Raw genomic sequence first — 57,671 nt, 5'->3', positions numbered from 1 at the left:
ATCGTTTACCCGCCAAGTTTTGACTGCATGGGCTTGGTTCCGTTCAACCTGAACCCGCATTATCTGGATCCGGATATAAACCTGAAGCACAACGGTGAAACACGGGAAACCCGAATTAAAGAATTTTTAACTCAAAATGAAACTAAAGTTGTCGGATTAAGAGAGGGCAACTGGATTCGGAGGGTCGGAGAAAAAATAACGGTGGAGGGTGAAAATTCCACCAGAATTTTTGAAAAAGACAAAGAACCCTACGAAATCGAACCCGGCACTGTTTTGGTTTAATCAATTTCAATCTAAAAAAAATAATGATGATGCATTTAAAATTTGTCCCGGCTATGGCCGGTTTAGCACTCATGACTTCTTGTTCGGTCTCCAACGTCAAATCTACAGCTACGGTAATAAAAGACTGTACCGGAACTTATTTGAGAATTAACAGGGAAGATTACCAGGTTTGCAACGCTGATATCCTGAAAAACCATCAGCAAGGAAGCACAGTTTCGGCAACCTACAGAAAAGTGCAGAAATGCCCTGAACTCGACGGCAGAATCGTCTGCGCAATGTATCACGAGAAAGCCGGTAACATCCGCATCTACACCATTAATTGACATTTAAAATCTTAAAATAAAAAAGCCGTCTCATTTTCTGAAACGGCTTTATTTATTCTTACTCAACTTAATCCGGTTTTTCGTTTTCAGCTTCAGTTATTTTGAATTTTTTCGAATATAACATAACCACGGCTCCAATGATAATAAACGGTATCGATAAGACCTGACCGGTATTTAATCCTGCAAAACTGATGAACTCGTCACCTTGTGGTTCTTTCAGGAATTCTACAAAAAACCTGATGCTCCAGAGAATTACAAAAAACAATCCGAAAAGCCATCCCTGCTGGTACTTTTTGTTGGTATAGCGGTACAAAACCCAAAGCAGGATAAACAGGAGCACATAACCAACCGCTTCGAACAGCTGGCTCGGATACCGAGGTACAGTAACGCCATATTCATTGCTCATCTGGGGAAAAAGTATTGCAAACGGCGACGAAGGATTTACGGTTTTACCAATAATTTCTGAGTTGAAAAAGTTGCCCAACCTTACGAAAGCACCACCCAAAGCAACCACGATCCCAATCCTGTCGTACACCCAAAATGGATTTTTCCTGATGATTTTGTAGGCATAATATAAGGTGGTAAAAATCAGTGCAATGGTAGCACCATGACTGGCAAGTCCCGAAAATCCGGTAAATTTAAATTCCGGTTTCGTCTGAATGGGAAGGAAAACTGACCAGAAATCCTGCTTAAAAAGTTCGGGCTGGTAAAAAATCACGTGGCCTAACCTCGCACCGAGAATGGTGCCCACTAAAGTCCAGGTAAATAACGGCTCCAGATATTTCTGGTTCACATTATCAATCCTGAAAATATAGCTCATGATTACATAGCCCAGACCAAACGCGAGAATGAACATCAAACTGTAAAAATGCAGTGTGATCGGGCCCAGTTTAATACCTTTCGAAGGATCCCAGATCTTGAATTCAGTATTTAAACTTACATTTTTGTTTGGTGTAATAACATTTTCCGCACCAGTTGGCCTGTAAAGATATTTATAATCTTTCTGCGGGTTCAAACTTTCTGTAACAGGTTGAAAATCTTTATTCAGAACCTGAAAACCTCTTGCTTTATAATTCTCAAAAACATTGGTTTGCGCGTATTCGTTCACCAGTTCATTCAGAATTACCAATACATTTGATGATTGCGGTTTGGCACTGAAATCCACAAACTCCTGCGGTGAGGTGGTCGCGAAAATTTTGACAGGAACATTTTTGCCGTCGATATTCAAATCACCGTCGGACATGCCATCCGGATAATTCTGTGCAAAAAATGCCTGCGAGAAAAACGCAAAGATTAAAAGAAAAATTCTGTAAAAAATACTATTCATAAAAATTATTTTACGGGTTTAAACTTCCTTCGGCGGAACCGGATCATAACCTTCGCCGCCCCACGGATGGCACCTTCCGATCCTTTTGATTCCCAGCCAAAAACCTTTCACCGGGCCATGAAGTTTCAGCGCTTCCACCATATAATGCGAACAGGTTGGCTGGTAGCGGCAGTTTGACGGTAAAAGTGGCGAGATAAACCATTGATAAATCCGGATCGGAACCAATAGTGGGAAGATTAATATTTTATTGAAAGTTGACCTCAAAGCATTGCAAAAATAACTTATTAATTTGAAATTAGGAATTTGCAAACTGAGATTTGCTAACTTTGAATTTTAATCAAAAAAAAATAAAAAATCCAGTTTAGAAAACCATTCAGAAACTATGAGATACCGCTACAACAACACTACGCTTATCTTAAATCTCGCTTTAGCTGTTCTGTGGTCCTACTATGGAATTTCAAGATTCGTGGATACCGAAGGAAAAGCCTGGACTGATTATTTGTTCCTCATTATTGGAATTCTATATATTGGCATTTTTTTGGTCCAGTATTTCGGAAAATATTTTGAAATAACGGATGAAAAAATCACTTTAACAGGACCGTTTTCGAAAACAGTTTACATTAAAGATTTGGTCGAAATGAAATATTATGCAGGAGATTTTACTTTTAAAACCAGAGAAAAGACCCTTAAAATTTCAAAAGATCAGATGAACAAGAGCGATGTGCCACAATTTGAAAAACAGTTTGAAAAAATCAAAGACACTTTACAATTTAATTTAAAATCTTGAACCAAAATATACCATTAGCAGAGCAACTTCGTCCACAAACCCTCGATGAAGTTTTAGGCCAGGAACACCTTACCGGAAAAACCGGAACAATCCGGAAAATGCTGGAAAATGACTCCCTGAATTCTTTAATTTTCTGGGGGCCGCCAGGAACCGGAAAAACGACTTTGGCTGAAATCATCTCTGAAAACTCGGGAAGGAAATTCTTTAAACTTTCTGCGGTTTCTTCTGGGGTAAAAGATGTTCGCGACGTCATCGAAGAGGCCAAAAAGCAGAATTTATTCTCCGGAAAATCGCCGATTTTATTTATTGATGAGATTCACCGCTTCAATAAATCGCAGCAGGATTCGCTTCTGCACGCTGTGGAAAAAGGCTGGATCGTCCTTATCGGTGCCACAACCGAAAACCCAAGTTTCGAAGTGGTGTCAGCGCTTCTGTCCCGTTCGCAGGTTTATGTTTTAAAGCCTTTGAGTTATGCGAAACTCGAAGAGCTTGCCGAGATTGCCTTGGCAAAATTCAATGACAATGAAAAAACAGATTTCAGTTTAAAAGACAAAGCGGCCTTCATCCAGTATTCCGGAGGCGATGCGCGAAAGCTGATCAACTCGGTGGAACTGGTTCTGAATCAGTTTAAAAACTCAAAAAAGAAAGAAATTTCCAACGAAGATGTGATGTCGGTTTTGCAGGAAAATATGGCGCTGTATGATAAGAACGGCGAGCAGCATTACGACATTATTTCTGCATTCATAAAATCCATGCGCGGTTCGGATCCCAATGCTGCAGTTTACTGGCTGGCGAGAATGCTGGCCGGCGGCGAAGACATTAAATTCATTGCCAGAAGAATGCTCATCCTTGCAGCGGAAGACATCGGTTTGGCGAATCCTAATGCGCTTGTAGTGGCTAACAACTGTTTCCAGGCGATCAACGTCATCGGAAACCCCGAGGCAAGAATTATTTTGAGTGAAACCGCGGTTTATCTTGCTGTTTCCCCGAAATCAAACTCCACATACACCGCAATCAATGAAGCCATGGCTTTTGTGAAACGCACAGGAAACCTGCCTGTTCCGCTTCACTTGCGAAACGCGCCAACCAAACTGATGAAGGATATGGATTACGGCAAGGATTATCAGTATGCACATTCTCACGAAGGCAATTTTGTCGACCTGGAATTCCTGCCGGAAGAAATCCGGGGACAGAAATTTTACAATCCGGGAAATAATTCAACCGAAAAGAAAATCCGGGAAGAGATGGAGAAAAAATGGAAGGGAAAATATTGAGTGAATGAATGAATATTTTTAAAATCAGAGGAAATTCTGATCAACAGATTACCCGTTTAAAAGATATTCATCGTAATGGCCCAGAAAATCGACCTCTGCGCCGATGCTTTTCAGTTCCTCGAGGGCATTTACAGAATGAATCGGGTCCCATTCACTGGCAACATTGATGAAAAAAAAATAATTCCCCAGATTTTTCTTTAATGTGCGGCTTTCAATTTTTGAAAGATTCATTTTGCGCCAGGCAAAAACCGATAAAACCTGATGCAAACCGCCGGCATGGTCTTCCGGAAGGGTGATGAGCAGCGAAGTTTTTTCAGATTTTTTTTCAAAATCCAGTTTCAACTGGTTGTTTGCTAAGCTGATGGCGATAAATTTCGTGTGGTTTTGCTCAAAATCCTGAATATTCTTATTCAAAATTTTCAAGCCATAAAGTTTTGCCGCGTAATGATTGGCGATCGCTGCGGTTTTCTCTTCGGGATGTTCAGAAATATATTTTGCCGACGCTGAAGTGGAATGATAATCCTGTCTTGGAATGCCTCTATAATTCTCCTCCAAGAAATGAAAACACTGAGCAAGGGCTTGTGGATGGGACAAAATTTTTGCAAAATCATTATGTTGAGGATGAACCATCAGCTGGTGCGAAATCGGCATGACAATCTCGGTTTCAATAAAAATACCTTTAAAATCGTAGAGATAATCCAAAGTCATGGAAACAGTTCCTTCTATCGAATTTTCCAGCGGAACGACGGCTTTTTCGCATTCTCCATTTTTCACGGCCAGGAAACAGTCGCGGATACTATATTTGGGAATTAACTCATCCGTTGGAAAAACCTGCCCGGCAGCTAATGAAGTGAATGATGCTTCAGGCCCAAGAAATGCTATCCTCATTTAATCTGCTTGATGTATTCGGGGCGTTTGTTTTCTTTTTGCTGAATTGTAGCTGGCGGAATTCTGCTGCCTTTTTTTGTTGCTTTATCAGCGGTGATGATGTTCAAAACTTTTGAAGAATCGTTATTGGTCACTACAATTTCACCAATCGCACCCTGATAAATTTCGGCTTTATTATTTTTTACCAGAAAACCGTCGATATAAACCGGTGTGTTATAATCCAAGTGATACATCGCATTCAGTGCGTGTAAAGGGACTCTTATAAACTGCTCCTGATATTTTTTCATCCTGATTTCTATAATTCCAAAACCTAAATGGTTTACAAAATCGTCAAGATTGGACGGATTACTTCCTGACTTATAAACGCTTACAGCTTCAATATTTGCAGGATCAATTTTCTGAGCGAAATCGTAGCTGGCGATGACACCGTCTAACAGATAAAGAGCTTTGTTTTTGGGGTCATCCTTCAGTTCATTTTGAGCAAAAGCGAAGAATGAAAAAGCCAGTAATGTGAGAGTGAAATATTTTTTCATAAAGCGAATTTAAATGAATTTATTAGATTTTTAACCATAAATGTGCGATGCCGGTATGAAAATTATTCTGATTTAATAACCTGTGTACATTCTGAAAATCCGTTGTTATTAAACGCCTGGACCTGGAAATAAGAGTTATGAGCACGATGGCCAGGATATCAGTGATTGCCTGCAGAATACCACAAGGATTAAAGGGGGCAGTTTCGACGCTCGCTGCGCTCGCGCCTGCTGAAGCTGGAAAGAACTTCCAGTCCCGATTGAACGGCCTGTCTGAGCTCTTTTTTGGTGGCTGAGGCTCCCGAAGCTGCCAAAAAAAGCGAGTAGTGAAAGCGGGCTGACAAGACCTAAAAATCCCTGGTCGTTCTGCTCCTAATTATTAATATCTTACCCCAAAAATGATTGGTTTTGATTATCTTTGCGAAACCTAAAAAAATAAGAAGAAAGATGAAATTTTTTATCGACACGGCAAACCTTGACCAGATCAGAGAGGCGCAGAATCTGGGCATCCTGGACGGCGTAACCACGAACCCATCGCTGATGGCGAAAGAGGGAATCAGCGGTACCGAAGCTATAAACAACCATTACAAAACGATTTGTGAGATTGTGGACGGTGATATTTCTGCAGAAGTTTTGAGTACGACTTATGATGAAATGATCAGGGAAGGCGAAGAACTGGCTGCCATACATCCCAATATCGTGGTGAAAATTCCCATGATTAAAGACGGCGTGAGAGCTTTGAAATATTTTTCTGACAAAGGCATCAAAACCAACTGTACGCTGATTTTCTCTGCCGGACAGGCGCTTTTGGCAGCGAAAGCAGGTGCGACGTATGTGTCACCGTTTTTGGGAAGGCTGGATGATATTTCGGTTGACGGACTGAACCTGATTGATGAAATACGCACAATTTATGATAATTACGGTTTTAACACGCAGATTTTAGCGGCTTCAATAAGACATTCGATGCACATTATCGACTGTGCGAAAATTGGTGCAGATGTGATCACTTCACCATTGGCTCCGATTTTGTCTCTGCTGAACCACCCGCTGACCGATAAAGGTCTGGCGCAGTTTGTAGAGGATTCTAAGAAGCTGTCTTAAGACATCAGTAATGGGAAATGAATAATGAGGAATAGCTTCGGCCCGCTTTGCGGGCCGAAGTTTTTTTATTGAAGCAAGTCTTTTTCGAGGATTTTTTGGGATTTATTCTTTAAAATCATCTGCATCTTTTCATTAAATTCTTCTTTACTTACCGTTTTTTGGACTTGTTTTCCGTTTTTGTCTTTTCTGGTTTCAGTAAGTGATTTATTTGAGGCAGCATTTGCAGGAAACAAGAACTTTTGTGGATCCTGAAGGTTTTCATTAAAGAGCTTTTTATACGTTGGATAGTCCACAGCTAATATTTTTCCTTCTTTTGGCCGATGTTCACTACGTGAGTAGTCGGGGGCGGATTTTAAATCTTTAACTGCAAAAAGCTGATAGTCGAAATTTTCAGATTCATCTGTTATCTTTACGATCAGCCCGGGAAGCCCGTGGAATTTATAAGGTCCATCCTGAATCATAATCTTTGGTGCAAACCAGGCTGTCCATTTCCTGCCATACATTTCGGTTTCTGCTTTTTGTACTTCGTAGCCTGCAATTACCGAAGTTTCTGGAGAAATCTGCCAATTGATCTGACGATTATCGGTGACTTTATAATTGTAAAGCCCAAGCTTTGTAAACAGATCGGTCTGAAAGTCCGGATATGTCTTGGTGATGTAATTTTTTGTAAAAACAATATTATCTAACTCCTTGTTACTAATGAAAAAATAACCCTGTTCCTTAAACTGCCTTTCGGCTTCAAGGTTTTTTAAAGAATCAATTTTGTGATTTTCAAAACTGTGAAATCTTGAACCTGAAATACCTACATCAAGAGCAAAGACTTCGGATTTTCCATAAGATTTGGAATCGTACAAAAACCGCTGATTCTGAGGTGAGTACAAAACGTAAATAAAAAGGAAAATTATAATTTTTTTCATCATATTATTCTTTCAGTAAATCGAGCTCCAGCGCATTATTGAATTTTTTTTGGTTTTCTTTAGCGGTTTTTTCGCGCTCACGAATCATTTGTTCGCCTGAAACTTCTACGCCGTTTTTCATCACTTTAAAGGTTGGATTTTCACTGATCATCAAACGCAGCGATTTTGCGGGATCTTTGCGGTTTTCCCAAAAGAGTTTTTTGTACTGAGCCTGAGTGATTTCCACGGGTTTTTCGGTGCGCTTATGTGTAGTATCGGTTGGGGCGACATCCTTGCGCACACCTTTTAATTCGAAAATATGCGATTCTGTTTTATCCTGAATTTTCACGATCAGGCCCGGCAATCCGTGGAATTTGTACGGCCCGTCGTGCACGGGAACGTCGGTGGTAAACCAGGCCGTCCATTTTCGGCCATACATTTCGGTTTCTGCTTTTTGAGTCTTGAAAGTTCCTATAGTTTCTGTTGCGGGTAGGATTTTCCAGTTCATTTTGCGGTCGTCTGAAATTTTATAATCATCTCCGGCGATATAATTATAAATGAAAGTCTTGAAATCCGGGTAAGATTTTTCAACCAAGTACCTTATGTTTCCTTTGTAAGTGTTGTTTACCAAAATGTTATTGGCTTGTACTGCAACCTGTTTTTTCAGTTCAGCGTACATTACCGAATCCGCTCTGTATTTTTCGTAACTGTAGAATTTTGAGGCTGATTTATTGAGGTCCAACACAAGCAGTTCAGATTTTACATCCTGACGGTTTGTGGAATCCTGAACGAATTTGTATTCGTAGATGAAGCGCTGGTTTTGTGCAAAAAGGTTTGCAGTAAAAAGTAAAATAATCAGGTGAAAGATTTTCATAGGTTTAAATTTCATTAAATATAAAAAAAATCCCAAACAGTAGACTGCACCCAAAAGTTTAGACAAAATTAAACAATATTCTCAAAGGAAAGAGTTCGGTACTGTACCGGACTCTTTCCTTTGAGATTGAGTCTTATTCTATCATTGTTGTAATAGTGAATGTACTTCACTATTTCCATCTTAAGTTCCTGAATGGAACCAAACTTTCTGGTATAAAACATTTCTGATTTTATTGTTCCAAAAAAGTTTTCTATCACCGCATTGTCCAAACAGTTTCCTTTTCTGGACATACTTTGAATAATACCTTTTTCTTTTAACAAGTTTTGGTAATGTTTCATTTGATACTGCCAACCTTGATCAGAATGTAGAATGATGTTTTGTGTAGATTTTACTTTTCTGAATGATTTCTTTAGCATCCTGATGATTTGGCTAAACACAGGTCTTTCAGATAGGTCAAAACTGACAATTTCACCATTAAATAAATCGATGATTGGAGATAGGTAAAGTTTATTACCCGATACATTAAACTCTGTAACATCAGTTGCCCATTTCTGATTAGGAGTGTCCGATTTGAAATTCCTCTGTAGAACATTGGGCGCAATTTTCCCTTGCTCTCCCTTGTAAGATTTATATTTCTTCACTCGAATAATACTCTTTAAACCTAATATTTTCATAAGTCGTAAAACAGTTTTGTGATTAATCAAAATTCCTTTTTCTTTCAAAAGCAAAGTAATTCTTCTATAGCCCAACCTTCCTTTGTGACGATGATAAATCTGCTTAATCATTTCTTTTATTTCCGCATATTTATCTTTCATTTGAAAGCGTTTTTGATAGTAATAAAAACTGCTTCTTGCCATCGATGTACAATGCAGCAGTACTGCTAAATCAAAGTCCTGCCTTAACTCTTCGATGGCTTTGGATTTTTCCTTTCCTGAATTAAGGCGTCTAACTTTTTTAAAATGGCGTTCTCGGCTTCTAAATAATAAATCCTCTCCAACAGTTCTTCCTCCCTTGTTAAGGGTTTGCCTGTTTTCTTTTTTTTTCGCTTGTAATTACTCATGGTTTTAGGTCTTCCCCTGGGTCTGTTTTCTAAACCTAAAATACCATTTTTTTTGTAATTACGCTGCCAACTAAGAATACTGGACTCCGCAGGAATATTAAACCTTCTCGACGCCTCTTTTAAACTTAAATTCTCTTTCTCAATTACTGATAAAATCTTTAATTTAAAATCTTTTGTGTAATGCCTATTGGAAAGCCGAACAAGTCCTGAAACTCCATAAAGTTCATAAAATTTTATCCATTTACGAACCAATGAACCACAAACTCCAATGCGTTTTCCTAATTCGTCTGTTCCAATGTCACCTTTGTGATATCTCTTTATAGCTTTTAATTTAAAGTCTACTGAATATTTACTTTTCCCCATAAAAAATGCCCCTAAAAAGTGTCTAACTTTTTGGGGGCAGTCCACAGTTTGGGATTTTATTTTTTTATTTTAGCAGTGACAAATCTATCTGGTTGTTATCTTTTTTGTTGCGTTCGACAGCGTTTCTTTCCATGTCGCGAACCATTTTAGCCATATCAAGTGGATTTCCGTTGGCATCGCGGACATCACGGATTTGCCCGGACGACATCATCTGCCGCATTGATTTGCCGGGGTCATTCCGGTTTTCCTTATACAGTTTGGCAAAAGTTTTATAATCGACCTCCATCTCCTTGTTGCTGAAAGTGAGTGAACCTTTAGTAAAATCTACAGGATTGTCATTCTTTTTCACGGCTTTCAGTTCCATCACGTGGGTTTGGTTATCGTTATAAACTTTAACGATCAAACCCGGCAATCCTTGAAATTTGTAAGGGCCGTCCTGAAGAGGAATTTCGGGTGCGAACCAGGCCGTCCATTTCCTGCCCTGATAAAAAGTTGTGGCTTTCTGGGCATCAAATTCACCAATTTTTTGCTTTTCATTTTCTATTTTCCAGTTCATTGGGGTCTGATCAAAAACTTTGTAAGTATCAGGACCGACTCTGGTATGAAGGTAGGTTTTAAAATCCGGATAAGTCTTTGAAACCGAGTAGCGCACAAAACCTTTTTGCACTGTCGTTGTAACCACTTTCATGGCTCCGGTTGTCCGGATTTGCTTTTCGAAATCCGCATAACGGATGGAATCCTGCTTATAAGTATCGTAGCTGTAATAGCGCGAGGACTGCGGCGTAACATCCAGAAACATCATTTCAGTTTTGGCGCTTTCCGCGTTGGTAGAATCACTCTGAAATTTATATTCGTAGATAAATCTTTGGTTCTGAGCAAAAATTACTGCTGAGATTAAAAGGAAAATTGGGATGAGATTTTTCATTGTGAAATTTTAAATTAAATATAGAAATTCCTGAAAAAAGGCAAACTTATTTAGTTGTGATTTTGATGACGTTAAACCTTTTACCGTCGGTATTCTTCTTGTCAATGTTTACTCCTTTTATTTGGTCGGACATCAAACTGTTCAGTTCTTTAGCAGTAGATAATTTCCCGTTTATATAGATTCTATCGTAAACACCTTCTTTAAAAGTCAAACTGTGCGGTTCATTGTTAAACTTTACAGGAGAATCTTTGGTATAAATCCAAATTTCGCCATTTGCAGTTTCTTTTTTCACATTGATGCTTTCAATATTTTGAGGAGAAATATCATTCCAGTCCCCATTATATTCCACTCCATTAAGGAACACTTTTGGTTTTTTTTGCGATTCTTTTGGTGCGAGGACAATATAATTTTTATCTCCTTTCAAAAAAGTCATGCGTTCTGCATTATCACTCCTCTTTGCTACTGCAGCTTTAGCGCTTTCTTCTGCGGCTTTTTTTGATTCTAAAGATGCTTTTACAGCTTCTTTACGCGCTTTTTCGGATTCTTTAATGGCGTTTGATCTTTCTTTTGCTGCATTTTCTGCTTCCTTAGCAGCGGCTTTTGCATCTTTTACAGCCTGAGCTGCGTCTCTTTTTACTTGCTCCGCTATTGCAATGTTTTCTTTTGCATCTTTTTCAGATCCAAGTTGAAGTATAGTGCCAGCTCCTTCCATCGCTGTTTCCGATTTTTTTACTTCATTTTTCAAACTTGGATTATTTGACCAATCCGGATTATATTTTTCAATAAGTTTACGGTATTCACCTCTTTCGCTTTCAGCCGCAGAAAAAAGCTGCGCCCTGTAAACGCCCAAATCTCCCCTTTCCCCAAATAGCTTATCACCTGTATTGCCTGGAGAATAAGTCAGGTAAGAAGTTACCATATCTCGATTAAATTTATTTTTTTCAACAAAATCCAGAAATTCTGATTTTGAAACTTCCTTTGCTCCGATTATAAAAAGCGCCTGCTCAGATGCATTTTTTGCGGCGTTATAATCTGATCTTTCGCTATCGTTTATTTCAACCAACTTAGCCGTTATGCTTTTCTTTATGGTATCATTTCTAGTTTCAGACAGTCGAGCTTCAATCTCTTTATTCGTTTTCTCAATCTCTTTATTCTTCGCGTTCACCGCATACACAAATGCAAGGGTAAAAACGAGCGGCAATGCTAAGATCCTGTGCGCATAACCAAATTTAGTTTTGGGTTTCTGTAACATTTTTAATCTTTTTTTGAGGTTTGAATTTAAAAATGGATTGGTTGCGGGAATCACCGTTCCGGAAAAGTGACTCGCCAAAAGCATCTGCGCAAATGCCTTTGTATCCATATGTTTCACGGCTTTTTTATCAGCCAGGTATTCGTGTATCAGGTTGATTTCTTTTTTGATGAACCAAAACACCGGATTGAACCAGAAAATCCCGGTCGCCAGTTCCATAAAAATCTTGTCGTGCGTGTGTTTTTGCTCTATGTGCACCATTTCATGCTTCAGAATCTGGCGTCCCAAATCTGAATTGATGAGGATTGAATTCTTCCAGAATAAATTTTTAAAGAAGGAAAATGGTGCATTTTCAAGATTGGTTTGGTAGAAAGAAATTCCTTCTGCTTCTTCTTTTGGGAACTGCTTTTTGAATTTGTTGATTTTTAAAATTCCAAGCATGAAACGCCCTAAAATAAAGAGAGAAACCAATCCAAAAGCGACAATAATAAGTCTATAATAAAGGAAATCATCATTATTAGTTTTTATAGGATTTGTAGAATTAAATTTTGCAAAAAGCCTGTAAATATCGCTGCTCATTTCCATCGTAAAATAAGAAACCTTCAGCAGCGGCAGCAAAATACTGACTAAAACCGCCGACAAGAGATAAAAACGGTTGTAGTGGTGAAACGTGCGGTTCCGCAACGCAAGATGATAGTAGCCAAACATCAGCGCCGAACACAGGATCATCTTTCCCAAATATAAAATCAGAGCTTCCATCAGTCTTTGTTTTTGAGTTCGTTCAGAAGCATTTCCAGGTCTTCCAAGCTCATTTCATTTTTCTCTACCAGGAAAGAAACGGCGTTGGTATAGGAACCGGAAAAATAATTCTTTACCAGACTTTTAATGGATTTTCCGCTGTACTGTTCTTTGGAAACGAGAGGAAAATACTGGTGTTGCCGCCCGTGGACCTCGTAATCCACAAAGTTTTTTTCTTTCAAAACTTTCAGAATCGTGGAAACGGTATTGGTGTGCGGTTTCGGTTCCGAAAACTGGTCCAGAATGTCCTTAAGAAAACCTCTTCCGACGTTCCACAGATGCTGCATCACCTGTTCTTCTGCTTTTGTAAGTTGTGGAATTTTCATTTGCTGCACACTTTATTTTCAAAATAAGTCCAATACTATATCACTAAAGTATTAGTTATACAAATGTAGAATTATTTTTTAAACTAACAACTATTTTATTAGTTATTAATGAAAATAAAATATAAATATTTGATTTAAAGAAAGATAAAACTAGGAATTCTTTTTTAGAACTGCCAGATACTGGTTATTTTCATCCTCAAAGACAATTTCGGAATACCAGTTTTCTTCAGTTGCGATTTTTCTCATGGTATTCTGATCCAAATAAAGCCATTGGAACCAGTCCGTAAGTTCCTGCGCATATTCATAGCGGCATTTCACTTCACCGTAATAATGATTTTCAGGCATTTCAACATCTTCATACATATAAGAAATGTCGCAGGAATCGAAAATGATTCGTCCACCCGGCGTGAGCAAACTCTCAGATTTTTTAAGAAAATTTTTAAAGCCTGAAACTGTAGAAGAAATTCCGATGCCATTCATCAGCAACAATAACGTATCGAATTTTTCATTTTTAAAATTGAAAATGTCTTCACAAACCACCTGGTTTAGACCTCTGTCATTAATGACTTCACAGGCATTGGGAGAAATTTCCAAAGCCGTAATGTCAAATCCCCTGTTTTGAAGTTCCAAAGCGTGAGAACCGGCTGCAGCACCGATATCCAGTATTTTTCCCTCACAAAGTTCGAGCGCTTTTTGCTCAAGTTCCGGCATTTTGTTGTAATTCCTGAAATAGTAGGACACCGGCATTTCCACTTTAGGCCCGAACATATCGTGAACAAAAAGTTTATGCCGTTTTTTTCTATAATGATAATCGTGGATGGCTTTGCCGGGAAGATCGGTCATAACACTGAAATTAAAAAACGCTTCAGTAAAACCTGAAGCGTTTGCTTAGTAGCGGGGACACGACTCGAACGTGCGACCTCCGGGTTATGAGCCCGACGAGCTACCTACTGCTCTACCCCGCGGTATATTTTTATAAATTTCCAGAATCCGCGCATTTTGGAAATTTGTATCGCTTAGTAGCGGGGACACGACTCGAACGTGCGACCTCCGGGTTATGAGCCCGACGAGCTACCTACTGCTCTACCCCGCGATATTGGACTGCAAAGATACAAAAATTTTGCCAAGAGTCAAGCACAAACACGAAAATTCTTTATTGATCAGTTTTTCATAACTTTGTTGAATGGCAAAAATTCTGAAAATTTATCCTGAAAATCCGCAGGAAAATCTTATTAATGAGGTGGTTAAAACCCTCGAAAACGGAGGGCTTATCATCTACCCTTCCGATACGGTTTATGCTTTGGGCTGCGATATCAACAACATCAAGGCGATGGAAAAACTTGCCCAGATCAAAAAAATAAGGTTGGACAAGGCACAGTTTTCTATTATGTGTAATGACCTGAGCCACCTTTCTGCATTTACAAAGCCGATTAATACGGCAGTTTTCAGACTGTTAAAAAATCATGTCCCAGGGCCGTTTACATTTATTCTGGAGGCCAACAAAAACCTGCCACTTGCCTATAAAGGGAACAAAACCATCGGAATCCGTGTGCCCGACCATCCGATTCCCCAACTGATTGTTGAAAAATTAGGGCATCCAATTGCCTCTACTTCAATAAAAGATGATGATGAAGTGATTGAATACACCACGGATCCGGAACTCATTGTCGAAAAATATGACCATTTGGTTGATATCGTTATCGATTCCGGTTACGGCGACAATCTGGCTTCAACAATCGTTGATGTTACTTCCGGTGAGCCTGAAATCATTCGCGAAGGAAAAGGTGTGCTGTAGGTATAAATTAAAGAATTGAGGAATTTATGAAGATCGTTACATCTCCCGCAAAATTGATGAACATTGAAAATTCTACAGAATTTCTGAAACCTACAACTCCGAAATTCATAAATGAAGCGGAACTGATACAGTCTTATCTCAAAGAAAAATCCCCGAAATATTTATCGGAATTAATGGAAATCTCGGCAAAACTGGCAGATGAAAACTGGGAACGGAACCAGAACTGGAAATCAAATCCCAAACCCAACGAAAGTGCTCCGGCACTTTTTGCGTTTACCGGAGAAGTTTACAGAGGTTTGGATGCTAAATCACTGAATAAGGAAGCGGTGGATTACCTTCAGAAAAACTACCGGATGCTTTCGGGGCTTTACGGCTTGCTGAGACCGTCTGATAAAGTGATGCTTTACCGCCTGGAAATGGGACGGAATTTTGAGTTTGAGCACTACAAAAACCTGTACGAATTCTGGAAAGAAAAAATCACCTCCCAACTCAACAGCGAACTGAAAGCCAATGATCTGGTTTTGAATTTAGCCAGTGCAGAATATTTTAAAGTCATCGACAAAAAGAAACTGAAAGCTCCCGTAATCGATTTTGATTTCTATGAAATGAAAAGCGGAAAACCCAAAACCATCGTGGTTTACACCAAACACGCGAGAGGTTTGATGGTAAGGTACTGCGCAGAAAACAATGCAAAAACCTTAAGCGATGTAAAGGCTTTTAACCTGGAAGGTTACCGGATTGACGAAGACTTATCTAGCGATAAAAAATTGGTTTTTACACGCTAAGCAGTTTTGGCTTTCAGAAAATGACAGTTTCAGAATTTAAAAACTATTTCAGGGAACAGCTTTCAGAACTTTATACGCCTTCCGAAAGCGAGGAACTGTTTTATATTTTTGCGAAAGATATTTTAAACAAAGATAAATTTGAAATCCGGCGCTTAGAAAATCTAGAACCCGAAATCAGCCAGCAATCGGCTTTTTATAACCATTTGCTCCAGTTGAAACTTGGCAAACCGTACCAGCAAATTTTAGGTGAATCCGAATTTTTTGGGCTGAAATTTTTCGTGAATGAGCATGTTTTGATTCCAAGACCAGAAACTGAAGAAATGCTGGAACTGGCGATTGGCAAGATCTCAAATCTCAAATCTCAAACCTTAAATCTTAAAATTCTGGATATTGGGACCGGAAGCGGAATTATCCCCATTGTTCTGAAAAAACATTTTCCCAACGCAGAAATTTCAGCGATTGATTATTCTGAAAAAGCCCTGGAAGTTGCACGAAAAAATGCGGAGTTCCATCAAACGGATATCAACTTCATTCACCAAAATTATTTGGAAAACAAATTGATGGCAACTTATGACGTCATCATCTCGAATCCACCTTATATCGGGATTGATGAAGTGCATGAAATCTCTGACTCGGTAAAGGATTTCGAACCACATTCAGCCCTCTTCTCACCTACTTCGGACGCACTTATTTTCTACCGAAAAATTGCGGAAGACGCCCAAAAACATCTCTCTGAAAACGGAATGATTTTCCTGGAAATTAATCAGAAACTGGGTAAAGAAACTTTGCAGTTATTCAAAGATTTTCCCGAAAGTAAACTGGTAAAAGATTTGTCGGGTAACGACCGGTTTGTTTTTGCCGCTAACCAATCCTTCAAGGATTTGAAATCCCTGAAGGATTAGCATCACCATCACCCAATACGTTTCTTCACAAACACCATATAACTCATATAAATAAGCGGAAGCGCCATAATTCCGAGGTATAAAGCATTTTTTATTGCCATTTCCGGTAAAGTTGCGACAGCGTAAACCAACCCAAAAAATGCACCGCCCAAATGTGCTGCATGACCGATATTATCGTGCTGGCGCGGATTCAGCATCATATAAACCGAATAACCGAAATACAAAAGCCCAAAAATATAGCCCGGAATCGGAATCGGGATGAAGAAAAAATAAATCCCGATCTGTGGATACACCGCGATTGCGGCAAAGAGAATTCCCGAAACACCTCCACTGGCACCAATTGCCGAATACCAGCCCTGCTTCTGATAGATAAATAATGAGAACAGATTCCCCAGCAAAATGGAACCCAGATATATGGTCAGAAACCCAATCTCTCCAAAAGCTTCAATTACAATCGGCCCAAAGAAATAGAGCGTGAGCATATTGAACAGCAAATGCATAAGGTCGGCGTGAAGGAAACCTGCAGAAAGCAGACGGATGTAATCTCCGCGCTGAATCGCTCCTACATTGAACTTGTACCTCTCGAAAATCGAAGTATTGTTGAACGCAATAAAGCTGATGAGTGCAGTAACTGCGATGACGATTAATAAAACGGTGCTCATAATTTAAATTTTAAAATTTTTTAATCACATAAGACATAAAAGTACCTGTGGTTATAATGAAAACATTACTTTAAAAAGGTACGCAAAGCGAAATCAAAGATTTACCGATTTCCTTGAAATCTTAAATTTTTTCAAAAAAATCTTTTGTGTCTTTTGTGTTTTTTCTACTCTTCATCAAAAAGGCTGCCGATGGTTCCTTCCTCCGGAAAGTCTTCGTCCTTCACATCGTGGTCGATAAACGAAATATGGCCTTCCGTAGATTCCACCTCATCGAAGCCGGGATTAATATCCTCTTCCGGTTCCGGAATAGTTAAGTTGATGGCTTTCACCTTACTTTTGGTGAGTTGGTTCCCGATGGCTTTAATGCCTTTCACGGCGATGAATTCATCGATATTGATGGTCTCGGGCTCTTTTTCCTTGCCTTTTTCTTTGGCGAAAATCAGTTCGGCCGTGGCATTGTTGGCGGTAATTACCAGTTCAATAAACGATTTCGGATGTTCGGACGGCATAAAGGTCTGCATGTTGTTCGTGGCTTCAAAAAGGAAACGTTTGATATAGTAAATTTCCTTTTCGCCGTCGAAATAAATACAGGTTACAGGCTGCTCCGGATTCCATTTTTCGAGAATCAGATAGTCATCATCGAAACGGTTCATCAGATCAAATGAAACGAGTTTTGCCTCGCCGTTTGCATTGATCGTCAGGATTTTATCATCCCCTTTAAAATTTCCGAGGAAAGTTCCGCGGGCATCAACATTTAAGCGGCGCACGGTTTCATCGAACCAAATTTTTCTCGGCGCCAGTGTGGAAACACCCTGCTCTTTCAGATCGACTTTTTTTACGGCATATTTTGTTACAAGATTCCCGCGTGAATTTCTGCCTTTAATCGCAAGTTCGGAAAAATCAATATCAATCTTCGGTTTGCGGATTCTGGCGTTTGGCTTTAATAAAACACTTACCAGTTCGGCCTCACCATTAGGATTTGCTGAAAAATACAGCGTTTCCGAGCCTTTTTTTTCTGAAGCCAGCGGATAATCGGTATTTCGGGTGACGGCCGTTACTGAAAAACGTTTCATATAATACGGACCGTCTCTGCCTTCTCGGTAAATCATATTGTAAACGGTGCGTGCATCGCCTTTTTTCCAGATTCCAACGTGCAGAATGTCTTTTCCGACAAAGGTTTTGGCTTCCACTTTCACCACTTTCATCGTGCCGTCTTTGCGGAAAACGATAATATCGTCGATATCCGAACAGTCGAAAAGATACTCGTCACGTTTCAGGGAAGTTCCGATGAAGCCTTCTTCGCGGTTTACGTAGAATTTTTCGTTGGCAACGGCAACTTTTGTCGCATCGATGGTATCGAAAACCCGGATTTCCGTTCTGCGTTCCTTGTCCTTGCCGTATTTTTTCTGAATATTGGTGTAATACTCAATGGCGTAAGTAATCAGGTGCTCCAAATTGTGTTTGCATTTCGCAATTTTATCTTCCATGGACGCGATCGTTTCCTTGAATTTATCAAGGTCGAAACGTGAAATTCTCTTGATGCGGATTTCCGTCAGTTTCACGATATCTTCTTCGGTTACGGTTCGCAGAAGGTGTTTTGTGTGCGGTTTCAGGCCTTCTTCAATGGTGGTTAAAACATCTTCCCACGTTTTCACTTCCTCGATGTCGTGATAGATTCTGTTTTCGATGAAAATTCTCTCGAGTGATGCAAAATGCCAGCTTTCCTGAAGTTCGTGCAATTCGATTTCCAGTTCCTTTTTAAGCAATGACACCGTGTGATCGGTATTCATCCTCAAAATTTCCGAAACGGAAAGGAACATTGGCTTATCCCCTACAATCACGCAGGCATTCGGTGAAATGGAAACCTGGCAATCCGTAAAAGCATACAGCGCATCAATCGTTTTGTCGGGCGAAACATCACTGTGAAGATGAATCAGAATCTCAACCTTATCGGAAGTATTGTCTTCAATTTTTTTGATTTTAATTTTCCCTCTTTCCGTGGCTTTTACGATGCTGTCGATAATTTCGCCGGTATTTTTAGAATACGGAAGTTCGGTTATCGCCAGCGTATTTTTATCTTTCTGAATAATCCGTGCTCTGGCGCGCACTTTTCCGCCGCGTTCGCCGTCGTTGTATTCGGCTACGTCGAGCATTCCGCCGGTAAGAAAATCCGGGAAAATCTGGAATTTTTTGCCTTTCAGATAGGAAACAGAGGCATTAATTAACTCGTTAAAATTATGCGGCAGAATTTTCGTGGAAAGCCCGACGCCAATTCCTTCAACGCCCTGGGCTAAAAGCAGAGGGAATTTTACCGGTAAATCGATGGGTTCGTTATTCCTTCCGTCGTAGGATTTTGCCCATTCGGTGGTTTTCGGATTGAAGACAACTTCAAGCGCAAAAGGTGTTAATCGCGCTTCGATATAACGGGCTGCTGCTGCGGAATCTCCGGTGTAAATGTTTCCCCAGTTTCCCTGGGTATCGATCAAAAGTTCCTTTTGCCCGATCTGCACCATTGCATCGGTAATGGACGCATCTCCGTGCGGATGGTATTTCATCGTATTTCCGACGATATTGGCCACCTTGTTGTAGCGGCCGTCTTCCAGTTCGCGCATCGAGTGCATGATCCTCCGCTGCACCGGCTTGAAACCGTCATAAACCGACGGAATGGCGCGGTCGAGAATTACATACGACGCATAATCCAGAAACCAGTCCCTGTACAGGCCGGATACTTTTTTTAAACTCTCTCCTTCGTGTAAATGTTCTTCTGTCATTTATATTTTTCTGCACAAATGCAAATTTTCTTTATTCTCTTTGATCACTTTATCCAGCGAATATTTCAAATCCCGCAATTCCTTGTCAGTGAGGTAAGAAATATCATATTTAAGGATAATTGAATGATTTTTCTTGCTTGAAACCGTAATATAAAGCCGCTTTAAAATACCCGCATTCACTACCTCATATTTCTGCAGTTTATACTTTGGAAATTCATCACTAACAGGCCTATTTAAAAATGTTATTATATTTCGGTTTTTAAAGTTGAGTGCTTCACCATCGCTGTCATATTCAAAAATCTGTCTTCCGCGGAGGTAGTAACTAACTAATAATAAGGTAGGGACAATTAAAAAAATATAACTTTCCCAACCAAAAATATCGAACTTATATCTTTCGAGCAAAAAAGCTGCAATTCCACACACGAAAAGCATGAGGAAAAATGTATTTAAAAAGTTATAAAATCCTGCCTTATTACGGTTGCTCAGTCTCATTTCTTAAGCATCAGTATCTTCCAGTTTTTCTTTCTTATCAATTTCCGGGTCTTCCACCACAAGGTTTTGGAGAATGAATGACTGGCGGTCTGGGGTATTTTTGCCCATATAAAATTCCAAAAGTTGTTCAATGGTTTGGTCCTTGCCCAAAAGTACGGGCTCCAGTCGGATATCTTTACCTATGAAATGTTTGAATTCATCAGGGGAAATCTCACCAAGCCCTTTAAACCGGGTGATTTCAGGATTTTTTCCGAGTTCGTTCAGCGCTTTTATCCGTTCCGCATCGGTGTAGCAATATCTGGTTTCTTTCTTATTTCTCACCCTGAATAAAGGGGTCTGAAGAATGTAAAGATGTCCGTTTTTAATTAAATCCGGGAAGAACTGCAGGAAAAAAGTAATCATCAGCAGGCGGATGTGCATCCCGTCAACATCAGCATCTGTAGCGATAATTACCTGATTGTACCTTAAATCTTCCAGAGAATCTTCAATATTCAACGCGGCCTGCAGAAGGTTGAACTCTTCGTTTTCGTACACCACGCGTTTCGTTAATCCATACGAATTCAGAGGTTTTCCGCGCAGTGAAAAAACCGCCTGAGTTTCCACATCACGGGATTTGGTAATAGAACCGGATGCAGAATCGCCCTCGGTAATGAAAATCTGCGATTCGGCTTTTCTTGCGGCTTTCTGATCGTTGTAATGCTGTCGGCAGTCGCGCAGTTTTTTATTGTGAAGTGAAACTTTTTTTGCTCTTTCACGGGCTAATTTCTGGATGCCGGAAAGTTCTTTGCGCTCACGTTCTGAAATAAGAATTTTCTTCTGAATGGCTTCGGCAATTTCAGGGTTTTTGTGTAGATAATTATCGAGTTTGCTTTTCAGATAATTAATGGTGAAAGTCTTGATGGTTTCGAGTTCGTTACCGTCTTTGTCCTGCCCCATTGTTGTTGAACCCAATTTTGTTTTGGTCTGAGACTCAAAAACAGGATTCCCAACATTAATATAAACCGCACCGATAATTGCTTTCCTGATATCCGAGGCTTCAAAATTCTTTCCAAAAAATTCGCGGATGGTTTTTACGTAGGCTTCTTTGAAAGCGTTCAAATGCGTTCCGCCCTGCGAAGTATATTGTCCGTTAACAAAGGAAAAATAAGTCTCCGACTGTGACTTGTCTGAATGCGTCACCGCAATTTCCATATCTTCATCTTTGATATGAATGATCGGGTATACGATTTCTCCGTCGATTTCCTCTTCAAGAAGGTCCCTCAATCCGTTTTGGGATTCGAAGACCTCGCCGTTGTAATATATTTTTAAACCTAAATTCAGGTAAGTGTAATTCCGAAGCATACGCTCTACATACTCACTACGGAATCTGTAGTTTACAAAAATGGTTTCATCAGGAATAAAGGTGATTTCGGTACCGTTTCTCTCGGTAGTTTCGGCTTCATCGTGCAGAGTTTCCAGTTTACCTTCACGAAATTCTGCCCGCCGCATTTTCCCGTCACGTACAGATTTTACCTGAAAATATTCTGACAAGAAGTTTACGGCTTTTGTACCCACACCGTTCAGACCGATTGATTTTTTGAAGGCGCCATCATCGTACTTACCGCCAGTATTCATTATGGAAACTACATCTACGATTTTACCCAGCGGAATACCACGGCCAAAATCGCGAACGACAACTTTACCGTCTTTGATTTTCACCTCAATTCTTTTCCCGAACTTCATACGGAATTCATCGATCGAGTTGTCGATGACCTCCTTCAGCAAAATATAAATTCCATCGTCCACCGCCGAGCCGTCGCCCAGTTTCCCGATATACATCCCGGGACGCAGCCTCACGTGCTCGCGTGGCTCGAGTGTTTTGATGTTGTCTTCGGTGTACTGTACCGTGTTGTTTTCTACCATAAACCCTTTTCTCCTCTATAAAATCAATAACTTACAAATATACTGAATTGACTTTTTTGAATAAAATATTGTGGAAAAGTTTTAATGACAGGAAGGTGGAAACAATATGGAGGATGGAGGTTGCAAGCAAAAAAAGCGAACATTACGTCCGCTTTGTTTTAGTCTTTAATTTTTCTGTATTCAAAATCCTATTCCCACTCGATCGTTGCAGGCGGCTTACTGGAAATATCGTAAGCGACGCGGTTGATGCCTCGCACTTCGTTAATCATGCGGTTTGAAACGTTTTCCAGGAATTCCCAGGGTAATTTACTGAACGTCGCCGTCATAAAATCGATCGTGTTTGCAGAACGTACTACTGCGGTATATTCGTAGGTTCTCTCATCGCCCATCACCCCGACAGATTTTACCGGAAGTAAAACTACAAACGCCTGGGAAACTTTGTCATAAAGTTTGTTGGCATACAGCTCTTGGATGAAAATATCGTCAGCTTCCTGAAGAATTTTTACTTTTTCGGCATCCACTTCACCTAAAACACGGATTCCAAGACCTGGGCCCGGGAACGGGTGACGGTATACCAAATGATGCGGAATTCCCAACTCCTCACCTACTTTTCTTACTTCATCTTTAAAAAGTTCGCGCAAAGGTTCCAGAAGCTGCAGCTTCATTTCTTCCGGCAGACCGCCCACGTTGTGATGCGATTTTATTACCGCAGAAGGCCCTTTCACCGATTGAGATTCTATAACATCAGGATAAATGGTTCCCTGCGCGAGAAATTTGGCACCTTCAAATTTATGGGATTCTTCATCGAAGACTGCTACAAACTCTTTACCGATAATTTTTCTTTTTTCTTCCGGGTCTGAAACGCCTTTCAGTTTTGATAAAAATCTTTCGGAAGCATCCACCATATCGATATTCATGTGGAAATGCTCGCCGTAGTTTTCCATAACTTTTTCACCTTCATCTTTGCGGAGAAGCCCGGTATCTACAAAAATACACTGGAGCTGGTCGCCAATGGCTTTATGAATAAGCACCGCGGCTACGGAAGAATCTACGCCGCCGGAAAGCCCGAGAATTACTTTCTCGTCACCTACTTTTTCGCGGATTTCAGCTATGGTGCGGTCGATATACCCGGTGAGTTTCCAGTTTTTTTCGGCTTTACAGATGTTCAGTACAAAATTTTCAAGCATTTTGGGACCTTCTTCGGTATGTGTCACTTCCGGATGGAACTGGATTGCGAAAATATTTTTCTTTTCATTGGCCATTGCCGCAATCACGCCGCTTCTGCCGGAAATTTCAAAACCTTCCGGAACCTCTTCCACCTCATCGAAGTGGCTCATCCATACGGTAGATTTACGGGGAACGCCTGTAAATAACGGATTGCTTCTCACAATTTCGAGTTCAGCTTTTCCGTACTCTCCTTTTACGCCTTTTGATACTTTACCGCCGAGAAGGTGGGCTGTAAGCTGCATACCATAACAGATACCAAGAAGGGGAATTCCGGAATCGAAAAGTTCTTTTTCAACCAAATGAGCATCTGGTGCGTTTACGGAGCTTGGACCACCGGAAAGAATGATCCCTGCAGGTTTTTTTGCTAAAATTTCGTCCAATGGCGTATTGAAAGGAACGATTTCGGAATAAACTTCCATCTCGCGGATTCTGCGGCCAATGAGCTGATTATACTGGGAACCGAAATCTAATATGATAATACCGTTGTTCATTTATTTTTTTGTGTGGTTTGAAGTTTGACTCCTATCTTCCTGCGGCAGACAGGTTTTCAGGCTTTCAGGCGGGGAGATTTTTTTGTAAATCTGTTTCATTTGTCCGACTCTTTTCTTTTGAAGCCGGATCGTAACCAGCCCCGATTGAACGGCCTGTTTGAGCTCTTTTTTGGTGGCTGAGGTTCACGAAGCCACCAAAAAAAGCGAGTAGTGAAAGCGGGAATCAGCTCCTAAATAAAAAGGACGCCGATTACGCCCTTTCCTTTTTTAGAACTGTGCGATATCTTCTCTGTAAAACGCATAATCGAAATGCAGCGGCAACGCGTCTCTGTAAACTTTCTGTCTGGCTTCCTCCAGCGTTGGCGCCGTAGCCACCACGTTGATCACACGCCCGCCGGTGGTGTAAATGCCGCCCGCTCTTTGGGTAGCTCCGGCAAAAATAACGTCGCTGCCGCTCACTTTATCCATCCCGGTAATCTGGAAACCGGTTTCGTATTTACCTGGATAGCCGCCAGAAGCCATAACGAGGCATACCGCGCTTTCGTTTTTAAATTTCAGTTCTATTTCTTTTCCATCGATACAATCGTTGATGGTATCGATCAGGTTGTTTTCAAGCAGTGGCAATATCACCTGAGTTTCCGGATCGCCGGAGCGCATATTGTACTCGAGGAGGTGACAGCCTTTATCGGTAACCAAAAGTCCGAAGAAGATGAAACCGGTGAACCTGAGACCTTTATCTCTCATTCCGTTTAATGTGGGCTGCAGGATGTTGGTTTTGAAATCTTCGAAATGCTCCGCAGTGAATTCCGGGCTTGGCGCTACGCTTCCCATTCCGCCCGTATTTGCGCCGCGGTTTCCGTTGCCGACTTTTTTATAATCTTTTGCCGGAAGGCACGGATAAAGATCATTACCGTTGGAAAAACAGATGATTGAAGCTTCGAAACCTCTCAAATAATCTTCAACCACGATTTGGATTCCGGCATCGCCATAAATCTTGTCGATCATAAAATCGTGGATGGTTTTCAAAGCTTCGTCCTTGTCATTTGCAAGCACAACACCTTTACCCTGCGCCAAACCTGAAGCTTTGATGATCAGAGGAAAGTTCTGGTTATCCAGATATTCCCGAGCTTCAATATAAGAGTTAAAGATGCGGCCGGAAGCAGTTTTGATGCCATAATCCTGCATAAATTTCTTAGAATAAGCCTTGCTGCCTTCCAGTTTTGCTGCATTTTTATCCGGACCAAAGATTTTGAGACCTGCTTTTTTAAATTCATCAACGATGCCCTCCACGAGGTAAGCTTCCGGGCCTACAATGGTAAGGTCGATGCTTTCTTTTTTGGCAAAATCAACCAGGTCTTTAATATCTGATAAAGAGATGTTTTTCCCGTATTTTTCGGTGGTCGCGTTACCTTTAGCAAAAAACATCTGAGTTACTCTGCTGTCTTCGGATAATTTTTTTGCAAAAGCGGCTTCGCGCCCGCCGTTACCTATGATTAATATTCTCATATGGAAGTTTATTTTTTTAAGTATTTACAAATTTAAGGTTTTGAGGAATGAAAACAAAGTTTTTAACGGTTACACCAGGGTACAATGGATGCCTTTGGTGTGATGTTATTAATGCAGGAAATGCCTCATTCCTGTAAGCATCATCGGGATTTTGTGCCCGTTGGCCGCATCGATGGAATCCTGGTCTTTCACAGAACCGCCAGGTTGGATGATGGCTTTGATGCCTTCCTGAGCGCAGAAATCTACCACATCGCAGAACGGGAAAAAAGCGTCTGAAGCCAGCACCAAATCGCCGCTGAATTTTTCCTTGGCTCTTTCCACCGCCTGTTGTGTGGCCCAAATTCTGTTCACCTGTCCACCCCCGATTCCCAAGGCCTGAATGCCGTTGGAAACCACGATGGCGTTGGATTTTACATATTTCACGACTCTTTGCGCGAAAAGCAGGGCGTTTTTCTGTTCTTCGGTTGGCTGAACCTCGGTTACAACTTTAATATCATCCGAAAACTCGGAATCGTTGTCCTGCACGAGCATTCCGCCGTCGATTTTCACCCAGGTCTGTTTATCGGAAACCGGGTTTTTAATTTTGATAATTCTCAGATTTTTTTTCTTTCTTAAAATTTCCAAAGCATCGTCGTCAAAATCGGGTGCCATCACAATCTCCAGGAAGGTTTTGTTGAGTTCTTCGGCAGTTGCAGCGTCGATTTTGAAATTCATCGCCACAATTCCGCCGAAAATGGAAACCGGATCACATTCAAATGTTTTGGTGTAGGTTTCCAAAGGTGTGTTTCCGATGGCAACGCCACAAGGCGTGGAATGTTTCACCGCACAGCAGGCCATCTCGTTTTTAAATTCGTTCACGACTTTCCAGCAGAGATCCATATCACGCAAATTATTGAAGGACAATTCTTTGCCTCCCAAAATTTCAAAATCTTTCATTGCGCCGTTTTCGAAAGTTGAAGTGTAATATGCCGCAGTTTGGTGCGGATTTTCGCCATATCTTAAATCAGAAACTTTTTTGTACGAAGCGTTCAGATAGGTTGGATATTCCTCGTCCAGAAGCATTCTTGAAATCGCAGCATCGTACGCAGAAGTGAGATTGAAAACCTTTCCGGCGAGTTTTTTTCTGGTTTCTAAAGTGGTATCGCCGTTTTCAGACATTTCCTGCTGTACTTTGGCGTAATCTTCAACATCGGTAATCACTGTTACCGAATCGAAATTTTTCGCTGCGGAACGCAACATTGACGGACCGCCGATATCGATAAACTCAACTTTTTCTTCAAGCGAAATGTCTTTATTTACATTTTCAAAAAACGGATAAAGGTTTACGATTACCATATCAATCAGTCCGATTCCGTGTTGCTGAACAGTTTTCATGTGTTCTTCGTTTGAGCGAACTGCCAAAAGTCCACCGTGAACTATTGGGTGCAAAGTTTTTACTCTTCCGTCCAACATTTCCGGGAAACTGGTGACTTCATCGATTTGAACCGGTTTTAAACCTGCGTCTTTCAAATGCTTGAAAGTTCCTCCGGTGGAGATGAGTTCATAGTTGTTCTGTTCTAAAAATTGTGCGAAATCAATAAGTCCTGATTTGTCAGAAACTGAGATTAATGCGCGTTTTTTTGACATTATATTATTTTTTATTTATTAAAATCTACTTTTTCGTAATTCAAAATTCCATCATCCCAATCCAACATCAGATAACCAAATGAGGAAGTATCTGCCTGATAATTTTTGCCGTACGGAATCTGGTAAGAAACGGCAGGGGCAATAATTTGGTTGATAAATTCTGAGGATTTTTCGTGATACTGATGGTAATGGCCGCAAATTAAATGCACCTTTTTCCCTGCTGAATTGATGATCTCTTCAACATCTTTCCGGTTTTTCAGAGGATGTTCCCTGTCCATCCACGTAACGATATCCAAGACCGGGTGATGGATGAAAATCACAGGACTGACTGCCGATTCCAGCCATATTTTCAAGTTTTCCTGCTGCTCTCTGTTGAGCCTGTACGAGGAAGTATCTAAAAAGACACAGTCGGATCCGCCGATTTTTAAAGTATAAAAAAGTTCCTGTTTAAATTCTGTTTTTGGGTAATATTTTCTGAAATTTTTAATTCTGTCGTGGTTTCCCAGAATTAATTCGACCTCAAAATCACGGGCATCAGCAAAAATGATTTCAAGAGCTTCTTTTTCGCCGAAATCGCCACCGAAGATTATTTTTCCTATGTTTTTTGCCTTCACATCATCCAGAACTGCCTTCCAGTTCTGAAGAGTATCCACACCTTTTTTTTCGACATTTTTTTCGAGCAGGTGAAGGTCTGTGATGAAGGCAATTCTATCCATTTAAAATTTTGTTTATGGCTTTCGGGAAAATCTCATATTCTATCTCGTGTACCTTTGCAGCCAGCGTTTCTGGGGTATCATTTTCATCTACCGGAACTTTTCCCTGCAGAATGATTTCACCTTCGTCGATCCCTGAAGTTACGAAATGTACACTGGCGCCACTTTCCTCTTCTTTAGCTTCTAAAACGGCGTTGTGAACATTCATCCCCCACATGCCGAAGCCACCAAACTTTGGCAGCAATGCCGGGTGTATGTTGATGATTTTTCCTTTAAATTTCTCGGTAAAATCACTGCTTAAAATCGAAAGGAAACCTGACAAAACAATCAGATCCGTGTTTTCAGGGATTATTTTTTCCAGATGTTCTGAAAACGACTTCCCGCGTTTAATGAGCTGATTTGGAATGTTTGCATGCTCAGCGCGCTCCAGCCCGTAACAGTTGCGGTCTGCAACCACCATTGAAATTTTGGCATTGGCAATCTCGCCGCTCTCAATACAATCGATAATACGCTGGAGGTTGGTTCCGGAACCGCTGACGAGGATAACTATATTTTTCATTTTGAACAACGTACAATGTAAAATGTACAATGTAAGTACCGTACTTTGTACATTGTACTTTTTACATTTACTTAAATCTAATCTTCTTGGAATCCTCTACTATTTCCCCAATCTCATAGGCATCGGGAAGCAATTCCAGAACTTTTGCAACGTACTGTTCATCGACCACAACAGTCATTCCCACGCCCATGTTAAAAGTGCCATGCATTTCCATTCTGTCGATATTTCCGCGTTTTTCGAGCTCAAGCATTACACTTGGAACCCTGATTTCAGATTCATTGATGCTCGCGCAAAGGCCTTCCGGAATAATTCTCGGAAGATTCTCAATCAAACCGCCGCCTGTGATGTGTGCAATTCCGCTGATTTCCACATTTTCCATCAGTTTTTTAATATCCTGATAGTACAGTTTTGTCGGAATTAAAAGCGTTTCATGTATTGGTTTTCCTTCAAATTCTTCGTTGAAGTCCGGGAAAATTTTTCTTACCAACGAAAATCCATTACTGTGAAAGCCTGAACTTGGCAGCGCGATGATTTTATCACCTTTCTTGATTTTGGACCCGTCAATCACCTGATCTTTCTCTACAATTCCTACACAGAAACCCGCCACATCGTAATCTCCCGGCTGATACATACCCGGCATTTCCGCAGTTTCGCCTCCAATTAAGGCACATTCATTGTCTTTGCATGCTTTCACCATTCCCATGACGATTTCTGCGGCTACATCTGCATCCAGCTTCCCGCAAGCCAGGTAATCCAGGAAAAACAGAGGCTTTGCACCGTGACATACGATATCGTTGGCACACATCGCGAAACAGTCTATCCCGATGGAACCGTAATTTTTGGTATCCAAAGCCACTTTCAGTTTGGTCCCAATACCATCGGTTCCGGAAACGAGAACCGGATTTTTATAGCCTCCGATTTCATAAAACGCCCCGAAACTTCCAAGATTGTTCAGCACATTTTTGTTATGGGTCTCTGCCACAGCAGATTTTATTTTGTCAACAGTTCTGTAGCCTTCTTCTTTGTCTACACCGGCAGATTTGTAAGTGTTGCTCATGATTACTTTTTACTTTTTTTATTTTATATAAACACAAAAGTTACCAAATGATCCCCAATTAAGAGGGACAAATTCTACATTCTTAAAAGCAGATCTGAAATCTGTGATTTCAATTTTGTGATCTCATCTGGAAGGATCACGGTTGCCTGTTCTTTTGTAACTTTTGTGGTTTTTAGCTCAAACAAAAAGCCGACAATCTTGCAGACGTCGGCTTATTATTATTTTGTGGCGCAATTTTCGTTTCCAAAATTTTGGAATTTATCCCTATCCGAAAATAATTTTTGCGCTTTCATTTTGCTTAAAATTAAGTTTTGCGAAAGTATAAAATTTTCAGCGATTTTAAAAGTGAAATTTTCGGTAAATTAAAATAAAAATCAACGGAAAACCGTATTTTTGTAAGTTAAAATTTAAAATTATGGCTTCAGGCTTTTTTGCTATCCTCGACGATATTGCTGCACTGATGGACGACATCGCAGTAACTTCCAAAGTTGCAACCAAACAGACCGCCGGTATCCTGGGGGATGACCTCGCTGTGAATGCGGAAAAGGCGACAGGCTTCCTTTCCTCACGCGAAATACCTGTGCTGCTTCAGATTATGAAGGGCTCTTTCATCAATAAACTCATCATTGTTCCGATTGCTTTTCTGCTGCAGTGGATGTATCCGCCCGCGATTAAAATTATTCTCGTTTTGGGTGGGCTTTATCTTGCTTTTGAAGGCGTGGAGAAGATGATCGAATATTTTTTTCATAAAAAAGAAGAAAGCGGTAAGGAAGTGATTGAAGAAATCGAAGCGCCCGGAACCAGCGGCGAGGCTGAGGAAAAATCAAAGGTAAAGTCTGCGATCACGACAGATTTTATCCTTTCCATAGAAATTGTAATCATAGCTCTGGGAACGGTCCTTAAGGAACCGCTGATGGTACAGATCATCACGGTTTCCATCGTTTCTATCATTGCAACTGTAGGTGTTTACGGAATTGTAGCACTGATTGTAAGGATGGACGATGCCGGTTTTAAACTGATTAAAAAGTCGGGACAAAAAGGTTTTCTGAATACTTTAGGAGAATTTCTGGTAAAAGCGTTGCCATGGGTGATAAAAGCGCTCGGCGTAATCGGTACTGTCGCTTTGATCCTGGTTGCCGGCGGAATTTTCGATCATAATATTGATTATCTTCATCACCTTTTGCCAAATGTTCCTTCGATGCTGAAACAGGCCATTTACGGAATCGTGGGCGGATTGGTAATGCTTCCGGTTTTTATACTGTTTAAAAGAGCATTTAAATTTGTGAAAAAAGCGAACTGAAAACTGGTTATAAAATAGAAAGCGTGGCTTCGGTCACGCTTTTTATTTTAATTTGCGTATGGCTTGAAGCGTTGGATTCTTTTATGGACTTTTTATTAAATTTATTAAGCTTCCATTTCCCAGCACGATTATGGATTGATATGAGATATTACGAGATCAATTTTCTCTTCCAGCTCGGCTCTTTTCTCTTCGTCGATGATGCCTTTTCCTTCCTCAAAAGTTTCTTTGAATTTAGGGAGGACAAAATTTGTAAGCACGTGGGCTCCGCTGAAAGGCGCACGCTTCATAAAAACTTCGGAAACGTTTTTTCCACCTCCGGGACCGGGCGCGGTTGACAGCAAAAAGATTGGTTTTTCGCCGAAATGTTTGCGCCCCTTGATTCTCGAAACCCAGTCGAAGACATTTTTAAAAGCCGCAGTATACGCCGAATTGTATTCAGCCAGCGACATAATGATCAGATCCGAAGCATCAATTTTATCTGCAAATTTTTGCGCCAAAGGATGCACGCCGATTTCTCTTTCGCGGTCGCTGCTGAAAAACGGCATTTCATAATCGTTCAAATCCAGAAGTTCAACATCATGGCCGTCAAAACGCGACGATACGTATTCTACAAGTTTCCTGTTGATGGAATCTGAGGAAATGCTTCCTGCAAAGGCTAATATTTTCATAAAGTTAATTTTTAAGTGTTCTTTTGTCTTGAAACAAAAGAACCAAAATTTCAAGACTGGATTAGTTTGGCTAAAATTTCAAAAACTTACTAAAATTCCCAAAACTCGGGCCGAAACAAGATCTGGTTGTTTTAACAGATTCTAGCCGCCACTCAAACAGTGGAAATTTTTTAACGTAAGTTTTTGAAATTTTCTTAACGGCAATAACTCCAAGGTCGTTTAATGGACCCAAATATATTACATTCTTGGCAAGTTCATCGGAACTTCCATCAGGAGAATTTCGGCGTTTTCAAGGGCTTCTACGGTGAAGCGATCCGTTTCGGAGAGGCCAAGTCCATCGCGTTCAGACAGTTCCCCCTCTCCTACTTTCGCTTTCCCTGAAATCATAAAAACATACACGCCGTTGCCTTCCTTCTTCAGTTCATATTCCTTTGCCGTCCCTTTGTCGAAATTCGCCAGGTTGAACCACGCATCCTGATGAATCCAGCTGCCCTCACCGTCCGGATTTGGAGATACGATCTGCTGAAAATCGTTCGGTTTCGCACTGTCCGCAATTTTAATCTGGTCGTAGCGTGGCTGAACGCCCATTTTGTTCGGAATTACCCAGATCTGAAGCAGTTTCACCGCTTCATCTTCGCGACCGTTGAACTCGCTGTGCTGCACTCCGGTTCCGGCGCTCATCACCTGGATTTCACCTTTCTGGATCGCCCCAAAATTGCCCATCGAATCCTTGTGGTGCAGCTCGCCGCTCAGCGGAATAGTAATAATCTCCATATTGGCGTGCGGGTGCATGCCGAAACCCATTCCTCCTTCCACATGATCATCGTTCAGCACTCGGAGTGCGCCAAAATGCACTCTTTCAGGATCGTAATAATTGGCAAAGCTGAACGTATGGTTCGCCTTTAGCCAGCCGTGGTCTTGGTGCCCGCGGGTGGCCGCTTTATGAAGTACTGTTTTCATTATATTAATATTTTAATTGGTTTTATATCGATTTTACAGTGCAAAATTACTTTTTAAGGCGATTGCCCGCATTGATGTATGGTAAAAAGAAGTTTTAAAGCTTAGGGAAATTATATTATTTTTAGAAATTAATCGAACTTGAGTATCTTTCTGAAAACCCCAAAAGCGGTCAGGATTTTAGCCAAATCAGAAATGGTATTTTCGGTTCCAGAGTAAAATCACATTTCATTTTTTATCGGATAAACTTAAAATGTGACGAGCTAGAAATAATCAGAATCCTGCACCTGAAAAATTCGAAAAATTTTATAAAACATTTTCCACCCGCAAAATTTAAAACAAAAAATTCCGCCTCAACGACGGAATTTTGTTATTTAAAAAGGCAGGATTTAAAAATGTACCTGCTGAATCTCTTCTTCTGCCTGACCGGTTTCAGCGGGATCTGATTTTACCAAGAGCATGGTGAGCAACGCCGCAATGATCATACAGATGCCGCCTACGACGACGTAACCCATCGCCATATTGCCGAAAAGGTTAGAAACAATCGGGCCGCCAAAAATACCGTTCACGATCTGAGGAATCACGATAAAGAAATTGAAAATTCCCATATAAATTCCCATTTTCTTACTCGGAATGCTGTCGATTAGCATCGCATAAGGCATCGCCAGAATACTTGCCCACGCAAAACCAAGCCCGATCATAGAAATCCACAGCAGATCTTTGGAGATGAAATTCATCGCAATAAGTCCCAGACCGCCGCAGACCAAAGCCAAAGCATGGGTTTGTTTTTTACCGATAGCTTTTGCAACCGGTGTCAGCAGGAAGGCGAAAGGAATCGCCCAGAGATTGTACTGCCCGAAAAGTTTTCCGGTAAGGTTTCCCGCCTCATTGAACATCTCGGAATGCGTATCATCCGGAGAAAGCCCGAAATGGTGCGTCGCCAAAGCGTTGGTCGTGAAAACCCACATGGTAAACAGCGCAAACCAGGAGAAAAACTGCACCAGTCCAAGTTTCTTCATCTGATCCGGAACTTTAGCAAAATCTTTGAAAATATCTGAGAATTTAGATTTTTCTTCTACAATTTCTTTCCCGTCAGAAAATTCTGCAAATTCCTGCGGCGAATATTCTTTCGTCGTGAAAATCGTGTACAAAATCGTCAGCAACAGAATTGCCGCACCGATGTAGAAGGAGTAGATCACATTATCCGCCACGTAACCTGCCGGCGCAACGCTGTTCACGCCCAGTTTGGTGAGCCAGTCGGGCATATACGACCCCAAAACCGCTCCAAAACCAATCAGAATCGTCTGTACGGAAAAGCCAAGGGTTCCCTGATGTTTCGGCAGCATATCGCCAACCAGCGCACGGAACGGCTCCATCGCCACGTTGACCGAGGCATCCATCATCGCCAGGAATATCACCGCCAAAAGCAAGACATTGGCTGCAACTAAGTGCGTTACTGAAGCAGCATTCGGCAGAAGAACCAAACCAACAGCACACAGCACGGCTCCAATGAGAAAGAATGGTTTCCTGCGCCCCAGAGGACTCCAGGTGTTATCGCCCAAGTGGCCGATAATCGGCTGCACGATAAGCCCCGTGAAAGGCGCCACCAGCCAGAACCACGAAAGTTCATGCACATCGGCTCCCAAATTCGCTAAGATACGGCTCGCATTACCGTTTTGCAGGCCAAAGGCCATCTGTATTCCCATAAATCCCATGCTCATGTTGATGATTTGTGCAAGGGAAAGGTTTGGTTTTATTTTTTTTGTCATAATCGTATTGTTTCAGGTTTCAGGTTTAACCCTTCAGCAGGGTCAGGGTGACGTTGTTTTCAATTCCCTAATGAAAAATCTCCAGGGTCATTTTTTTAATTCTTCTATTTTTTTGGTTTCTAATTCGGATTTTATTTTGATGACGTCATTCGAGACCTCATTCGGAATGGTCATGGACAGGATGTACTGGCGGATTTTCCAGGTGTTTCCGATTTTTTCCAGGACGCCGGAGCCGCGGCAGATTTTCATTTGGGTTTCCAGTAATTCGTCAAACCAGGCGTATTTACCGTCTTTGCTGAAGGTGATGTCTCTTTTCAAAGATTTGAAACTCCACGCTTTTCCCTTGTCGAAATGAGGTTTCGCGTAAGCCATAAATTCTTTTTTGTTCCAGATTTCGCTGGCATCCGTACCGATGAAGGTGGATTCTTCCGCAAATAAATCGAAATAATTTTTGAAGTCGGCTGATGCGGCGTAGGCATTCAAATCATCCAGTACTCTGGAAACGTTTTTCTTTTGCACGTTTTCGTAGAAGCCTTTGGTTTGGGCGTTTGTGAATGCAAAAGTTATTGCGAATAAAAGTAAAAACAGTTTTTTCATATTAAAGTTTTTTTTGCTAAAATTTGAATTTGATTTCCAAAATCGACTCTCTTCGTTCGTCGAACCACTTCGTTAGGTTTCGGGTGGAATTAAAATTTTTACTCACTAAAGTAAGATTTGGCCGCCATCCAAACACTGGAAATTTTGCAGGAAAAACAATTTCAAATTTCGTAACGCAAAAGCCTCCTAGGTCATTTCTAATTCAATTCTAAAATTAATGAAGTTTTTGGTGAAACGGTTAATTTATTTTCTGGTTTTAGCTGAAAAGTTTTTCCGGTGATGACATCCTGTCCTGCCGAAATTCCGTTTAAACTTTCTGCAAAGCGGCTTAAATCCAGCGTTTGTTCCTTTGCATTATTGTTTAGAACTACCATCACTTTTTCTTTTTCATTGTATCTGAAATACACATAAACACTTTCTTTAGGCATATAGTGCGTCGTTTTTCCGGTGTGGATCACCTCTTTTCCTTTGCGCCAGTTCAGGATTTTTTGGGTAAAATCGTAAAACTCCTTCTGCTCTTTGGTTTGAGTTTGTGGATTGAAAGCATTCTGTTTATCGCTCTTCCAGCCACCTGGAAAATCCCTGCGGATGTCGGCATCCCCTTTAGATTTCTCACCCCGCATTCCGATTTCGGAGCCGTAATAAAGCTGCGGAATCCCGCGAATGGTGGAGATTAAAGTTAAAGCCATTTTATAAGCATCCGGATTGGCATTGAAAATCTCGTTGAACCTTTCTGTATCGTGATTTTCGAAGAACACCAGGATATTGTTGATGTCCGGATAAAGGAAATCACTGCCCAGAGCGTTGTAGATTTTGATCATGCCCTTGTCCCAGTTTTCAGCTTCCTGCAAAGCACCTGGCAAATCGGTATACAGCGTGAAATCCATCACTGACGGCAAATTGGAATTATACCCCACCGCTTCTGCAATCTTGGAATCCCTCTGCCAGTACGCGATATGCGCCGGCTGATACATCCACGCCTCGCCCACGATGTTGAAATTCGGGTACTCGTCGGTGATGGCTTTTGCCCATTTTGCCATGGCTTCTTTGTCGTTGTACGGATAAGTGTCCACACGCAGGCCGCCGAGTTCAGCATACTCGATCCACCAAATCGCATTTTGGGTTAAATATTTTAAAACCAACGGATTGCTTTGGTTAAGATCCGGCATCGTGGTATCGAACCAACCATTGAGCGCTTCTTTTTTATCAATTTCGGAAACGTTTTTGTCGAATTGTGAAGTCGTGCGGTAATTGGAACGTTTGAAACCATATTTGCCTTCCCCATCCGTGAACTGGTGAATCCAGTCTTTTGTCGGTAAATCCTGAATGAGCCAGTGAGAAATTCCCCAGTGGTTTGTGACGTAATCCTGAATGAGCATCATTCCGCGTTTTTTCAACTCCCGTGAAAGTTCGAGGTATTCTTCGTTGGTTCCGTATCTGCCATCAATTTTATAAAGATCGGTCTGGGCGTAACCGTGATAGGATGTCTGCTTTTCGTTGTCCTCGTTTGCGGGCGTGAGCCACAGTGCGGTAACCCCCAAATTTTGAAGATAGTCTAAATTTTTTATAATGCCCCGCAAATCGCCACCATGTCTTCCGCTTGGCAAGTTTCGGTTTGCCTTTTCGGTTAAATCCGGTTTGGAATCGTTGGTTTCATCACCGTTTGCAAAGCGGTCGGGCATGATCAGATAAATGACATCTTTGGATGAAAATGAACTTCTTTCTGCAGATCCCGGATTTCTGTCTTTCAGTTCGTAAGAGTATGAACTGATTAATTTCTTACCTTTTTTCAGGTTAATATTGAACTTTGAAGTTTTAATTTCACCTGTATTTACCGTGATGAACACGTAATTGGGATTTTCAACTTTCTGCAGATTTTTGATCAGAACACCGTCTGAAAGTGCAACTGTTTGGTTGGCAATATTTTTGCCGTAAAGTAAAATCTGAAGTTCGTGATTCTTCATCCCTTTCCACCAGAATGCAGGCTCTACCTTTTGGATTTGAGCGAAGGAAAAAACGGAAATGAACAGAAATAAAATTGTTTTTTTCATTTTTAATTGGCTGGCGCGAGCGAAGCGAGCGCCGATTTTGCAGTTTATTATCACTAGCCCCGATAGTAGCGGCATCCTTTTGTGGAGCGCAGCGGAACAAAAGATACAGCGGATAGCGGGAAAAAGCTCCTAAAAATTTTAACCGTTAAATTTACAAATATTGCCCTAAACTACACGCTTTTTGCGAGTTTATTTGCCAGCCAACTGACGTAAAAAAGTTGGAAGCTGTGATAAATCATGATGGGCAGCAGGAAAAGGACTTTTGATTCGTCGGGAATGCCCAGTACGAGGACGAAAAGGCTGCCGTGGACGAGTGATTTTTTGGAACCGCAAAACGTGGCGGTGACGGTATCTTCCCGACTGAAATTCAGCCGGTGACAAATGAATTTAATGATTTCGTAAACAATGAAAAACAGAGCGATACAGGCTAAAGTAAGCCATATAAACTGTATGGTAGGAATGGTTGAAAAAATACGGTTGATAAATGCACCCGAAAAACTTTCATAGACGATGAGCAGGATGATGAGCCGGTCGAACTCGCCAATGAGCTTGCTGTGGCGGTTTATGAGATTCCTGAAAATGGGGTTCAGCAGGATACCGAGAATGATGGGCAGCAAAACTTTTATGAGCAGCTGTGCGATGATTTCGGTGGTGTGGGCGCCGCTTTCAGCATTTTGACTGAGAAAAAAGCTCATCAGCAAAGGCGTCATCACAATTCCTATCAACCCGGAAACTGAGGCGTTGAATATGGCTGACGTGATATTGCCTTTAGCTATGGAAACCATTACCACCGATGAAGACACCGTGGACGGCAAAGCTGCCAGAAAAAATACCGCAACCCACAGTAGAAACCACGTACTGTCCTTCGCCAAAGGATAAAATAAAAATACCAACATTGGAAAAAGGATGAATGTGCCGAACTGCACGAGCAGATGCAGTTTCCAGTTGGAAATGTCTTTTAAGACTTCCTTCAGGTTGAGTTTCAGTCCGTAAAGCAGGAAAATACCGGCAATACCCCAGTCGATAAATTTATTAAGATTGAAAATCTCGTTATAGTGTGGCTTGTAGGGAATTAATTTCCCCGCAATGACCATTAAAATCAGCAGGATGAGGAAAATATTTTGCCTGTTGAAAAGTGTTTTCATAAGAAATAAAAACCTTAAAAGCATGGCCTTTAAGGTTTGAGTAAATTTAAATGGTTTGAGTTATAAAGGCTTCACAGAAATCGCATAACCGCCGCTTCGTGCAAGTTTCACAGGGATTTTGCTGGCGCTGGTTACGGTTTTCCTGTAAATATTATAGCTCTGCGGATTGTTGATATAATCAGCATCCTTGCCATCTTCGTAAACGGTTGCCTGGTATTTTTTACCTTTCGGAAGGAAAGAAAAATCTACCGTGAAAGTTCTCGCGTTTTCATCGGTGATGCCGCCAATGTACCACTCGTCTTTACTTTTGGCTTTGCGTGCTGTGTGGATGTAATCGCCCGGTTCAGCGGCCAGAATTTTGGTATCATCCCAATCTGCAGCTACGTCTTTGATGAACTGGAAGGCATCAAGATGTCTCTCATAATTTTCCGGTAAATCAGCAGCCATCTGAAGTGGAGAATACATCACCACATACAGAGCCAGCTGTTTGGCAAGCGTGGTTTTCACGTATCTTGTGTCGCCAGGGAAGTAGTAATCGAGTTTAGTCTGGAAAATTCCGGGCGTGTAATCCATCGGTCCGCCCATGAATCTGGTAAAAGGCAAAATAACATGGTGATCCGGATTATTTCCGCCGAACGCATCAAACTCAGTCCCGCGGGCGGCTTCGGCAGCGATCCAGTTCGGGTACGTACGGCTTTGCCCTGTCGGGCGCACGCTTTCGTGAGAATTCACCATGATTTTGTATTCGTTGGCTTTTTCAGCTATCCGGAAATAATGGTTGATGGTCCATTGTGAATAATGATGTTCGCCGCGCGGAATGATGTTGCCCACATAACCGGTTTTCACAGACGGATAACCGTATTTGTTCATCAGCTGGAAGGCTTTGTCGGCCCAACGCTCGTAATTGGTTGCAGAGCCTGAAGTTTCGTGGTGCATCATCAGTTTTATGCCTTTGGAATGCGCATAATCGTTCAGCATTTTGATATCAAAATCGGGATAAGGCGTTACAAAGTCGAAAACAAATTCTTTAGAATGACCAAACCAATCTTCCCATCCAACATTCCATCCTTCAACCAGCAAAGCATCAAAACCGTGTTTAGATGCGAAGTCGATATATTGTTTTACTTTATCGTTGTTGGCGGCGTGTTTTCCGTTGGGTGTTAATTTTGAAAAATCTGTTTTGCCAATATGCACATTGTTCGCCGTAGAATAAGCCCACTGGGACTTTCCGATGATCATTTCCCACCAAACGCCCATATATTTCGTGGGTTTGATGTATGAAGTATCGGTGTAATGTGTAGGTTCATTAAGGTTAAAAATCATCTTTGAATCCAGAACTTCTTCAGCTTTTGGTGAAACGATGATTGTTCTCCACGGTGAAACGGCTGGCGTCTGGATATAACCTTTTGCGCCCTGAGCGTCAGGCGTTAAATGTGTTTTAAGTTTGTAATTAACAGCATCCACCTCAACATTTGCGGTAGGATAATTGATGACGGCAGCTTCAGAAATATTCAGGTATAAAGGCGTTTTCCCTTCCCACTTCATCATTGTAGGAATCTGGATCGCATTTTTTATCGGCGTTTGCGAGGCATTTCCGTCGTAAGATTTTGGCCATCTTGCCGGGATTTCTGAAATTTTGGTTTCCTGATACTGGTATTCCTGCGAATCGTAATCTCCGGTAATCCAGAAAGTCTTCATATCAGCAGCAAGGTCAATTTCGGAATCTTCTTCTTTAATGATGAAATAATTCAGGTTTTTCTGCTCCGGGAATTCATACCTGAAGCCAAGACCGTCATTGAACAAACGGAATTTAATAATGATATGGCGGTCATTCGCCGGCTGGTTCAGCGTAACTGCCAGTTCGTTGTAATGGTTAACGTAAGATTTTTTCTCGCCCAAAACCGGATTCCAGGATTCATTTTTAGAATCAAATTTTTCCGCTGTTTTGGTGAAGCCATCATTCAGGTCTTTACCGTTCTGGTCTTTTCTTTCAATTTCTGAAGCGAACTGAATATCGCCGTCGCGGAGCAACCTCAAACCTAATTTTGAATCTTCAACTACAGTTTTGCCCTGATATTTCAGATTATAATATGGCACTCCCGATTTCAGCTGGAAATTCATTTCAAATTTGCCGTCGGGTGATTTAAGGGTTTGAGCGTTGATTGCGAAGCCTGTTGCAAAAAGAAAAACTGCTCCTATTATATTTTTTCTCATATCAAATTTTTTAACAAAGGTCTAAAATTATGAAATCTTAATCTTTTTAGCGAATAAGTATCACCATTTAACAAAAAAAATCTGCCGCACAACGCGACAGATTTATACAGCTAAATGAATAAAAAATTATTTAATGCTATAAGTCATAGCAAATGGATCATACGTGATGGTGTACGTGCCGGCAGCAGCTACTGAGAGGTTATCACCGCCTTTATCTAAAACACCGTCTTTATTGGAGTCTCCATAGTTTTCATCCCATGAACCGTTGATTCTGAATTTGAACTCACCAGCAGGTAAAGCAAGGGTTGTGACAAATTTTCTTTGGGCATCATCCCAAGTCATTACCGTATCCGGAGTTGCACCCCAACCGTTGTAAGCGCCCACAATACCGATGGCGTAAGGAACCATTGTATAAGTTTTGGTATTCAGATCCACCGTTATTTTGTAATAACCTGCACCCGGAGACTTAAGGTTTGCGCCACCCGGCTCCAAAGTACCGTCAGCACCATCATCACCCCAGTTAGTATCCCAGTTGCGTGCCTGAGTAAACTTGAACTCAGTCCCTGCTGCAGGGAAGTTGATATATCCAATATAAATATTATTGCTAACTGAAGATACCAGTGTATTAGCCGTAGCCGGATTCCAACCCTGATAACCACCTGGAGCATATATGTAAGACTCTAACTGGTAAGGGGTTACATTTACCGTAACTACCGCTGAAGTAGATTTCAGCGTACCACCAGCTGACGTAGTGGCTGCAGTGACTCTGAGATCATAGTCAGCAGCAACATTAGCCAAACCACCAACCTTAAGAACAGCCTGATCCATTACAAGATTTGAAACTGACAACTGCTTAAGGTTATTAACTGTACCAAGTACTACAAAATTTGTGGAACCTTTTGGCGCTATCTCAACAGTATATACCACATCGGTACCATAATTATAATCTGTCCAAGCCACTTTAGCAGCTACACCGTCAGGATTTGTACCGTCCAGCACAATTTTGGTGCCTGCGGTTGGAGCAGTAATTACAGGCGCTGCAGACGGATAAGGCGTCGCATCAAATGCGATCACGTTCGATACACTGGAGCCTGAAATTACTCTTACATAAACCCTTTGGCTTTTATAAGGTTGGTATCCAGCCTGAAGCAACGCATTGTTTAAATTGCCGATAGAAGTTGTAAATGTAGTTGCTGAAGATTTACCCAAAACCACTGGCTTCGCAAAATCTTCAGTTGTCGAAATCTGCACGTTATATTCTGCAGCTGCACCTAAAGTATTGTCCCAGGTAAGCCTGAACGGGTTATCTTTCATTGTAGGATATAGGACATTTGAACTTAATGTCGTATTGTAAAGTGTAAATGAAGGTTCCGCTGTTTTATAGGCAAAATCGTCTTCTCTACATGACTGAAACAGTAAAGGTACTATCATTGCCAAAAACAAAATTCTAAATATATTTTTCATAATATCTGTCTTTTAAATTATTGTGCTACAATGGTTAAAGATTGTTCTTTAGCATTGATGGTTATCTTATAAGTCCCTGTCGTACCAGTGAATTTCATATTTTCGTCACCATCCTGAACGATATTTGAAGAAACCTGCTTGAAATATCTGTAGCTGTCTTTCGTTCCAGCCTGGTCTATACTGTAGTTCATACCATTCCAGTTCTGTTGGCCAAGGAATCTGAAGGATTCACCACCTTTTAATGTGGTTACAATGGTTGCGATCTCTTTATTTTTTGTAAGAAGCATTGCATTACCGGAATCCCAGCCTACCGGTGCCGCGGCGCCAACAAGATAGAAATCTGGATATACCAATTCGTAAGGAGTGATTTTCACAGAGGATACATTGGATGTAGCTACAACATACTCACCATCCTCACCTACGAATGAAGTCACACGCAAATACATTGGCGCCTGTACATTCGGCGCTAAACCAAGTTTTTCAGCTACGGCATTCATTTCTGATGTCGTAAGTGTTGCCGTTCTTTGAGATTCTTCAACAGTTTTTACCAAAACAGGTTTAGCAAAATCAGCAGTTTTTGAAGCTTCAATTTTATATTTAAGTTCTGTTGGCTGAGTGTATTTTGCAACTTCCCACGTGAGGTTCAAAGCTGGATTGTCCGGAAAATTCTTATCCAGGAAAACAGTTTCTTTAGATGTATCCAATAAAATTGCTGCGGACTGGTTTTCTACCGTAAGCAATTCGCGGTCCTGGCATGAAATAATGCCCAAAAGCATTATCAATGCAAGAAAGATTTTTTGAAATATATGTTGTTTTTTCATTTTGATATTTTCTTTTATTAATTAAAATTAATATCCGGGATTTTGTACCAGGTTAGCGTTTGCGATGATGTCATTCGTAGGAATTGGGAACAGGTTTCTGTATTCCGGAACGGCTGCACCGTCTTTAGCGCCACCTTTCCAAGCCCAGAGGTAAGAAGAACCCGTAAATTTTCCGAAACGGATAAGATCCGATCTCCTTGTCATTTCCCAGGACATTTCTCTACCTCTTTCTGAAAGTATGAAATCAAGGTTCATGCTTACCACAGGTGTAGCACCCGCTCTTGCTCTCAAAGCATTTACGTACTGTAATGCAGATGCCATGTTACCATTACCACCTCTTAGTGTAGCTTCTGCGTACATCAGATAAACATCACCCAATCTGAAGAACGGAATATCGGCGTCTACAAAGTTTCCTGTAGTATCTGATCCGGCTTTACCGTCAGAAAATCTTATGTTGCGGTATTTGGTAAATCCATAACCGTTTTTAAAGTTGCCAAGGTCATTAATCTCCAAAGTCTGGCCATCGGTATAGAATCTGCCTCTTCTATCTGAACCGTCCGCAGGGAACAGGCTCACAAAAGATTTGGTAACTCTCATACCTCCCCAGCCACCGTTGATTCCGTAGTAACTTACAGGCATTGAACCACCGACTGCAGCGTGAATTAAGAAGGTTGTCCCACCATAAGTCTGTGTTTTAAGGCCATCGTAATTGATAGAAAAAATCACCTCTGGATTGTTTACATGATTATCAGCCATGAACAAGCTTCCGTAATCAGACTTCAGGCTATAGCCAGAGCCAATAATTTTATTGGTATAAGTGATTACATCATTGTTCTTTTCTGTACCTGTGTAAACTTTTGCATTAAGATAAAGTCTTGAAAGAAGCATCCACGCAGCGGCTTTGTCAGCACGGCCGTATTCGTTGGATTTTGGATTTTTCAGTTCAGCTTCCAATGCTTTGGTTTCAGTTTCCAGCCAGTTAAAAAGATCTGCTCTCACGATTCTCTCCGGTAATGCAGTTCCGGTATTTTCATCCACGAAAGGTACATTTCCGAACAAATCCAGTGCATTGTAGTAGGCTAATGCACGAAGAAATCTGGCTTCACCGCGCATGTATTTAGCTTCTGTGAGGTCTTCACCGGTTATTCCATTGGCAGCAAGCTTTTCATCAGTAGTATTTTTGATGAATTCATTACAAAGTGCAATTTCACCATATAATCTGTAGTAGATCGCAGCAATAAACTCGTTGGATGCCGTCCACGACATTGTGTTCATCTGCGGTAAAGTACCGTCCTGCCAAGCAATTTTAGCTTCATCAGTGGTAATAACCTGCATGGTGTAAAGCTGACGCATATAGCTGGAGAAACCACCGTCGATGCCGCTGATATCTGACATGCCGTCACCACCCTGCTGTCCTCCAACAGCCTGCGCACCGTAAAGTTTAGCCAACAGCAAAGGATAATTTTTGAAGTCTTTGAAGAGATTTGCAGATGTCGTATCCGTAATCGGCTCCCTTTCCAGATCCTGCACGCAGGAAACAGTAGAAAAGGTAAGACTCAAACCCAAAACTGCTGTGAATATAGTTTTTGATTTTTTATTAAAAAGTTTCATCTTCTGAATTATATTGTGAATTAAAATTGAAAATTAAGTCCTAATGAATATACTTTTGGCCTTTGGTAGAAACCGTTGTCGATATTTCCGAAAATCTCCGGGTCAACACCTGAGTAATCAGAAATTACGAATACGTTCTGCGCCATACCGTAAACTCTCAAGTTGGTTCTGTCGCCAAACACTTCTCCGAAATTGTGCCCTACAGTCAAGTTATCCATTCTAAGGAAAGAAGCATCTTCCACGAAAGCATCAGACCAAAGCTGAATATTTCCAAATCTGTAATCTGCAGCAGTTCTGTAGATGTTCTGCAAATAATCATTCGTTGTTAAGGATGCCAGTGAACTGTTTGAAGCTGCATTATTATATACGTAATTTCCAATTACCGCTCTAAGTGCCGTACTGAAATCCCATTTTTTATAGGTAACTTTAGTAGAAAATCCTAAAAGGGCGTCTGGAGTTGAAGATTTGTAGAAGTATTTATCCATATCATTCAGAACACCGTCACCGTTTGTATCCACATAAGCTCCGGGAACAGGCTTCCCTGAGTTGTCGTAAAGCTGTCTGAATACATAGAAGGAATATGGAGCATGGCCAACACTGTGAGCCTGGATATTTTGTCCTACAGCACCAGAAATACCTCCAACCGGAATTTTGAAGTCTGCAGCAACCGCGTCGGATAAACTTGTAATTTCTGAAGTGTAATGTGTTGCGTTGAAATTAATATCCCATGTTGTATTATCGTTTTTAACAGGAGTAAGGTTTAGTGTAAACTCAATACCTTTATTGGTCATATCCCCAACATTTTTAGTATTGTAGTTGCTCAAACCTCCGGCAGGTACCGGTACATAAGCAATAAGGTCGCTTGTATCTTTCTGGAATAAATCAATGGAACCATTGATTCTGTTGCTGAAGAAACCAAAATCCAGACCGATGTTCTTGGTTAATGTTTTCTCCCAGGTTAAATCAGGGTTATACTGTTCAGGTCGGTACATTGGGTAGAAAATGTTACCAAACAAATATTGTGCGGTTTCCTCACTTATTTTATATCTGGAATATGCCGGATACATTCCAGCTACTTCCTGCTGCCCTGTCAAACCGTAACCCAGTCTTAGTTTAAGGGTGGATAAGTTTGATATATCCCTGAACATTCCTTCTTCATTAATCTTCCATGCAAATGCAAATGCCGGGAAATTACCCCAAAGGTTATCCGTAGTTCCGTTATAGAATCTGGAAGATCCGTCACGTCTGATAGAGCCCGTTAAAATATACTTGTTAGCAATCGTGAAAATAGCTCTACCGTAGAACGAAAGTAAAGTCAACTGATCTTCGTATGCGTTGAACGGTGTAAGCCTTGTTTCTCCTGTGTTGGTATTGAAAAGCAAACTTTCACCTGCGGGACTGGCACTGCTGAAATCCTGATAAGAGTGACCGGCCATCAAATCCACATTGGTATTGATGGAGGAGATGGTTTTCACATAATTCAGGTAAGTCTCAAATAATTTGTTTTTCTTTTCCTGCTCGTAAGGGCTGTAAGAGTAAGAACCATTACCTGCACCACTGTAAGGTGAAGTTTGATTGCTTCCGTAGCCTTTGCTGTAATCATAGGCAAGGTTAACGTTCCATCTCATTTCAGGAAGGAAATGCAGTTTATAATCAAGCTGAATACTTGGCATTAACCTGTAAACCGAAGAAATATTTCTGGTATTGTAAAGTAAGCTTACCGGGTTCCTGTTAGAAACAGTATTCAAACTGCCATTGTTCAGCCATTCGAAATAGTTGCCAAATCTTGGATCATCCATGTAAACCGGTTGGGTAGGATCAAAGTAAATGGCATTATTAATAGCACCGCCATTCGGGAATCTGTTATCGGTAAATGAACCTTTAAAGTTGGCGTTAATCGACAGGTGGTTATTCAGAAACTTAGGGCTTAAGTTAACCGCAAGGGATGTTCTGCGGAACTCATTGGTTCTCACGATACCGTTTTGCTCGTTATAACCTAAAGACACACGGTAAGGAAGACCTTTAATGCCACCTGAAACAGCAAGGTTATTGTCGGTTCCCCATGCTTCCTGATAAATAAGATCCTGCCAGTCGGTATTATGGGTACCAAGAAGTGCTTTAGCAGCATTAGGACCATAAGTATTTACAAAAGTTCTGTACTCATCACCGTTAAGCACATCTACATTTCCCATTCTTGTAGAAACAGAAGCTACAGTAGATAAGTTTACCTTTACTTTTCCCGCTGCACCTTTCTTAGTCGTAATAAGGATAACCCCGTTTGATGCACGGTTACCATAAATTGCTGCAGCAGACGCATCTTTAAGGATATCAACCGATTCAATATCGTTAGGGTTAATTAAAGCCAATGGATCGCTCGCACCTCTAATTGATGTACCATCCTCATTTTTTGACATGTCTTGCGGAACGCCATCAATTACTACCAGTGGCGCGCTGTTTGCGTTAAGCGACGCACCACCTCTAATTCTGATAGAGGAACCTGACCCGGGAGCACCTCCGTTGCCCGTAATAGCCACACCCGGAGCTTTACCCTGGATTAGCTGCTCCGGAGATGTAGCACCTCCATTGAAGTCTTTCGAGGATACAGAAACGATTGATCCTGTCAAATCAGATTTTTTTCTCTGACCGTAACCAATCAGCACAACCTCTTCAATTTTTTTCTCACGAGTGGTTGAGTCCTGCTGTGCGTTAATCATCATTGTTCCTGCCAGTAGAAAAGCGGGAGCAATTTTCAAAACTGTACGATAGTTTCTCACAAATATAAAATTTAAGGATTAATATTCAGTTTATTAGTAAAGCATTGCTTAAAAAAATAATGTCGCTCTTTATTCTCTTTAAAAGTAAATTCCAGCCTTCCAATTTATGCTTTTTTCTGTTAACACAAAATTAATATTGTATTATAATGATTTAACTGATAAATATTGAACATCACAAAATATTTTTTTTAATATATTATTAATAATCAAATGGTTATCATCTTTATTAAATATTAATTTCTTCCACTCAAAATTACTAAATTACAAACAGATGTTTAACGTATTTTTAACCTAAATTAACAAAAATGACAAGTCTCATAAAAATTTTATTCTCAAAATGCACTTTTATACTGATTTTAAAAAAAGCATCATAACACCTATCTTTGCATAAAATATTAAGAATTTATGTCAGAGAGAAAAATGATTACCGCAGCTTTGCCTTATGCAAACGGGCCGGTTCATATAGGGCATTTGGCGGGCGTTTATGTTCCCTCAGATGTTTACGCAAGATTTCAGAGAAGATTGGGACGTGATGTGGCGTTTATCTGCGGTTCGGATGAGCACGGAATTCCGATTACGATCCGCGCCAAAAAAGAAGGTGTTACACCTCAGGATATTGTGGATAAATACCACGAAATCATCAAAAAATCATTTTCAGATTTAGGCATTTCTTTCGACGAATACTCCCGAACGACCTCCAAAAAACATCACGAAAATTCGCAGGATTTTTTCACCGCATTATATCATAAAGGTAAATTTACCGAAGAGCTTTCCGACCAGTATTTTGATGAGCAGGCGGGTGAGTTTTTGGCTGACCGCTATATCGTGGGAACCTGCCCTAATTGTGGCAACGAGAATGCCTATGGTGACCAGTGCGAAAAGTGCGGCTCTACCCTTTCCCCTTCAGAACTCATCAATCCAAAATCCATGCTTAGCGGAAATGTGCCGGTTCTGAAGGAAACCAAAAACTGGTATCTTCCTTTAAATGACTACGAAAATTTCCTGAACGAATGGATTATCGACGGTCATAAAGACGACTGGAAACCCAACGTTTACGGACAGGTAAAATCCTGGCTGAATGACGGACTGAAGCCGCGCGCGATGACCCGAGATCTGAACTGGGGCGTTCCTGTGCCACTTCCGGAGGCTGACGGAAAAGTTCTTTACGTGTGGTTTGATGCACCCATCGGATATATTTCCTTCACTCAGGAATGGGCAGAGAAAAACGGTAAAAACTGGAAAGATTACTGGCAGAACGAAAATTCGGACCTCATACATTTTATCGGTAAGGACAATATTGTGTTTCACTGCATTATTTTCCCCGCGATGATGAAGGCGCACGGCAATTATGTGATGCCGAAAAATGTTCCTGCTTTTGAATTTTTAAATCTTGAAAACGATAAAATTTCCACTTCAAGAAACTGGGCCGTATGGGCGCATGAATATGTGGAAGAATTCCCGGGACAACAGGATGTTCTGCGCTATGCACTGCTTTCATCGGCACCGGAAACCAAGGACAATAATTTTACGTGGAAGGATTTCCAGACTAAAAACAACTCCGAACTGGTAGGAATTTTCGGTAATTTCATCAACAGAGTTGCAGTTCTTATCCATAAATATTATAACGGCGTGGTTCCGGAAGGTGATGCAAACGCTGCTGAACTGCAGGAAATTGAAAACTCAGCCAAAGAAATCGAAACTTTTCTTGAAAATTTCGAATTCAGAAATGCGCTTTCGGCACTCATGAACCTGGCACGTTTCGGAAACCAATATCTGCAAACTGAAGAACCGTGGAAAACGATTAAAGAAGATCCCGAAAAAACCGCGCAGTCGTTATTCGTTTCTGCGCAGATTGCGGTGGCTTTGGGCCAGCTGTGTGAACCGTTTATGCCTTTTACTTCAGAAAAACTTTTGAAAATGTTCAATGTGGAGAAGAAAAACTGGAACGACATCTCGGGAGTTGTGATAGAAAGCGGCCATCAGATCGATGAAGCTACCCTACTTTTCTCAAAAATTGAAGATGATGTGATCGAGGCGCAGATTCAGAAACTAGAAAACACCAAACAATCCAACAAGAAAACCAACCCTAACGCCAATCCTATGAAAGAAGAAATAACCTACGATGATTTCAGCAAAATGGACCTTAGAACCGCAACGATACTTGAAGCTGAAAAAGTGGAGAAGGCCGATAAACTATTAAAATTCAAAGTAGATACCGGCATCGATGTGAGAACTGTAGTATCGGGCATTGCCGAGAGCTTCACCCCGGAAGAATGTGTAGGAAAACAGGTGATGATCCTTGCCAACCTTGCGCCAAGAAAAATCCGCGGTATCGAATCTCAGGGTATGCTTTTACTCACCACAAAACCCGACGGAAAACTGACGTTTATGACGCCTGAAGTGAAGATTGAAAACGGCGTTGAGGTAAACTAAGTTTAAAAAATGTCACGCTGAACTTGATCAAGCGTCTTAATAAAATTCCATACAACTTTGTGTGGAATTTTTTATTTTTATGAAATGAAAAAATTTGCAGCGTTACTCTTACTTTTCTTTCTCGCGGGAAATCTCTTTTCGCAGAACCTCAATGAAGATGTTCTGAAACAGAATTTTGTGCGCCAGTACATCAATCTTCTGGATAAAAAATACCTGCCCCAAAGAAATCAACTCGCGATACCAAACGATGTTTTAACAGATTTAAAAAAGATTAAGGCAGAATACAATGCACGGCTGCAGCAGGTTTTTCCGACAACGCCAACGGAAAGAAACGCGGTAAAGCAGGCTATAAGGAATTATTACACCCACTATCCTGATGTAGCGGCTATTTTCACGAACAGAAACAATCAGTTTGAAGTTAAAGTTTCAGACGAAGAAAAGGCCAAATATATCACCATGCTTGTGGAGCTATGGAAGAAAATTCCTAATCCGCTGTTCGCAAAAGTTTCGGATATTACCGATCAGCTTAAAAAGGATAAAATTCAGCTTACCGTTCCCTTTAATTACGATTATTACCGAAACTTCAGCGATGATACCCTGCGGAAACGTGATGATGTCATCAATTTTCTTCTCTGGAATTTGGATTAAGAGTCTTACAAGCCTTCATTTTTAAATTATAATATTACCGATATGAGAAAGATTGACCAGCTGTTCGAAGAATACGGCGAAAGCCATCAGAACCAAACAAATAAATTCATTCACTGGATCTGCGTTCCGCTTATTTTCTGGTCGATTTTGGGATTTATCTCAATTATTCCGGCACCGCATTTTTGTTTCTCGTACTTTGGGTGCATCAGCATCGCGAGTTTGGCAGCCGTGGTTTTGGTAAGCATTTTTTATTTCCGGCTTTCAGCGGTGATTGGGTTTATCATGCTTTTGTTTATGCTGCTGATGGAACATCTTATTTACCTTGTGAATATACAAACTGAAACCAACTCCTGGATTGTTTTTCTCAGCGTTTTTGTCCTGAGCTGGATTTTTCAATTTATAGGGCATAAAATAGAGGGTAAAAAACCCAGCTTTCTGAAAGATTTACAGTTTCTTTTGGTGGGCCCTGCCTGGCTGCTTCACTTTATCCTCAAAAAATTAGGAATCAGATATTAAAAAAAAACAGTGTTTCCCGCAGTAAAGCGCTGAATAATATTTTAATTCCTTATTGTAATACGAAAGTTCATAAATATAAATTACTTTGGAAGTTTATTTTTTATACTTTTGTCTGTTTAACATTAAAAATTATAAACACTATGGGATTTGTAAAAGAATTTAAGGAATTTGCATTCAAAGGTAACGTGCTGGATTTGGCAGTGGGTGTAATGATCGGTGCAGCATTCGGTAAAATTGTAACTTCATTGGTTGAAGATGTGATTACCCCATTATTGCTGACTCCGGCGTTGGAAGCTGCCGGCGTAGAAAATATTGCTCAGTGGTCTGTAAACGGTGTTTACTGGGGAAAATTCATTGCAGCAATCATCAGTTTCCTGGCCATTGCGATGGTACTTTTCTGGTTGATTAAAGCAGCCAATAAAGTAACCAAACCCGCAGAAGCGGCTCCGGAAGCGCCTTCCTCAACCGATCAGTTATTGATGGAAATTCGCGACGAACTGAAAAGAAAATAATCTTAGCTGAATAAAAGAAATTAAAGCCGTGTCACAACAGTGAAAACGGCTTTTTTTCGTTATTCTTGAACCTCCTGATATATCGTGTAGACGTCTCTAAGCCAAATCATTTGGTTTTCAGACATTTACATCTTTAAAGTATTTCTTACGGGATCTGCAGTATCGAGCAGATCTGCTCTGCAAGGGACAGCCCAATTCTGTCCTGCGCTTCCAGTGTGGACGCTCCGGTGTGGGGAGAGAGCGAAATTTTTGGATGGTTAAGGATTTCTTTTGAAGGAACAGGCTCATTCTCAAAAACATCCAGGCCGGCAAAAGCAACTTTTCCTGAGTTGAGGGCGGCAAGAAGCGCAGCTTCATCAATGACACCACCGCGGGAGCAGTTGATTACCGCAACGCCGGTTTTCATAGTTTCAAATTCCTTCTTGCCGATCATATAACCTTCTTTTTGCGAGGGCACGTGAAGTGTAATGAAGTCTGCATGCTTCAGCACATCCTCCAACGGTTCTGTCTCGATATCCACATTGATGAACTGGTTGTTGTAAAATTTTACTTTAATGCTGGCACGACCTACATTGTTATCTGCGGCAATCACCCGCATACCCAGTCCCAGAGCTATTCTGGCCACTTCCTGGCCAATCCTGCCCATCCCGATAATTCCGATGGTTTTACCGCGGAGTTCAATACCTTTTTCATAGAATTTTTTCATCGATGCAAATTCCGAATCGCCTGTTACCGGCATTTTTCTGTTGGAATCCTGAAGAAACCTGGCTCCCGAAAAAAGATGTGCAAAAACCAGTTCTGCAACCGATTCCGAAGATGCGGAAGGCGTGTTAATGACATGAATGTTTTTTGAGCGGGCATAATCCACATCAATATTATCCATACCAACACCGCCTCTGCCAATAATTTCCAGTCCCGGACAGGCATCTATAAGATCTTTTCTTACCTGAGTTGCACTGCGGACGAGAAGCGTTCTTATTTTATTGCTGTTGATGTAATCGGCCAGGAATTCCTGCGGAACTTTTTCGGTAATCACTTCGAATCCTTTTGCAGTAAGGGCTTCAACACCAGATTTATCCAGTCCGTCGTTTGCTAATATTTTCATTTAAAATGTTGGGGAATTAATCTTTGAAAACCTGAATGGTCACCTGTTTTTCCACCATATCGGTAAATTTTCCCTTGTACCGGGTCGCCTTTACCAGGTGATTGTCGATCCAGTGGTAATTTCCACCGCGGGGTTTTCCGCAAAGCACACTGTGATATTTAAAACCGTTTTTATCCAGCCACTCGATGGTGATTTGCTTCAAATCCTCTGTACGGGAAGTGAAAAAGCAGATTTGGTGTCCTTCGTCATACCATCTGTTGATGGTTTCCAGCGCATCGGGATAAGGTTCGCAGGTTATCATGCGTTCCGGTTCTTCATTGGGAATATCGTCGGTAATAGTGCCGTCTATATCAATAAGATAGTTCTTTATACCGTCTTTCAGAATCGGGCTTAAATGGTCTTTGAATTCTAGTGCCATAATGTGTTTTCAAGTGTCAAAATTAAGCATTTTCTCATGAAGGCTTTTGTTTTTGTTCACAGAATTTTACAATAATTTTCATTAAAATTTCAGTGGCCTGGAAATAAATACCATTTTAAAAATCGTTTTTTATTGACTATCTTTGATCACTTTTACGGCTTATGGAAGAACAGGTAGTATTAATTTCGGAGAATGATGAAGTAATCGGTTTGATGGAGAAACAGCAGGCGCACATCAACGGTCTGCTACACCGCGCGTTTTCGGTATTTCTGTTCAACACTAAGGGCGAGATGCTCCTGCAGAAAAGAGCCGGATCCAAATACCATTCTCCCGGACAGTGGACCAATGCAGTCTGCTCCCACCCCAGAAGTGGTGAAACCTATGAAGAAGGTGCAAAACGCCGGCTTAAAGAGGAACTGGGAATTGAAACCGATATCAAAAAGAAATTTCATTTTATTTACAAGGCTGATGTGGGGCAAAACCTGTGGGAACACGAACTGGATCATGTTTTTACCGGTTCGTACGAAGGTGATTTCATGCTGAATCCTGAGGAAGTTGCAGAGGTTCGATATATTTCTATGGATGCTCTGGAAAAAGAGATTGCAGAACAGCCGCAAAACTTTACAGAATGGTTTAAGATTATTCTGGAAGAATACAAGCACCATTTGTAACAGAAAGAGGGAAGACCGCGTGAATAGTGCTAAAATCAGTATTGCTCTATGAAGAAGATAATTAAAACTAAATAAACTTTATAATGGAAAAAAGAACAGCGCTCTACGAAAAACATATTTCATTAGGCGCAAAAATGGTCCCCTTCGCAGGTTTTGAGATGCCGGTGCAGTACTCTGGCGTAACGGAAGAGCATTTTGCGGTGAGAGAAAAAGTTGGAATTTTCGATGTCTCGCATATGGGCCAGTTTTTTGTGGAGGGTCCAGGAGCGAAAGATTTGCTTCAGTACGTCACTACAAATGACATTACCACTCTGGAAGACGGTAAAGCTCAGTACACCTGCCTTCCGAACGGTAACGGCGGAATCGTCGACGACCTGATTGTGTACAAAATGGCCGACGAAAAATATTTTGTGGTGGTAAATGCATCGAATATTGATAAAGACTGGGAACACATCAGTAAATACAACGCTGAATTCGGAGCAAAACTAACCAATGCATCTGACGATATGTCGCTGATTGCCATTCAGGGACCAAAAGCCACCGAAACACTTCAAAAACTTACTGATAGCAACCTTTCGGATATTCCATATTATCATTTTACCGTGGGAACGGTTGCCGGAGTTCCGAAAGTAATTATCTCCAACACTGGTTATACGGGAAGCGGCGGTTTCGAAATTTATTTTAAAAATGAAAGTTCCGAAAAATTATGGGATGTCCTTACCGAAGCCGGCGCTGAATTCGGACTGATGCCGTGCGGACTGGCAGCAAGGGACACCCTGCGCCTCGAAAAAGGATTCTGCCTGTACGGAAACGATATTGACGATACTACTTCCCCACTGGAAGCCGGACTGGGCTGGATAACCAAACTGGATAAAGGTGATTTCGTTGATAGAGAATTCCTAAAAAAACAGAAAGAAGAAGGGATCTCCAGAAAACTGGTAGGCTTCGAAATGACTGAAAAAGCCATACCAAGGCATGATTATCCTGTAGTGGATGGCGAAGGAAACGTGATCGGTAAAGTAACCTCCGGCACGATGAGCCCAATGAAAAAAATCGGGATCGGACTTGCTTATGTGAACAAACCATACTTTAAAACAGGTACCGAAATCTTTATCCAGATCAGAAACAAAAATGTTCCTGCCAAAGTGGTGAAAGTACCTTTTGTATAAAGAAATAATACTCTTACAAAAAAATCCGGCTGATGAAATTATTCAGCCGGTTTTTTTTTATGGCAAATGCTGGAAACAGAAATCGTTGCCGATTGTTGTATTTCTTTTGCACCGCGTACCCGATTTTGTGATGCCGCGGCAACGGTTGGCAGCGTTAGTGCCCGCAGGTTTTTTCTGCGGAGACGACGTCATTCCCAATCCGCCACGGAAAGGCGGCCGGCAGATTCCGCAGGGCAAAAGTCCGTTTCGCTGTGCACTTTCTAAACTTAATTTTGAGGAAACATTTTTCACCATTCGGCAGGAACCAAGATGGTATTTTGATCCCGAAGGTGTTCTGTACACCGTTTGAGCCGAAAAATTCAGCGAAACCAACAGTAAAAGAGCACCCAATATTCTCATGATTTATTCCCGAAAAAAGCGTTTAGTTTTTCAAGGTTTGATTTATCGTTGCCGATAAAAATTTTGTCTTCGGTGAGGAACACAGGCCTTTTCAGAAAAGTGTAATGTTCAAGCAGAAGTTTTTTATAATCTTCTTCCTTCAAGGATTTCACATCAATTCCTCTTGCTTTGATCTGCGAAGATTTCCTGCTGAAAAGCGCTTCATACGAACCAGCTATTTTATACATTTCATCAAGTTCTTCTTCAGTAACCGGTTCAGTTTTTATTTCGCGGAGATTCCAGCCGGATAAATCGAGCGGGGCCATAATTTTCCTGTTGGTTCCGCAGGTTTTCAGATAATAGACCGTTTTCATAATCCAACAAATTTAAGCATAAAAAATCCGATTCAGAAATGAACCGGATTATATAAGTTTTGTCTTAAAAAATTATTGAGGTATAACCAAAACCTGTCCCGGATAAATTTTATCAGGATCAGAAAGCATCGGCCTGTTTGCTTCGAAAATTCTGTTGTAAGCGTTCACATCACCGTAAACTTCTTTTGCAATTTTAGAAAGCGTGTCACCACTTTCTACGGTGTGGTACTTTGGCTGAGCGACTTGTGCAGGGGCGGCAGTTTGCACTGGTGCAGCTTTTACCGTCATGTTGTCCGTTACACCGTCGATACCTTCTACGTTACCGGCAGCAACATAGATTTTACTTTTTTGCTCCCAGTCTTTAGCTTCGCCGGATATGGTTACTTTGTCGTTAGCCACTGTAAAGGTCAGTCCTGACACATCGAAACCGTATTTTGCAACGTGGTCTCTTACCTTTTTTGCCTGTTCTTCGGGGGTTTCACCTCCTCCAAATAATTTTTCACCTACATTTTTTAAAAATGATCCTAGTCCCATTTTTGTTTAATTTTTTTGTGTTAATAATTTCACCTAAGGCTCTCTTTAGTGTTCTAAAGATAGCAAATCCTGTGCGAAATGTAAGTTAAGGATTCGTTAAAGTTACCGCAAACACTCCCGAAACCATAAAATTTGTAACTTTATACATATTAAAAATAAACCAATGATGCAGACCAAGACGGTATTTCAGTTTATTTCAGAACCATCGGATGTGAATTATGGCGGCAATGTGCACGGCGGCAGCGTGATGAAATGGATTGACCAGGCAGGCTACGCCTGCGCCAGTTCATGGGCTTCGAGTTATTGCGTGACGGTTTATGTGGGTGGCATCCGGTTTTATTCACCCATAAAAATCGGGCACATCGTAAAAGTGGAGGCTGAGGTAATTTACACCGGAAAGACGAGTATGCACATCGCCATCAATGTTTTTTCCCGCAATATCAAAAGAAAGGATTTCGAAAAGAAAACGCACTGTATCATAGTTTTTGTCGCGGTGGATGACGAAGGCAACAGCATAGAAGTTCCAAAATTCATCCCTGAAACCGAACAGGAAAAACAAATGGAACAGTACGCCATAAAACTTATGGACCTAAGGAAGCAGATTGAGGAGGAGATGAAACCGTTTTTGTGAAAATCATGTATCTTTTTAATATGTTTAGAACGTATAAATAAATAGAATGGAGATTATTTTTACCAGAAATAAATAAGATTTTAAAAAAGTCCTGGTTCCAATTTTTAACAGCCAAAGATTTCAAAATCTGCAAATAAAAACGCCTCCCAAACGGAAGGCGTTTTCTTCATATCAAATTAAATTTTTATCTCGCGATATTCACCGCTCTGGTTTCCCGGATAACGGTTACTTTAACCTGTCCCGGGTAAGTCAGTTCATTCTGTATTTTCTCCGAAATATCATAAGAAAGTTGCGCGCTTTGCTCGTCGCTTACTTTTCCGCTTTCTACCATAACACGCAGTTCACGGCCGGCCTGAATGGCGTAAGCGCTGGAAACGCCATCAAAACTTAGCGCTGCGGCTTCAAGGTCTTTCAGACGCTGAATATAGGATTCCAGAACCTGGCGTCTTGCTCCCGGCCTTGCTCCGGAAATACCGTCGGCAACCTGGATGATTGGCGAAAGAAGTGAAGTCATTTCAACCTCGTCATGGTGTGCACCAATCGCATTTACAACTTCAGGATTCTCCCCATATTTTTCTGCCCACTGCATACCAAGAAGTGCGTGCGGAAGTTCAGATTCCTGCTCCGGAACTTTACCGATATCGTGAAGTAAGCCTGCTCTTTTGGCTAGTTTTACATTTAACCCTAATTCTGCTGCCATAGTTGCTGCGATATTTGCAACTTCGCGCGAGTGCTGCAGCAGGTTTTGCCCGTAAGAGGAGCGGTACTTCATTCTACCAACAATCTTTACAAGTTCAGGATGCAGCCCGTGGATTCCCAGGTCAATGATGGTTCTCTTACCAACTTCGATGATTTCTTCTTCAATCTGCTTTCTTGTCTTCTCCACCACTTCCTCAATTCTTGCAGGGTGAATTCTGCCGTCCGTTACAAGCCTGTGAAGGGATAGTCTTGCGATTTCTCTTCTTACAGGATCAAAACATGACAATAAAATGGCTTCCGGAGTATCGTCCACGATAATTTCTACACCGGTTGCTGCTTCCAAAGCACGGATATTTCTACCTTCCCTGCCGATAATTCTACCCTTAATTTCGTCAGACTCGATATTGAAAACTGAAACTGAATTTTCAATCGCCTGTTCCGTACCGATTCTCTGGATCGTCTGGATTACGATTTTTCTTGCCTCATTTTTAGCGTTCATCTGCGCCTCTTCCATGATGCCCTGTACGTGAGCCTGAGCTCTGGATTTGGCTTCAGCTTTCATCGCCTCTACCAGTTCAGCCTTTGCCTCCTCAGCGGAGAAGCCAGAAATCTTCTCCAGAATTTCTACTTTTTGCGCCGTAATTATATCGAGTTCCGATTGTTTTCTGTCCAGAATTTCGCTCTTTTTTGCGTAATCTGCAATCTGTCTGTCGAGATCCTT

54 protein-coding genes and 2 tRNA genes (2 of these 56 only partly in view) are annotated in these 57,671 nt (G+C 41.1%); 16 read left to right on the top strand and 40 right to left on the bottom strand.

Annotation, left to right across the window (positions count from 1 at the left end; all coding sequences use genetic code 11):
• Both pepE and CKV81_RS13230 read left to right on the top strand, forming a co-directional pair.
• On the top strand, positions 1 to 282 hold the final stretch of the coding sequence (pepE, locus tag CKV81_RS13235) for a dipeptidase PepE (RefSeq protein WP_095074084.1). The gene continues 414 nt to the left of window position 1, outside the view; the window shows 282 of its 696 coding nt (coding positions 415–696); its start codon lies beyond the left edge, outside the window; the stop codon is at positions 280 to 282.
• A gap of 53 nt (positions 283 to 335) precedes the next feature.
• Positions 336 to 605 carry a hypothetical protein gene (locus CKV81_RS13230; protein ID WP_258454397.1) on the top strand — a complete coding sequence of 90 codons (270 nt, stop codon included), beginning with the start codon at positions 336 to 338 and terminating at the stop codon, positions 603 to 605.
• A gap of 67 nt (positions 606 to 672) precedes the next feature.
• Here the strand turns inward: CKV81_RS13230 and lgt are convergent, their stop codons facing one another.
• Complete coding sequence (gene lgt / locus CKV81_RS13225; protein ID WP_095074556.1) at positions 673 to 1,521, bottom strand: prolipoprotein diacylglyceryl transferase; 849 nt, start codon at positions 1,519 to 1,521, stop codon at positions 673 to 675.
• 429 nt (positions 1,522 to 1,950) lie between these two features.
• Positions 1,951 to 2,196: a membrane protein insertion efficiency factor YidD gene (gene yidD, locus CKV81_RS13220; protein ID WP_095074082.1), complete on the bottom strand. Its 246-nt coding sequence runs from the start codon at positions 2,194 to 2,196 to the stop codon at positions 1,951 to 1,953.
• Between the two features lie 118 nt (positions 2,197 to 2,314).
• Between yidD and CKV81_RS13215 the strand changes: the two genes are divergently transcribed.
• Positions 2,315 to 2,719: a hypothetical protein gene (locus tag CKV81_RS13215; RefSeq protein WP_095074080.1), complete on the top strand. Its 405-nt coding sequence runs from the start codon at positions 2,315 to 2,317 to the stop codon at positions 2,717 to 2,719.
• A complete protein-coding gene (locus CKV81_RS13210; protein ID WP_095074078.1) occupies positions 2,716 to 3,993 on the top strand; it encodes a replication-associated recombination protein A in 1,278 nt (425 codons plus the stop codon). The genes CKV81_RS13215 and CKV81_RS13210 overlap by 4 nt, the downstream gene beginning before the upstream one ends.
• A 48-nt stretch (positions 3,994 to 4,041) precedes the next feature.
• Here CKV81_RS13210 and pheA read toward each other — a convergent pair whose 3' ends face one another.
• Both pheA and CKV81_RS13200 read right to left on the bottom strand, forming a co-directional pair.
• Positions 4,042 to 4,881 carry a prephenate dehydratase gene (gene pheA / locus CKV81_RS13205; protein WP_095074076.1) on the bottom strand — a complete coding sequence of 280 codons (840 nt, stop codon included), beginning with the start codon at positions 4,879 to 4,881 and terminating at the stop codon, positions 4,042 to 4,044.
• Positions 4,878 to 5,414 (bottom strand): hypothetical protein, encoded by a 537-nt coding sequence (locus tag CKV81_RS13200; protein ID WP_095074074.1) that lies wholly within the window; start codon positions 5,412 to 5,414, stop codon positions 4,878 to 4,880. The genes pheA and CKV81_RS13200 overlap by 4 nt, the downstream gene beginning before the upstream one ends.
• A gap of 444 nt (positions 5,415 to 5,858) precedes the next feature.
• On the opposite strand from CKV81_RS13200, the gene fsa reads away from it, so the two are divergent.
• Positions 5,859 to 6,512 carry a fructose-6-phosphate aldolase gene (gene fsa, locus CKV81_RS13195; protein ID WP_095074072.1) on the top strand — a complete coding sequence of 218 codons (654 nt, stop codon included), beginning with the start codon at positions 5,859 to 5,861 and terminating at the stop codon, positions 6,510 to 6,512.
• Positions 6,513 to 6,577: 65 nt separating this feature from the next.
• On the opposite strand, the gene CKV81_RS13190 is transcribed toward fsa, so the two are convergent.
• The 9 genes from CKV81_RS13190 to CKV81_RS13150 all read right to left on the bottom strand — a co-directional run bounded on the left by CKV81_RS13190 (position 6,578) and on the right by CKV81_RS13150 (position 14,096).
• Positions 6,578 to 7,432 carry a GLPGLI family protein gene (locus CKV81_RS13190; protein ID WP_095074070.1) on the bottom strand — a complete coding sequence of 285 codons (855 nt, stop codon included), beginning with the start codon at positions 7,430 to 7,432 and terminating at the stop codon, positions 6,578 to 6,580.
• Between the two features lies 1 nt (position 7,433).
• On the bottom strand, positions 7,434 to 8,282 hold the full coding sequence (locus tag CKV81_RS13185; protein ID WP_157727444.1) for a GLPGLI family protein: 849 nt from the start codon (positions 8,280 to 8,282) through the stop codon (positions 7,434 to 7,436).
• Positions 8,283 to 8,350: 68 nt separating this feature from the next.
• A protein-coding gene (locus CKV81_RS13180) for an IS3 family transposase (RefSeq protein ID WP_095074066.1) occupies positions 8,351 to 9,705 on the bottom strand; the annotation gives its coding sequence in 2 pieces (ribosomal slippage) (positions 8,351 to 9,231 and positions 9,231 to 9,705; 1,356 coding nt in all).
• Positions 9,706 to 9,769: 64 nt separating this feature from the next.
• Positions 9,770 to 10,630: a GLPGLI family protein gene (locus CKV81_RS13175; RefSeq protein WP_095074064.1), complete on the bottom strand. Its 861-nt coding sequence runs from the start codon at positions 10,628 to 10,630 to the stop codon at positions 9,770 to 9,772.
• Between the two features lie 46 nt (positions 10,631 to 10,676).
• The gene (locus CKV81_RS13170; protein ID WP_095074062.1) at positions 10,677 to 12,638 is read right to left on the bottom strand and encodes a M56 family metallopeptidase; all 1,962 of its coding nucleotides are present in this window, start codon (positions 12,636 to 12,638) and stop codon (positions 10,677 to 10,679) included.
• Entirely contained in the window at positions 12,638 to 13,003 is a 366-nt protein-coding gene (locus CKV81_RS13165) for a BlaI/MecI/CopY family transcriptional regulator (RefSeq protein ID WP_095074060.1), read from the bottom strand. Before CKV81_RS13165 ends, CKV81_RS13170 begins: the two co-directional genes overlap by 1 nt.
• Positions 13,004 to 13,153: 150 nt before the next feature.
• Positions 13,154 to 13,846, bottom strand: coding sequence for a class I SAM-dependent methyltransferase (locus tag CKV81_RS13160; protein ID WP_095074058.1), 693 nt, complete (start codon positions 13,844 to 13,846; stop codon positions 13,154 to 13,156).
• Between the two features lie 49 nt (positions 13,847 to 13,895).
• Positions 13,896 to 13,968: transfer RNA gene (locus CKV81_RS13155), tRNA-Met, on the bottom strand.
• Positions 13,969 to 14,023: 55 nt separating this feature from the next.
• Positions 14,024 to 14,096 (bottom strand) — tRNA-Met (locus tag CKV81_RS13150).
• Positions 14,097 to 14,186: 90 nt separating this feature from the next.
• Here CKV81_RS13150 and CKV81_RS13145 point away from each other — a divergent pair.
• Genes CKV81_RS13145 through prmC form a run of 3 tightly spaced genes read left to right on the top strand, consistent with a single transcriptional unit; the run spans position 14,187 to position 16,485 of the window.
• Positions 14,187 to 14,798 (top strand): L-threonylcarbamoyladenylate synthase, encoded by a 612-nt coding sequence (locus tag CKV81_RS13145; RefSeq protein ID WP_095074056.1) that lies wholly within the window; start codon positions 14,187 to 14,189, stop codon positions 14,796 to 14,798.
• Between the two features lie 26 nt (positions 14,799 to 14,824).
• Complete coding sequence (gene yaaA / locus CKV81_RS13140) at positions 14,825 to 15,583, top strand: peroxide stress protein YaaA (protein ID WP_095074054.1); 759 nt, start codon at positions 14,825 to 14,827, stop codon at positions 15,581 to 15,583.
• A gap of 20 nt (positions 15,584 to 15,603) precedes the next feature.
• Entirely contained in the window at positions 15,604 to 16,485 is an 882-nt protein-coding gene (gene prmC, locus CKV81_RS13135; protein WP_095074052.1) for a peptide chain release factor N(5)-glutamine methyltransferase, read from the top strand.
• A gap of 8 nt (positions 16,486 to 16,493) precedes the next feature.
• Here prmC and CKV81_RS13130 read toward each other — a convergent pair whose 3' ends face one another.
• The 10 genes from CKV81_RS13130 to purM all read right to left on the bottom strand — a co-directional run bounded on the left by CKV81_RS13130 (position 16,494) and on the right by purM (position 29,491).
• Complete coding sequence (locus tag CKV81_RS13130) at positions 16,494 to 17,147, bottom strand: rhomboid family intramembrane serine protease (RefSeq protein ID WP_095074050.1); 654 nt, start codon at positions 17,145 to 17,147, stop codon at positions 16,494 to 16,496.
• A 164-nt stretch (positions 17,148 to 17,311) separates the two neighbouring features.
• Positions 17,312 to 19,918 carry a DNA gyrase/topoisomerase IV subunit A gene (locus CKV81_RS13125; protein ID WP_095074048.1) on the bottom strand — a complete coding sequence of 869 codons (2,607 nt, stop codon included), beginning with the start codon at positions 19,916 to 19,918 and terminating at the stop codon, positions 17,312 to 17,314.
• Positions 19,919 to 20,410 carry a hypothetical protein gene (locus CKV81_RS13120; protein ID WP_095074046.1) on the bottom strand — a complete coding sequence of 164 codons (492 nt, stop codon included), beginning with the start codon at positions 20,408 to 20,410 and terminating at the stop codon, positions 19,919 to 19,921.
• A 3-nt stretch (positions 20,411 to 20,413) separates the two neighbouring features.
• Positions 20,414 to 22,312: a DNA topoisomerase IV subunit B gene (locus CKV81_RS13115; RefSeq protein ID WP_095074044.1), complete on the bottom strand. Its 1,899-nt coding sequence runs from the start codon at positions 22,310 to 22,312 to the stop codon at positions 20,414 to 20,416.
• A gap of 188 nt (positions 22,313 to 22,500) precedes the next feature.
• Positions 22,501 to 24,030, bottom strand: coding sequence for a glutamine-hydrolyzing GMP synthase (guaA, locus tag CKV81_RS13110; RefSeq protein ID WP_095074041.1), 1,530 nt, complete (start codon positions 24,028 to 24,030; stop codon positions 22,501 to 22,503).
• Between the two features lie 267 nt (positions 24,031 to 24,297).
• A complete protein-coding gene (purD, locus tag CKV81_RS13105) occupies positions 24,298 to 25,536 on the bottom strand; it encodes a phosphoribosylamine--glycine ligase (RefSeq protein WP_095074038.1) in 1,239 nt (412 codons plus the stop codon).
• 108 nt (positions 25,537 to 25,644) lie between these two features.
• On the bottom strand, positions 25,645 to 27,162 hold the full coding sequence (purH, locus tag CKV81_RS13100) for a bifunctional phosphoribosylaminoimidazolecarboxamide formyltransferase/IMP cyclohydrolase (protein WP_095074035.1): 1,518 nt from the start codon (positions 27,160 to 27,162) through the stop codon (positions 25,645 to 25,647).
• 11 nt (positions 27,163 to 27,173) lie between these two features.
• A complete protein-coding gene (locus tag CKV81_RS13095; RefSeq protein WP_095074031.1) occupies positions 27,174 to 27,878 on the bottom strand; it encodes a metallophosphoesterase family protein in 705 nt (234 codons plus the stop codon).
• On the bottom strand, positions 27,871 to 28,434 hold the full coding sequence (gene purN / locus CKV81_RS13090; protein ID WP_095074027.1) for a phosphoribosylglycinamide formyltransferase: 564 nt from the start codon (positions 28,432 to 28,434) through the stop codon (positions 27,871 to 27,873). The genes CKV81_RS13095 and purN overlap by 8 nt, the downstream gene beginning before the upstream one ends.
• A gap of 67 nt (positions 28,435 to 28,501) precedes the next feature.
• On the bottom strand, positions 28,502 to 29,491 hold the full coding sequence (gene purM, locus CKV81_RS13085) for a phosphoribosylformylglycinamidine cyclo-ligase (protein ID WP_095074023.1): 990 nt from the start codon (positions 29,489 to 29,491) through the stop codon (positions 28,502 to 28,504).
• Between the two features lie 415 nt (positions 29,492 to 29,906).
• Here purM and CKV81_RS13080 point away from each other — a divergent pair, with 415 nt between their 5' ends.
• Positions 29,907 to 30,791, top strand: a complete 885-nt coding sequence (locus CKV81_RS13080) for a DUF808 domain-containing protein (protein ID WP_095074019.1) — start codon at positions 29,907 to 29,909, stop codon at positions 30,789 to 30,791.
• A gap of 128 nt (positions 30,792 to 30,919) precedes the next feature.
• On the opposite strand, the gene CKV81_RS13075 is transcribed toward CKV81_RS13080, so the two are convergent.
• From CKV81_RS13075 to CKV81_RS13025, 11 genes are all read right to left on the bottom strand, one after another.
• Entirely contained in the window at positions 30,920 to 31,459 is a 540-nt protein-coding gene (locus CKV81_RS13075; RefSeq protein WP_095074016.1) for an NADPH-dependent FMN reductase, read from the bottom strand.
• A 237-nt stretch (positions 31,460 to 31,696) separates the two neighbouring features.
• The gene (locus CKV81_RS13070) at positions 31,697 to 32,419 is read right to left on the bottom strand and encodes a pirin family protein (protein ID WP_095074012.1); all 723 of its coding nucleotides are present in this window, start codon (positions 32,417 to 32,419) and stop codon (positions 31,697 to 31,699) included.
• A gap of 386 nt (positions 32,420 to 32,805) precedes the next feature.
• Positions 32,806 to 34,185 carry an MFS transporter gene (locus CKV81_RS13065; RefSeq protein ID WP_185116901.1) on the bottom strand — a complete coding sequence of 460 codons (1,380 nt, stop codon included), beginning with the start codon at positions 34,183 to 34,185 and terminating at the stop codon, positions 32,806 to 32,808.
• An 87-nt stretch (positions 34,186 to 34,272) separates the two neighbouring features.
• Complete coding sequence (locus CKV81_RS13060; RefSeq protein WP_095074005.1) at positions 34,273 to 34,782, bottom strand: nuclear transport factor 2 family protein; 510 nt, start codon at positions 34,780 to 34,782, stop codon at positions 34,273 to 34,275.
• 197 nt (positions 34,783 to 34,979) lie between these two features.
• On the bottom strand, positions 34,980 to 36,833 hold the full coding sequence (locus CKV81_RS13055; protein ID WP_095074002.1) for a glycoside hydrolase family 13 protein: 1,854 nt from the start codon (positions 36,831 to 36,833) through the stop codon (positions 34,980 to 34,982).
• Between the two features lie 170 nt (positions 36,834 to 37,003).
• Positions 37,004 to 37,978: a bile acid:sodium symporter gene (locus tag CKV81_RS13050; protein WP_095074000.1), complete on the bottom strand. Its 975-nt coding sequence runs from the start codon at positions 37,976 to 37,978 to the stop codon at positions 37,004 to 37,006.
• Between the two features lie 60 nt (positions 37,979 to 38,038).
• A complete protein-coding gene (locus CKV81_RS13045) occupies positions 38,039 to 40,192 on the bottom strand; it encodes a glycoside hydrolase family 97 protein (RefSeq protein WP_095073997.1) in 2,154 nt (717 codons plus the stop codon).
• A 126-nt stretch (positions 40,193 to 40,318) separates the two neighbouring features.
• The gene (locus CKV81_RS13040; protein WP_095073994.1) at positions 40,319 to 41,656 is read right to left on the bottom strand and encodes a SusE domain-containing protein; all 1,338 of its coding nucleotides are present in this window, start codon (positions 41,654 to 41,656) and stop codon (positions 40,319 to 40,321) included.
• A 17-nt stretch (positions 41,657 to 41,673) separates the two neighbouring features.
• Positions 41,674 to 42,477, bottom strand: a complete 804-nt coding sequence (locus CKV81_RS13035; RefSeq protein ID WP_095073990.1) for a SusE domain-containing protein — start codon at positions 42,475 to 42,477, stop codon at positions 41,674 to 41,676.
• A gap of 27 nt (positions 42,478 to 42,504) precedes the next feature.
• The gene (locus tag CKV81_RS13030; protein WP_095073987.1) at positions 42,505 to 44,088 is read right to left on the bottom strand and encodes a RagB/SusD family nutrient uptake outer membrane protein; all 1,584 of its coding nucleotides are present in this window, start codon (positions 44,086 to 44,088) and stop codon (positions 42,505 to 42,507) included.
• Positions 44,089 to 44,108: 20 nt separating this feature from the next.
• Positions 44,109 to 46,862: a SusC/RagA family TonB-linked outer membrane protein gene (locus CKV81_RS13025; protein WP_095073984.1), complete on the bottom strand. Its 2,754-nt coding sequence runs from the start codon at positions 46,860 to 46,862 to the stop codon at positions 44,109 to 44,111.
• Positions 46,863 to 47,267: 405 nt separating this feature from the next.
• Between CKV81_RS13025 and metG the strand changes: the two genes are divergently transcribed.
• The 4 genes from metG (at position 47,268) to mscL (ending at position 50,971) form a co-directional block, all read left to right on the top strand.
• Positions 47,268 to 49,295 carry a methionine--tRNA ligase gene (metG, locus tag CKV81_RS13020; RefSeq protein WP_095073980.1) on the top strand — a complete coding sequence of 676 codons (2,028 nt, stop codon included), beginning with the start codon at positions 47,268 to 47,270 and terminating at the stop codon, positions 49,293 to 49,295.
• An 84-nt stretch (positions 49,296 to 49,379) separates the two neighbouring features.
• Positions 49,380 to 49,943, top strand: a complete 564-nt coding sequence (locus tag CKV81_RS13015; RefSeq protein ID WP_095073978.1) for a hypothetical protein — start codon at positions 49,380 to 49,382, stop codon at positions 49,941 to 49,943.
• Between the two features lie 42 nt (positions 49,944 to 49,985).
• Positions 49,986 to 50,459: an Mpo1 family 2-hydroxy fatty acid dioxygenase gene (locus tag CKV81_RS13010; protein ID WP_095073976.1), complete on the top strand. Its 474-nt coding sequence runs from the start codon at positions 49,986 to 49,988 to the stop codon at positions 50,457 to 50,459.
• 140 nt (positions 50,460 to 50,599) lie between these two features.
• Entirely contained in the window at positions 50,600 to 50,971 is a 372-nt protein-coding gene (gene mscL, locus CKV81_RS13005; RefSeq protein ID WP_095073974.1) for a large conductance mechanosensitive channel protein MscL, read from the top strand.
• Between the two features lie 145 nt (positions 50,972 to 51,116).
• On the opposite strand, the gene CKV81_RS13000 is transcribed toward mscL, so the two are convergent.
• A complete protein-coding gene (locus CKV81_RS13000; RefSeq protein WP_095073972.1) occupies positions 51,117 to 52,076 on the bottom strand; it encodes a D-2-hydroxyacid dehydrogenase in 960 nt (319 codons plus the stop codon).
• A gap of 16 nt (positions 52,077 to 52,092) precedes the next feature.
• Complete coding sequence (locus tag CKV81_RS12995) at positions 52,093 to 52,494, bottom strand: LNS2 domain-containing protein (protein WP_095073970.1); 402 nt, start codon at positions 52,492 to 52,494, stop codon at positions 52,093 to 52,095.
• A gap of 161 nt (positions 52,495 to 52,655) precedes the next feature.
• On the opposite strand from CKV81_RS12995, the gene idi reads away from it, so the two are divergent.
• Both idi and gcvT read left to right on the top strand, forming a co-directional pair.
• Positions 52,656 to 53,165: an isopentenyl-diphosphate Delta-isomerase gene (gene idi / locus CKV81_RS12990; RefSeq protein ID WP_095073967.1), complete on the top strand. Its 510-nt coding sequence runs from the start codon at positions 52,656 to 52,658 to the stop codon at positions 53,163 to 53,165.
• An 83-nt stretch (positions 53,166 to 53,248) separates the two neighbouring features.
• Positions 53,249 to 54,334: a glycine cleavage system aminomethyltransferase GcvT gene (gcvT, locus tag CKV81_RS12985; RefSeq protein WP_095073965.1), complete on the top strand. Its 1,086-nt coding sequence runs from the start codon at positions 53,249 to 53,251 to the stop codon at positions 54,332 to 54,334.
• A 57-nt stretch (positions 54,335 to 54,391) separates the two neighbouring features.
• Here the strand turns inward: gcvT and CKV81_RS13405 are convergent, their stop codons facing one another.
• The 3 genes from CKV81_RS13405 to lysM form a co-directional block, all read right to left on the bottom strand.
• A complete protein-coding gene (locus CKV81_RS13405) occupies positions 54,392 to 54,733 on the bottom strand; it encodes a hypothetical protein (protein WP_157727442.1) in 342 nt (113 codons plus the stop codon).
• Positions 54,730 to 55,086: an arsenate reductase family protein gene (locus CKV81_RS12975; protein ID WP_095073961.1), complete on the bottom strand. Its 357-nt coding sequence runs from the start codon at positions 55,084 to 55,086 to the stop codon at positions 54,730 to 54,732. The genes CKV81_RS13405 and CKV81_RS12975 overlap by 4 nt, the downstream gene beginning before the upstream one ends.
• A 72-nt stretch (positions 55,087 to 55,158) precedes the next feature.
• Positions 55,159 to 55,620 carry a peptidoglycan-binding protein LysM gene (gene lysM / locus CKV81_RS12970; RefSeq protein ID WP_095073959.1) on the bottom strand — a complete coding sequence of 154 codons (462 nt, stop codon included), beginning with the start codon at positions 55,618 to 55,620 and terminating at the stop codon, positions 55,159 to 55,161.
• 163 nt (positions 55,621 to 55,783) lie between these two features.
• On the opposite strand from lysM, the gene CKV81_RS12965 reads away from it, so the two are divergent.
• Positions 55,784 to 56,251, top strand: a complete 468-nt coding sequence (locus CKV81_RS12965) for an acyl-CoA thioesterase (protein WP_228410901.1) — start codon at positions 55,784 to 55,786, stop codon at positions 56,249 to 56,251.
• A 184-nt stretch (positions 56,252 to 56,435) separates the two neighbouring features.
• Here the strand turns inward: CKV81_RS12965 and rny are convergent, their stop codons facing one another.
• A protein-coding gene (rny, locus tag CKV81_RS12960; protein ID WP_095073956.1) for a ribonuclease Y crosses the window boundary here: on the bottom strand, positions 56,436 to 57,671 show its 3' portion. It continues 336 nt past the right edge of the window; only the last 1,236 of its 1,572 coding nucleotides appear in the window; its start codon lies off the right edge, out of view — the gene reads right to left on this strand; the stop codon is at positions 56,436 to 56,438.

The organism is Chryseobacterium taklimakanense (genome assembly GCF_900187185.1).
In the GTDB taxonomy this organism is placed as follows: domain Bacteria; phylum Bacteroidota; class Bacteroidia; order Flavobacteriales; family Weeksellaceae; genus Planobacterium; species Planobacterium taklimakanense.
Note: the sequence above shows the minus strand (reverse complement) of the source record. Positions and strands in the feature narration are given on the sequence as shown.

Coding starts and splice junctions, on each gene's coding strand:
- CKV81_RS13230 (WP_258454397.1), top strand. CDS start 336: ATGGCCGGTTTAGCACTCATGACTTCTTGTTCGGTCTCCAACGTCAAA.
- CKV81_RS13215 (WP_095074080.1), top strand. CDS start 2,315: ATGAGATACCGCTACAACAACACTACGCTTATCTTAAATCTCGCTTTA.
- pheA (WP_095074076.1), bottom strand. CDS start 4,881: ATGAGGATAGCATTTCTTGGGCCTGAAGCATCATTCACTTCATTAGCT.
- CKV81_RS13200 (WP_095074074.1), bottom strand. CDS start 5,414: ATGAAAAAATATTTCACTCTCACATTACTGGCTTTTTCATTCTTCGCT.
- fsa (WP_095074072.1), top strand. CDS start 5,859: ATGAAATTTTTTATCGACACGGCAAACCTTGACCAGATCAGAGAGGCG.
- CKV81_RS13190 (WP_095074070.1), bottom strand. CDS start 7,432: ATGATGAAAAAAATTATAATTTTCCTTTTTATTTACGTTTTGTACTCA.
- CKV81_RS13185 (WP_157727444.1), bottom strand. CDS start 8,282: ATGAAAATCTTTCACCTGATTATTTTACTTTTTACTGCAAACCTTTTT.
- CKV81_RS13175 (WP_095074064.1), bottom strand. CDS start 10,630: ATGAAAAATCTCATCCCAATTTTCCTTTTAATCTCAGCAGTAATTTTT.
- CKV81_RS13170 (WP_095074062.1), bottom strand. CDS start 12,638: ATGGAAGCTCTGATTTTATATTTGGGAAAGATGATCCTGTGTTCGGCG.
- CKV81_RS13165 (WP_095074060.1), bottom strand. CDS start 13,003: ATGAAAATTCCACAACTTACAAAAGCAGAAGAACAGGTGATGCAGCAT.
- CKV81_RS13160 (WP_095074058.1), bottom strand. CDS start 13,846: ATGACCGATCTTCCCGGCAAAGCCATCCACGATTATCATTATAGAAAA.
- CKV81_RS13145 (WP_095074056.1), top strand. CDS start 14,187: ATGGCAAAAATTCTGAAAATTTATCCTGAAAATCCGCAGGAAAATCTT.
- yaaA (WP_095074054.1), top strand. CDS start 14,825: ATGAAGATCGTTACATCTCCCGCAAAATTGATGAACATTGAAAATTCT.
- prmC (WP_095074052.1), top strand. CDS start 15,604: ATGACAGTTTCAGAATTTAAAAACTATTTCAGGGAACAGCTTTCAGAA.
- CKV81_RS13130 (WP_095074050.1), bottom strand. CDS start 17,147: ATGAGCACCGTTTTATTAATCGTCATCGCAGTTACTGCACTCATCAGC.
- CKV81_RS13125 (WP_095074048.1), bottom strand. CDS start 19,918: ATGACAGAAGAACATTTACACGAAGGAGAGAGTTTAAAAAAAGTATCC.
- CKV81_RS13120 (WP_095074046.1), bottom strand. CDS start 20,410: ATGAGACTGAGCAACCGTAATAAGGCAGGATTTTATAACTTTTTAAAT.
- CKV81_RS13115 (WP_095074044.1), bottom strand. CDS start 22,312: ATGGTAGAAAACAACACGGTACAGTACACCGAAGACAACATCAAAACA.
- guaA (WP_095074041.1), bottom strand. CDS start 24,030: ATGAACAACGGTATTATCATATTAGATTTCGGTTCCCAGTATAATCAG.
- purD (WP_095074038.1), bottom strand. CDS start 25,536: ATGAGAATATTAATCATAGGTAACGGCGGGCGCGAAGCCGCTTTTGCA.
- purH (WP_095074035.1), bottom strand. CDS start 27,162: ATGTCAAAAAAACGCGCATTAATCTCAGTTTCTGACAAATCAGGACTT.
- CKV81_RS13095 (WP_095074031.1), bottom strand. CDS start 27,878: ATGGATAGAATTGCCTTCATCACAGACCTTCACCTGCTCGAAAAAAAT.
- purN (WP_095074027.1), bottom strand. CDS start 28,434: ATGAAAAATATAGTTATCCTCGTCAGCGGTTCCGGAACCAACCTCCAG.
- purM (WP_095074023.1), bottom strand. CDS start 29,491: ATGAGCAACACTTACAAATCTGCCGGTGTAGACAAAGAAGAAGGCTAC.
- CKV81_RS13080 (WP_095074019.1), top strand. CDS start 29,907: ATGGCTTCAGGCTTTTTTGCTATCCTCGACGATATTGCTGCACTGATG.
- CKV81_RS13075 (WP_095074016.1), bottom strand. CDS start 31,459: ATGAAAATATTAGCCTTTGCAGGAAGCATTTCCTCAGATTCCATCAAC.
- CKV81_RS13070 (WP_095074012.1), bottom strand. CDS start 32,419: ATGAAAACAGTACTTCATAAAGCGGCCACCCGCGGGCACCAAGACCAC.
- CKV81_RS13065 (WP_185116901.1), bottom strand. CDS start 34,185: ATGACAAAAAAAATAAAACCAAACCTTTCCCTTGCACAAATCATCAAC.
- CKV81_RS13060 (WP_095074005.1), bottom strand. CDS start 34,782: ATGAAAAAACTGTTTTTACTTTTATTCGCAATAACTTTTGCATTCACA.
- CKV81_RS13055 (WP_095074002.1), bottom strand. CDS start 36,833: ATGAAAAAAACAATTTTATTTCTGTTCATTTCCGTTTTTTCCTTCGCT.
- CKV81_RS13050 (WP_095074000.1), bottom strand. CDS start 37,978: ATGAAAACACTTTTCAACAGGCAAAATATTTTCCTCATCCTGCTGATT.
- CKV81_RS13045 (WP_095073997.1), bottom strand. CDS start 40,192: ATGAGAAAAAATATAATAGGAGCAGTTTTTCTTTTTGCAACAGGCTTC.
- CKV81_RS13040 (WP_095073994.1), bottom strand. CDS start 41,656: ATGAAAAATATATTTAGAATTTTGTTTTTGGCAATGATAGTACCTTTA.
- CKV81_RS13035 (WP_095073990.1), bottom strand. CDS start 42,477: ATGAAAAAACAACATATATTTCAAAAAATCTTTCTTGCATTGATAATG.
- CKV81_RS13030 (WP_095073987.1), bottom strand. CDS start 44,088: ATGAAACTTTTTAATAAAAAATCAAAAACTATATTCACAGCAGTTTTG.
- metG (WP_095073980.1), top strand. CDS start 47,268: ATGTCAGAGAGAAAAATGATTACCGCAGCTTTGCCTTATGCAAACGGG.
- CKV81_RS13015 (WP_095073978.1), top strand. CDS start 49,380: ATGAAAAAATTTGCAGCGTTACTCTTACTTTTCTTTCTCGCGGGAAAT.
- CKV81_RS13010 (WP_095073976.1), top strand. CDS start 49,986: ATGAGAAAGATTGACCAGCTGTTCGAAGAATACGGCGAAAGCCATCAG.
- mscL (WP_095073974.1), top strand. CDS start 50,600: ATGGGATTTGTAAAAGAATTTAAGGAATTTGCATTCAAAGGTAACGTG.
- CKV81_RS13000 (WP_095073972.1), bottom strand. CDS start 52,076: ATGAAAATATTAGCAAACGACGGACTGGATAAATCTGGTGTTGAAGCC.
- CKV81_RS12995 (WP_095073970.1), bottom strand. CDS start 52,494: ATGGCACTAGAATTCAAAGACCATTTAAGCCCGATTCTGAAAGACGGT.
- idi (WP_095073967.1), top strand. CDS start 52,656: ATGGAAGAACAGGTAGTATTAATTTCGGAGAATGATGAAGTAATCGGT.
- gcvT (WP_095073965.1), top strand. CDS start 53,249: ATGGAAAAAAGAACAGCGCTCTACGAAAAACATATTTCATTAGGCGCA.
- CKV81_RS13405 (WP_157727442.1), bottom strand. CDS start 54,733: ATGAGAATATTGGGTGCTCTTTTACTGTTGGTTTCGCTGAATTTTTCG.
- CKV81_RS12975 (WP_095073961.1), bottom strand. CDS start 55,086: ATGAAAACGGTCTATTATCTGAAAACCTGCGGAACCAACAGGAAAATT.
- lysM (WP_095073959.1), bottom strand. CDS start 55,620: ATGGGACTAGGATCATTTTTAAAAAATGTAGGTGAAAAATTATTTGGA.
- CKV81_RS12965 (WP_228410901.1), top strand. CDS start 55,784: ATGATGCAGACCAAGACGGTATTTCAGTTTATTTCAGAACCATCGGAT.